We start from the raw sequence: 57671 nt of genomic DNA on the forward strand, positions 1-57671 counted from the left end.
CCGGCGTTGAAACCGGCGTAGAAGCCCGTCCAGGTGAACACCGGCACCGGCACGAACACCGGCGGCGGGGCGGCGCGGCGCGGCAGATCGGCGGCGAAAGCGGAGCCGGCGATCAGGATGCCGGCGAGAGCAGTCGTGCTCCGAAGAAACGAATTCATCATCTGGTCCTCTACTCATGCGCACCGCCGCTCCTTTTGGAGACATCCGGTGCAGTTCCCCGTCTTTAGGCCAGTCGCCCGAAAGAAGCTGTGCCTTTACGAACACGCCGCCGGCCGGGAACGCGGCCTCTTTGTGGCGGCGTCGGCCTCGATTCTCGGACAACGCCCTGGCCAACGCGGATCTACGGCCAAGGTTCAACCGGAACACGCGTGTGGTCCGATATTTTTACGTCCGTGCCTGTGCCGATTCACACCAGCGCGATGGCTGAGATGAGCCGGCCGTAATCGGCCTCGTGCCGGTGGGTGGCGCGGCGGTAGCTGTAGAAGCGCTCCGGGTCGCCATAGGTGCAGGCCCCGAGGGCGTGGCATCCGGCCAGGCCCGCCCGGGCGAGGCGGTCCGAGATGAAGCCCGGCAGATCGAACTGGGCATGGTCCGGGCGGGTGCCCGCGCCGAGGAAACCGTCGCAGCCGGGGGCCTCGGCGCGGAAGCGGGCGATGAAGTCGGGGCCGACTTCGTAGGCACTCTGGGAGATCGTCGGCCCCAGCACGGCGACGATGCCGGAGCGGCGGGCGCCCAAGCCCTCCATGGCCGCCACCGTCGCGTCGATCACGCCCGTCAGCGCCCCCTTCCACCCGGCATGGGCGGCACCGATCACGCCGTTCTCGGCATCGGCGAACAGGATCGGCCCGCAATCCGCCGTGGCGATGCCGAGGGCGAGGCCGCGCACCCGCGTCACCATGGCGTCGGCCTGCGGCCGGGCCTCGAGGGCGAACGGAGCGTCCACCACCACGGCCGTGGCGGAATGGACCTGATACAGGCTCACGAGGTTGTCCGGCGCGACGCCGAGGTGGGTCGCCATCCGGCGCCGGTTCTCCGCCACCCGCGCGGGCAGGTCGGCCGAGCCGAGACCGCCGTTGAGGGACGCGTAGAGGCCGTCCGACACCCCGCCCGCGCGGGTGAAGAACGCGTGGCGCAGGCCCGGCAGGCCGCTCAGTTCGGGGGCTTCGAGGAACATGGCTGGGACCTCCGGCGAGGGCGACGGGGCGAATCTGCTCGGCCGACGGAACTTGGCCGTATCGACCCCATGGCAGAGGCCACGATTGCGGCGAAGGCAAGGACCCGGGCCGAAACGGGGCGGCGCGCAGGCCAATACGAAACACGCCGTGCCTCGGCGACGGTTACCGATCATTAACTATGTTTTGATCGAATAGGGTCGAAAGCCGAGGTTAGATCCGATGTCGGAACCCGTTCGTCAAATGCCTGTCAGCGACCGCGCAACCCCGACCGACCGCCCCGGTCGCGCGCAGCCCGGCCCCCTGCGGGACTGGCTCGCCACCATGAAGGCCACGACGGCCAGCCGCGGCACGATCACCATCCGTCCGGCGCCCACGCCTGCGCCGGAGCCCGTCGCCGAACCGGCCCACGCACTGACGGCCGACACCGCGACGGATCTCGACGAGACGTTGCTGGTGCTGCCGACGGACGAAGCCGAGACGAAGCCCGACGCCGCGGAGGAGCCCTGGCCGGAGGCCGTGTCCTCGGAGACGGCCGACCTCCAGACGTCCCGCGCGGATGCGTTTCTGCCCGAGGCCCTGCCGCCGGAGGCGCCGAGCGCGCCCGAGCCTCAGCCCGTGGTTCAACTCCTGCCCCAGCCCGCCGTCCAGCCCGCGCCCAAGGTGGGACTCCATTCCGCCGCGCGGATCGAGCTCACCCGTGATCTCTCGGAGCTGATGGCCGAGAACCTCATGCTGAAGAACCGCCTGCGCCTCGAGAACGAGCGCTACGAAGGTCTTCAGGCCATGGTGGCGGACGAGTTGCGCGTCCTGCGCGGCGACGCCGAAGCCGATATGAAGATCCTCGACGCCGTCTGCGCCGAGCGCGACCAGCTTAAATCCCTCACGGCCAACGCCGCCCGCAAGATGCACGAGATGAGCGCCCGCATCGAGAGCGACGTTGCGCTGCTCGCCGAGATGCGCTCCGAGCGCGATCTCTGGATGGCGCGGGCCGAGGCCCTGGCCCAGCCGCTGTTCCAGCGCCGCTGAGCGAAGCCCCGGAAAGGCCGAAGGCCCGCCCCCATGAGGGGCGGGCCTTCCATTGCCGAACCGCTTTGAGGTCCGGCCATTCCCTTGTTCTTCCCGCCGGGCGCTAGTGGGCAGCGCTGGAGGCGACGGTCCAGGTCAGGGTGGCCGGGGAGAGCGGCTGATGACAATGAGACACTGGATCACCTCCTTTCGTTCGTTGCGACTGACAGGAAGGTAGGCGGGCGCCCTCGCTTTGAAAAGGGCCTCGGCTGCGCCCTTCCGCCGCCCCCGTCCGGCCCCGCCCTGGCCAGGCTCGAGCCTCGGGTCTAAACAGCGGCACCGCCCGCCGGGCGTGACCGGGACCCACCATGTCTGCCAGCCCGCGCCCCCAGGCGCCCGACGAGGCCGCCCTCGACCCCGATGCCATGCGCCAGCCCCTGGCCGATGCATGGTACTGCGTCGCCCGCTCGGACGCCCTGACGAGCAACGCGCTCAAAGCCGTCGAACTCAACGGCGAGCAGATCGTCCTCGGGCGCGACGCGTCGGGGACCGCCTTCGCCCTGCGCGACCGCTGCCCGCATCGCGGCATGGCCCTGTCGAAGGGGCGCTTCGACGGCACCGGCCTGACCTGCCCGTTCCACGGCTGGCGCTTCGGCACCGACGGCCGCTGCCGCGACGTGCCGACGCTCTCATCCTCCGATGCCGCCGATTTCTCGAAGATCGCCGTCCATCGCTTTCCCGTCCGGGAGAGCGCCGGCTTCGCGTGGGTCAATCCCCATCTCGGGAGCCCTTCGGGCGCCGACGTGCCGGCCCTGCCCGAACTCGGCTTCACGGCCGCCGGCTCCGTCGTCATCGAACTCGTGGTCGAGGCGTCCTACGACCTCACCACCTTGAGCCTCGTCGATCCCGGCCACGTCGCCTTCGTGCACGATTCGTGGTGGTTCCGCCCCTCGAAGGACCTGCGCGAGAAGGTGAAGACCTTCACGCCGACGCCGCACGGCTTCACCATGACGAGCCACGCCACCACCACGAGTTCGCCGGTCTATCGGCTGCTCGGGGGCGTCCCCTCGGTGGAGATCGAGTTCCGCCTGCCGGGCGTGCGCCTGGAGCGGATCGTGGCGGGGGCCAAGCGTGTGGCGAACTATACCTTCGCGACGCCCCTGACCCATAACCGCACGATGCTCACCAACGCCCTGTACTGGAACATGCCGGCCCTGAACCTGCTGAAGCCCGTGGCTCGGCCGCTGATGCGCCAGTTCCTCACCCAGGACCAGCAGGTGCTGCAGCACGCGCAAGCCGGCCTCGATCGCAAGCCCACCATGGTGCTGTTCGGCCAGGGTGATCTGCCATCGCAATGGTACTTTCGCCTGAAGCGCGAAGCCCTCACGGCCGCCCGCGAGGGACGGCCCTTCGCTAATCCCCTGGTGACGCAGGAGCTGCGCTGGCGCTCTTAAGCGAAGCGTCGCGGCTTGATTGCGTGGGCGCGGCAGCCATCTCGGGTTCCATGAAACGCAACAGCCTCCTCGCCGCCCTCAGCGCCGCCACGGTGATGACCCTCGGGGGCGTCGGCTATGCCGCGCACAAGCGGGGGCGCAACCCGTATTACCGGGGGCCGAAGAGCGACCATTTCGACGGTCTGCGCTTCCACGGCCCCGACCAGCCCGCCGACAAGACCCTGGCGGACCTGCGCAACTGGAAGAAACTGCGCGGGATCGAGAGCCCGCCGCGCGTCACGTGGCCGGGGGACGCACCGAGCCCGTTTCGCGATTTGCCGCCCGAGCGGCACGCGGGCCTGCGTGTCACCCTCATCGGGCACGCGAGCTACCTGTTCCAGGTGGCGGGCCGCAACATCCTGGTCGATCCCGTTTATGCCCGCCGGGCGAGCCCCGTGCGCTTCGCCGGGCCGAAGCGCGTGAATCCGCCGGGCATCGCCTACGGCGACCTGCCGCCCATCGACGCCGTGCTCATCACCCACAACCATTACGACCATCTCGACGGCCCCACCGTCGCGCGCCTGTGGCAGGATCATCAGCCGCTGATCCTGGCGCCGCTGGGCAACGACACCATCCTGCGCGCCTACGACGACACCATGCATGTGGAAACCCGCGACTGGGGCGAGGTCCTCGACCTCGGCGGCGGGTTAAACATCCACCTCACCCCCGCCAACCATTGGTCGGCGCGGGGGCTCAACGACAAGCGCATGGCCCTGTGGGGCTCGTTCGTGCTGACCACGCCCGTGGGGGTGGTCTACCATTCGGGCGACACCGCCTTTCGCGGCGGTGGCATCTTTCGGGACGCGCGGGCCCGGTTCGGGCCGCCGCGCCTCGCCACCCTGCCCATCGGCGCCTACGAGCCGCGCTGGTTCATGCGCGACCAGCACATGGACCCGGACGAGGCCGTGGCGGCGGGGTTGCTCCTCGGCGCCGACCGGATGATCGGCCACCATTGGGGCACGTTCCAGTTGACCGACGAGGGCATCGAACAGCCGGTCGAGGCCCTGGCCGTCGCCTGCGCCGAACAGGGCCTCGATCCGGAGCGTTTTCAGGCGTTCCGGCCCGGGCAGGTCTGGGAGGCCTGAGACCGTTTCCGGACGGGAGCCGCGCAGCGGCGCCCGATCCGGGGTCCGGCACGAGACGTCGCGAAGCGTCCGCCTGTGTCGCCGGCGCGACGCTTCCTGCAGCGGGTCCCGGATCGCCCCCCGGGCGTCCGGGACGGGGGGGGTCAGAGGATGAACCGGCTCAGATCCGCATTGGCTGCCAAGCTCTCCACCCGCGACCGCACATAGGCGGCGTCGATGGGGACGGTCTCGCCCGAGCGGTCGGTGGCGGTGAACGAGATCTCGTCGATCACCCGTTCCAGCACCGTCTGGAGCCGGCGGGCGCCGATATTCTCCACGGAGTTGTTCACGTCGACGGCCACCCGCGCGAGGGCGTCGACGGCGTCGTCGGTAAAATCGAGGGTCACGCCCTCGGTCTGCATCAGGGCGACGGTCTGTTTCAGGAGGCTCGCCTCCGTGGTGGTGAGGATCTGCTTGAAATCCTCCACCGTCAGGGGCTGCAGCTCGACGCGGATCGGTAGGCGGCCCTGCAATTCGGGTAGGAGGTCGGACGGCTTCGAGACGTGGAACGCGCCCGACGCGATGAACAGGATGTGGTCGGTCTTCACGGGCCCGTGCTTCGTCGCCACCGTGGTGCCCTCGATGAGGGGCAGGAGGTCGCGCTGCACGCCCTCGCGGGACACGTCGGCCGAGGAGCGTCCCTCACGGGCGCAGATCTTGTCGATCTCATCAAGGAACACGATGCCGTTGTTCTCGACCTCGCGGATCGCCTCCTGGGTCAGGGCCTCGGCATCGACGAGCTTGTCGGATTCCTCCGCCAGCAGCGGCGCATAGGCGTCCTTCACGGTCATGCGGCGGGGCTTGCTCTTCTGGCCGCCGAGGGCCTTGCCGAGCATGTCGCCGAGATTCACCGCCCCCATGGAGGCGCCGGGCATGCCGGGAATCTCGAACATCGGCAGGCCGGCCGGCGCGCCGCCGGCGAGCTCGATCTCGACCTCCTTGTCGTCGAGTTCGCTCGCCCGCAGCTTCTTCCGGAAGCTGTCGCGGGTGGTCTGGCTCGCCGTCGGGCCGACCAGGGCGTCGAGGATGCGGGCTTCCGCCGCCGCTTCCGCCTTGGCCTTCACCGAACGGCGCTTCTCCTCGCGCACGAGGCCGATGCCGATCTCCACGAGGTCGCGCACGATCTGCTCGACGTCGCGGCCGACATAGCCGACCTCCGTGAACTTGGTGGCCTCGATCTTGAGGAACGGCGCGCCGGCCAGGCGCGCGAGGCGGCGGGCGATCTCGGTCTTGCCGCAGCCCGTGGGGCCGATCATCAGGATGTTCTTCGGCGCCACCTCCTCGCGCAGGGGGCCGGTGAGCTGCTGCCGGCGCCAGCGGTTGCGCAGCGCGATGGCGACGGCGCGCTTGGCATCGGTCTGGCCGACGATGAAGCGGTCGAGTTCCGAGACGATCTCGCGGGGGGAAAAGGTGGTCATCACGCTCCGATGGGGTGCGGCAGCCGGGCTGCCCAGGGGCGGGGGAGGGCGCGCAGGACGCGGGCGCGCAAGGGGTGCCATCCGGCGCTGAGCGCGAGGATGAACGCGCCGAGGAGGAGGAGGCTCGCCGGAACGGTGGCGCCGGTGACGCCGGCGTCGCGGACCAGCCGTCCGAAGGCGATGCCGGCATAGACGAGGCCGGAGACGAGGAGCGCCCGGCGGTCGATGGCCAGCGCCACGACGGCGAGGGCGAGCACGATGGCGAGGACCCCGAGCGTCGCGCCCCGATCCGCCTCGCCGGCACCCGCGAGTTCGCTCAGCACCGGATGCACGAGGAGGGGCGCGGCGAGGAGGTGGAGCCAGAAGGCGATGTCCGTGCGGCGGGTGATGCGGGCCGGGTCGGCGAGGTCGAACCGCATGGCGAGGGCGAAGACCGCCAGACCCGCCGCGCACAGCAAGCCGGGAATGGACGCCTGGACGAAGTCCGGTGCCGCCGCCAGCATCAGGGCGAAGGCGAGGCCGATGCCGGCCGCCGCGCCGGCCGCCACGGTGATCGGCACGGCGAAGCGCCGGTAATGCGCGGCGACGAGGAGGACGGTCCCGAAGGTGGCGCCCGCCAGAGGCAGGGCGCGGGTGGGGCGCGGACCGATGAGATCGGGCCACGAGCCCCCGCCTTCCGCGAGACCGAGGGCCGCCGCCAGGGTCGCGAAACCGGCCTCCCCGAAGGCCAGGAGGAGCACGATGCTCGGCAGGGCCATGCGCCGGCGCCGGGTGAAGAATTCGGCGAGCCCCCAGGCGAAGATCGCCACGAGGGCGTTGCCCAGGACTGCGCCGAGATACTCGTGGCCGAAGACGGTCGCGGACCCGAGGAACAGCCCGAGGCCGAGGGTCACGAAGATGTCGGCGAAGCCCGTGACGAAGCGCAGGCGTTCGTCGTCGCGGGGCTCGTCCGAACCGGCGCCGCCGTCCCGCGCCAACCGGTCGAGGGCGAGGGCCTGATCGCCCGTGATGATGCCCCGGGCGACGCCCTCGCGCAGGAATGCTGTCGAGCCCGCGAGGGGGCCGGGGATCGGGCCGTCACCGGGTCCGGCGGCGGGGGCGGGGGCGGTCTGTTGCACAGGGTGGACTTAAGCGCGCGCGGCCCGCCTGACCAGTGTGGCGCGCCGCGTGGTCTGGTTCGCGGATCAGGCCGCCCGGATCGTGCCGACGAAGCCCGAGACCTCGCCGTCGAGGCTGCCCGTGCGGCGCGAGAGTTCGGCTGCCGCGTCGAGGACCCGCGCGGCGCCGGTCCCGACCTCGGCCGCCGCGGCGCGGACCTGCCCCATGGTCTGGGTCACGTCCTGGGTGCCGTGGGCGGCGTCCGAGATGCTGCGGGCGATGGCCTGGGTGGCGATCTTCTGTTCTTCCACCGCCGTGGCCACGCCGCGCGCGATGCCGTGCACGTCGCCGATGGTGGTGCCGATCTCCGCGATGGCGTCCACGGTCTCGCGGGTCGCCGCCTGGATGGTGGCGATCTGCGTGGTGATCTCCTCCGTCGCCCGGGTGGTCTGGTTGGCGAGTTCCTTCACCTCGGCCGCGACGACGGCGAAGCCCCGTCCGGCTTCGCCGGCGCGGGCCGCCTCGATGGTGGCGTTCAGCGCCAGCAGGTTGGTCTGGCCGGCGATGTTGGAGATGAGGGCGACGACGTCGCCGATGCGGGCGGCGCTGGTGGCGAGGACATCGACCCGCGACCGGGTGCGCTCGGCGCTCGCCACGGCCCCGGCGGCGGCCGAGGAGGTCTGGGCGACCTGATGGCCGATGGCGTCGGCCGTGGCGGCGAGTTCTTCCGTGGCGGCGGCGACGGCCTGGACGTTGTGGGCGGTGGTGTTGGCCACCGCCATCACGGCACCCGACCGGGTCTCGGCATCGGCGGCGTTGCGGGCCATGGCGCGGGCGGTCTCTTCCAGGGCCGAGGCCGCGCCCGACAGGGTGCCGACGAGGTCGCCGACGCTGCCCTGGAACCGGTCGGCGAGGTCGACCCGTTCGCTGCGGCGCCGCGCGCTGGCGTCGCGGGCGGCCCGATCCTGCTCGGACCGCAACGTCTCGGCTTCCCGCATGGCGCCGGCGAAGACCTGCATGCTCTCCTCGATCTCGCCGATCTCGTCCTTGCGCGGCGTCGTGGCCGGCAGGGTGTGGTCGCCGGCCGAGAGGCGCCGGATGGCGGCGGAGACGCCGACGAGGGGGCGGGCGATCTGATAGTGGCCGATGACGATGCCGAGACCCAGGCAGCCGAGGGGGCCGAGGACGGCGAGGAGGCCGAGGACGATCATCCGATGCTCATAGAGCTCGTCGGCGGAGCGTTGAATTTCCGTGAGACGCGCCTGACCGTCGGCCGTGAGGGCATCGATGCTGGCCTGCAGGAGCTTGCGATTGTTCCGGTTGTTCAGGGTGAACCCCTGATCGGCGGCGGCCTTCGGCGACACTTCGGTGCCGAGGCGCGCCGTCTCCAGGCGAAAGATCCTGAAGCTCGCGATCTGCTCGAGCACCTTCGCGAACAGGGTCTCCTCCGTCGCCGTGAGGCGGGGCGGCCAGGACTTGAGCAGATCGTCGATCTTCACCAGATTCTCACGCAGGCCTGCGGCGTGCGTGGCGGCGTCGGTCGTGTCCTTGCTCGCGTAGATGCCGCGCGATTCGAGCACCACGGTGGTGACGTAGCGGTTGAGCTTGGCGGCATCGAGGGCGCGCTGGCTCGCCTCCCGCCCACGGATGACGGTATCTTCCAGGTCTTGCACCGTGGCGAGGCCGAGGCCCGCCGCGAGAAGGGTCATGGCGCTGCAGGCGATGACGAAGGCGAGAATTTTTGCCCGAATACGCACCGCGCCCGACCCTCGAAACGATACTTTCGAGGGGGTCTTAGGCCAAAGATGAAAATATCCCGTTAATCTCCGCGCGATGTCGCGGGTTTTTCAGCATCGACGGCGTCGAGGGATTCGATCACGAGGCTTCCATTGGTATAGACACAAATCTCCGCCGCGATTCCCATGGCGCGGCGCACGATCGTCTCGGCATCGTGGCTGCCGTCCTCAAGTGCTCGGGCGGCCGCCAGGGCATAATTGCCGCCGGAGCCAATGGCCATGACCCCGTGTTCGGGTTCGAGCACGTCGCCGGAGCCGGACAGCAGCAGGCTGACCTCACGGTCGGCCACCAGCATCATGGCTTCGAGGCGGCGCAGGTAGCGGTCCGTGCGCCAATCCTTCGTGAGTTCGACGCAGGCGCGGGTGAGCTGCCCCGGATATTGCTCCAATTTGGCTTCCAGCCGCTCGAACAGCGTGAAGGCGTCGGCGGTGGCTCCGGCGAATCCGCCGATGACCGAGCCCTTGGCGAGGCGGCGGACCTTCCGGGCGTTCCCCTTCACGATGGTCTGGCCGAGACTGACCTGTCCATCGCCGCCGATGACGACGCGGCCGCCCTTGCGCACCATGAGGATGGTGGTCGCGTGCATCTGAGGCGGTCCGCTGGTTTCGTGTGCCAAGGCTGTCTCCCGTTCCCGTCGTCCGGTCCGATCGGGAGATAGGCTCTCGGACGCCCCGGTGCCAACCGGAGGGTTGCGATCCGCGGACCGATGCGAACGCCGTTCGACACCTTCGGAGAAGGCGACGTTCGGCCTCGCGCCAGCGCCGCGCCGCTTGGGTGATCGGAACGCCGCTTCGATCGGATGGAAACGCGACGGAGGGGATTGGGGATAAGTTCCGCGATCACCGGATCGTGTGAGGTCGGCGGCTCGCGGCTTCGGCGCAATGCTTTGCAGCGCACCAAATCCATCGCCGCCAGGAAGGCGGCTCACTTGGATGAGATTCATGAAAATCTTCGGTTATACGCCGTATGATTTGGCTCGATATTGAATTTGCCGGTCTTTGATCGCCTTCCGCGAAGCGAACAAGTCGAACCAGCGGCGTAACGATCAGGCAACGATTCCGGCCTAGCGCGAGAACAACCTATGTTTCGGACTTTCTTCTTATGCTTAAGATCGTCGGCTGTTTCACCGAGGCGCACGACTTCTGGCTCGTCGGCCTCGCGGCCCTGACCTGCGCCGTCTCGGCCATCACCTGTATCGAATTGCTCCGCCATGCCCGGAAGGCCCCGCTGAGGATACGGGCCATCTGGCTCGCCGTCGCGGCCATGGCGGGCGGGTCCGGCATCTGGGCGACCCATTTCATCGCCATGCTGGCCTTCGAGCCGAACATGCCGAGCGCCTATGAGCTCGGCCTGACGGGGCTGTCGCTGGTCTACGCCATCGCGTTGACGGGGCTGGGTCTGGCCATGGCCCTCTCGGCGGTCCTGCCGTTCGGCGCGGCCCTCGGCGGTGTCGTCCTCGGGGTCGGGATCGCGGCCATGCATTACACGGGCATGGCCGCCTTCGAGATTGCCGGCCATATCGAATGGGACCCCGTGCTGGTGGCCGTCTCCCTCGCCTGCGGCGCCGTGTTGGGAGGCGCGGCCCTGCCGGTGGCCCTCTCGGCCAAGGACTGGCGGGGGCGGATGCTCGGCGCGGTGCTGCTCCTCGTCGCGATCTGCAGCCACCATTTCGTCGCCATGGGAGCGGTCACCATCGTGCCCGACCCGGCCGTCTCGATCTCGGCGAGCGCCATCCCGGCGCGCTGGCTCGCCATGGGCATCGCCCTCGCGAGCCTCACGATCCTGGCGCTGGCCGGCGCGGCCCTGGTCCTCGATATCCGCGACCGCCGCCAGCTCGAACTGACGCGGGAGCGGCTGCACAGCCTCGCCAACGCCGCCGTCGAGGGCCTGGTGGTGTGCCGGGGCGACGTGATCGTCAGCGCCAACAACAGCTTCGGACGCCTCGTCGGCCTCGACGCGGGCAGCCTCTCGGGCACCGCGCTGTCGCGTTTCCTGCCGGCTTCCGCCCTTCGCATCGCCCCCGATGACGCGATCGAGCAGCCGGTGGAGGCCGAGCTGTCCTGCGCCGAGGGCGGCACGATTCCCGTCGAACTCATCGTGCGGCCGGTCACCTACGGCAACAAGCCCCATTACGCCATCGCGGTCCGCGATCTCAGGGCCCGGCGCAAGGCCGAAGGCCAGATCGAGTTCCTGGCGCATCACGACGCGCTCACCGGCCTCGCCAACCGGGCGAGCTTCAACCAGCGCCTCGATCAGGAACTCAAGCTCGCGCAGGCGACGGGCGGAAAGCTCGCCGTGCTCTGCCTCGATCTCGATCGCTTCAAGGAGGTCAACGATCTCTTCGGACATGCCGCCGGCGACGCCATGCTGGTGACCGTGGCGAATACGATCAGCGCCCTCCTGGGCGAGAGCCAATTGATGGCCCGGCTCGGGGGCGACGAGTTCGCGGTGATCCTGCCCTGCTCGGAGGCCGTCGCCGCCGGTCGCCTCGCCGAACAGATCCTGGATGTCCTCGACAACGACCAGGATGGGGCCGCCCCGGTCATCGCCACCAGCGTCGGTATCGCGGTCTACCCCGACGATGCCGACGAGCGGGCGCTGCTCCTGAGCTATGCCGACACGGCGCTCTACCGCGCCAAGTCCGAGGGACGGGGCACCTATCGCTTCTTCGAGCCCAAGATGGGCGTGCAGGTGCGCGAGCGCCGCCTCCTCGAACACGACATGCGCCACGCCGTGGCGCGCGGGGAGATGCACCTCGTCTACCAGCCGCAGACCGATGTGAAGGATGGGGCCGTCATCGGTTTCGAGGTGTTGCTGCGCTGGCAGCATCCGCAGCGCGGCGCGGCCTCGCCCGCCATGTTCATTCCCATCGCCGAAGAGAGCGGCGCGATCCTGCAGATCGGCGAGTGGGTCCTGCGGGAAGCCTGCCGCGAGGCCGCCACATGGACGAACCCCCTCAAGATCGCCGTCAACGTCTCGGGGGTTCAGTTGCACGCGCCGCATTTCGCGCAGCTCGTCCACGAGGTGCTGTTCCAGACCGGTCTGAAGCCCGAACGCCTGGAGATCGAGATCACCGAGACCGCCCTCATCCGCGATCCGGGCCGGGCGCAATCGACCCTGCGCCAGCTGAAGGCCCTGGGGGTGCGCATCGCCATGGACGATTTCGGGACCGGCTACTCGTCCCTCTCGAACCTGCGCGCCTATCCGTTCGACAAGATCAAGATCGACAGCTCCTTCATCCGGGCCGTCGACGACAACGAACAGGCCGCCGCCATCGTGCGGTCGGTGCTCGGCCTCGGCCGGGGTCTCGGCCTTCCCGTCCTGGCCGAGGGCGTCGAGACCCAGGCGCAGCTGAGCTTCCTCGCCGAAGAGAAGTGCCACGCCGCGCAGGGCTACCTCATGGGCCGCCCGGCCCGTATCGATGCCTTCACCGCCCTGACGCATGGGGCCGCCGCGGCCGCGTCCGAAGGGGCGTTGGTGGCGTAGTCGGACCTCGGCGGGCGCGGCCGGATCAGGCCGCGCGCAACCGCGACGCCGCCTCGGCCGCGCGGCGGATCGCGGTCTCGTCGGGCACGCCCGCCGGGACCACCCAGGAACCGCCGACGCACAGCACGGGCTTGAGGGCGAGCCAGTCCGGGGCCGTGGCCTCCGAGATGCCGCCCGTGGGGCAGAAGCGGACCTGATGGAACGGGCCGGCGAGGGCCTTGAGGGCCTTGATGCCGCCCGACGCCTCGGCGGGGAAGAACTTGAACCGGTCGAGGCCGTGATCGAGGCCGCGCATGATGTCGGCGGCGTTGGCGACGCCCGGCAGGTAGGGCACGCCCCGGTCGAGGGCGGCGCGGGTCAGGGGCTCGGTGAGGCCGGGGCTGACGATGAACTGCGCGCCCGCGTTCAGGGCCGCGTCGAGGTCGCGGGGGTTGAGCACCGTCCCGGCCCCGACCACGGCGCCCTCGACCTTGGCCATGGCGCGGATCACCTCGAGGGCGGCCGGGGTGCGCAGGGTCACCTCCAGGGCCGTGAGACCGCCCGCCACCAGGGCGCGGGCGATGGGCTCGGCATGGGCGACCTCCTCCACTACCAGGACGGGAATGACGGGAACGGAGCGCATCAGCGCGTCGATGCTGGTCATCATGGGGGTGTCCTCAAGGTTTGGGGGACGGCTTACGCGGGAGCGATCACTCCGGATCGAGCGGTCGCGACGGGCACCCCCTCCTGTCAAGGAGAGGGTTGGGGTGAGGTGTCGTCCCGACCCGAAGAGGTCGCACCACACCCTGTTCCCCTCCTTCCGGGAGAGGGGACCGGCGTTCGCCCTGAATTTTTTGGCGAAGCGCGGGCCTGACATGATCCTACAGCCCGGCGGCGGCCAGCATGGCGGAGGCGCCCTGTTCGGCCCCGTCGGCGCCGTGGCGCAGGAAGGCGAACAGCTCGCGGCCGGTGCCGAAGGCGGGGGGCGGGGGCGGCGCCTCGGGGCGGGCGTCCCATTCGGCCGGATCGACCCGGACGTCGAGGGTGCCGTCCTCGGCGCTGAGGCGCACGATGTCGCCGTCGCGGATCTTCGCCAGCGGTCCCCCACCCAGCGCCTCCGGGCTGAGATGGATCGCCGCCGGCACCTTTCCCGACGCCCCCGACATCCGCCCGTCGGTGACGAGCGCCACGCGAAAACCACGGTCCTGCAGCACGCCGAGTTGCGGCGTGAGCTTGTGCAGTTCCGGCATGCCGTTGGCGCGCGGCCCCTGGAAGCGGACCACCACCACCACGTCGCGTTCGAGTTCGCCGGCCTTGAAGGCGGCGAGCACGTCGTCCTGATCGTCGAACACCCGGGCGGGGGCCTCGATCGTCCAGCGGCCGGGCTCGACGGCGCTGGTCTTGAAGGTCGCCCGGCCGAGATTGCCCTTGACGAGGCGCATGCCGCCATCGGCCTTGAACGGCTGGGCCGGGCTCCTCAGGATGCTGTCGTCGTGCGACCGCTCCGGCGCCTCCTCGTACACGAGGGCGTCGTCCACGAGCTTCGGGTCGCGGGCGTGATCGCGCAGGCGCCCGCCAGCCACCGTCAGGATGTCGTCGTGCAGGAGCCCGGCCTCGATGAGGCTGGCGATGACGTAGCTCATGCCGCCGGCGGCGTGGAAGTGGTTCACGTCGCCCGAGCCGTTGGGATAGACCTTGGCGACCTGGGGCACCACGGCCGAGAGCCGGTCGAAATCCTCCCAATCGAGGACGATGCCGGCGGCCCGCGCCATGGCGGGCAGGTGGATGGCGTGGTTGGTCGACCCGCCGGTCGCCAGCAGCCCCACCACGGCGTTGACGATGGCCTTCTCGTCGATGCAGCGGCCGAGCGGCCGGTAATCGTTCCCGTCGGCCCCGATCTCGGCGAGGCGATGGACGGCGGCCCGCGTCACGGCCTGGCGCAGCTTCGTCCCCGGATTGATGAACGAGGCGCCGGGCATGTGCAGGCCCATGACGTCCATCATCATCTGGTTCGAGTTCGCCGTGCCGTAGAACGTGCAGGTGCCGGCGCCGTGATAGGAGGCGGATTCGGATTCGAGGAGTTCGTCGCGCCCGACCTTGCCCTCGGCATAGAGCTGACGGACCCGCTGCTTCTCCTTGTTGGCGATGCCCGAGGGCATGGGGCCGGCGGGAATCAGGATCATCGGCAGGTGGCCGAAGCGCAGCGCCCCGATGATCAGGCCCGGCACGATCTTGTCGCAGATGCCGAGCAGGGCGGCGGAATCGAACATGCCGTGGCTCAGGGCGATGGCCGTGGAGAGCGCGATGGTGTCCCGCGAGAACAGGGACAGCTCCATGCCGCGCTGACCCTGCGTGACCCCGTCGCACATGGCCGGCACGCCGCCCGCCACCTGGGCGGTCGCCCCGACCTCGCGGGCGAACACCTTCATCTGGTCGGGGTAGCGGCCATAGGGCTGATGCGCCGACAGCATGTCGTTGTAGGCGGTGACGATGGCCATGTTCATGGAGCGCCCGGCGCGGATCGCGGCCTTGTCCTCGCCGGAGGCGGCGAAACCGTGCGCAAGGTTGCCGCAATTGAGCATGGGGCGCCGGACGCCGGAGTCGCGCTCGCGGGCGATGAGGTCGAGATAGGCCCGCCGGGTGGGCGCGGAGCGTTCGGTCACCCGCGCGGTGACGGCGGCGATCTCGGGGTGAAGCTCGGTCATGTGGCTTCCTCGAAAGACGCGAAGTCTGGAATCCTTGAAACCACGGCGGTCCCGCCATGGCTACCTGGGTTCAGCCTCCGGACGGACAGACGTCGCCGTCTGTCGGGTGAAATCCTAATGCCCCGACGCAAGCGCCGCGCCGGGCTTGTCGTGGGTGGCGAGGCGCTCGACCATGGTCCGAGTCGCGGCGTTCATGCCGACGATCTCCACCGACACGCCGTGGTGGCGGAACTTCAACACCACGCGGTCGAGGGCGTTGACGGCGGTGAGGTCCCAGAACTGCGCCGCCGAGAGGTCGATGACGAGGCGCGCGAGATCGTCCTCGCGAAACGCGAAGGCGTCGTGGAAGGCCTGCGCCGTGGCGAAGAAGATCTGCCCCGTCACCCGGTAGGTCCGGGTCGTGCCCGTGCGTTCGGAGGTGACCGCAAAGAACCGCGTCACCTTGTGGGCGAAGAAAAGGCCGCTCAGCACCACGCCGAACAGCACGCCGCGGGCGAGGTCGTGGGTCGCCACCACCACCGCCACGGTGCCGAGCATCACGAGGCTGGAACTCTTCGGATTGGTCGTGAGGGACCGGATCGAGCCCCACTGGAACGTGTTGATCGACACCATGATCATCACGGCGACGAGGGCCGCCATGGGGATCTGCGCCACGTAGCGCCCCAGCACGAGGATGAGGAACAGCAGGAACGCTCCCGCCCACAGGGTCGAGAGCCGCCCGCGCCCGCCCGACGAGACGTTGATGACCGATTGGCCGATCATGGCGCAGCCCGCCATGCCGCCGAAGCAGCCCGCCGTGACGTTGGCCAGCCCCTGGCCGGCGCATTCGCGGTTCTTGTTCGAGCCGGTATCGGTCATCTCGTCGAGGATCGCCGCCGTCATCAGACTTTCGAGCAGGCCCACCACCGTGAGGGTGAGGGCGTAGGGCAGGATGATCCGCAGGGTCTCGAGGGTGAGGGGCACCTGGGGCAGGGCGAACCACGGCAGGTCGGTGGGCAGAGCGCCCATGTCGCCGACGCGGTGGATGGGCAGATCGAGGACCATCGCCACGCCGGTCATCAGCACGATGGTGACGAGGGGGGAGGGCACCGCCTTGGTGAGGTACGGCAGGCCGTAGATGATCCCGAGGCCCGCCGCCGTCATGGCGTACACGGTTGCGCCCTGCCCCAGGAGTTCGGGCATCTGCGCCAGGAAGATGAGGATGGCGAGCGCGTTGACGAAGCCCGTGACCACGGAGCGCGAGACGAAGCGCATGAGGTCGCCGAGCCGCGCCAGGCCGGCGCCGATCTGCAGGAGGCCCGTCAGGATCGTGGCGGCGAAGAGGTAGCCGAGGCCGTGCTCCTTCACCAGCGTCACCATGACCAGCGCCATGGCGCCCGTGGCGGCCGAGATCATCGCCGGGCGCCCGCCCGCGAAGGCCGAGACCACGGCGATGCAGAACGAGGCGTAGAGTCCGACCTTGGGGTCGACGCCGGCGATGAGGGAGAAGGCGATGGCTTCGGGGATGAGGGCCAGCGCCACCACCGTCCCGGCCAGGAGTTCGCGCGTGATGTCGGGAGCCCACTCGCTCCGCAAGGTCCGTCGAGTCATGATGAAGATCCGCGTCACCCCGGCGCCAGGACCGTACGGGCCGCGCGGGGTCTGCCAAAGACAACAAGGGGAAGCGCCGACGGGCGGCGCGGGAAAGACCCGGCACGGCCCTCGAGCCGTGGGGGGCGCCCCGCCTATGGCGGCCCGAGACGGCAGTACAACCTTGCGCGGTCCTTCAGCATGGGCACCCTGTATCACGGCCGCGTCGCCAGACCCAAATCCCGATCTCGCGGTGATGGCCCGGACACCATTTACGCGCGGGCCGGCAATCCGTACGGTTAGAGACATAGTGTCCGATACGGGATTGTGCCTGTCCGATGTTGCGTGGCCTGCTCGACGTCGACCGGTTTACCCCTTGGGCCGGGCCTCGCCTGCCCGGTGAACTGGAAGAGCGTTTCCGCGCCGAGGCGGGTCAGAGCTCGGCGGCGTTCGTCCGGTTCTGGATGGGCGTCTTCATCCTCTTCAATGTCCTGTCGCTGAAGCTCGACTACGACGCCTTCGGACCGGAGGGGTTCTCGGTTCCGGTGGTCCTCACCCTCGGGGTGTTCCTTCCCGTCGCCTTAGCGGGAATCGTGATGCTGGGCGGGACCCCTTCGCCACGGCGCGTGACCGGCGTGGCGACGGTGGTCAGTCTCGTCGATATGGCCATCGTCCTGCACTCCGCCGAAACGGCGCCCCGGGGCTACGCCGAGGGGTATCTCGTGCTCGCCGTCATCGTCCCCCTGGTGATCGGGCTCATCTCTCCCCTGTCGTTCCGCCACAGCTTCGTCTTCTGCGGAGCCGCCTTCGTCCTCTATCTCGGCCGGGTCCTGCTCCTACCCAGCGGCAACTTCGTGGGCGACGCGACCGCGAACGGGCTTCCCCTCCTCGTCGCGTGCCTCATCCTCGTGCCGATCAAGATCGCGTTCTCGCGGGAGCGGCAGGAGAGGCAGGCGTTTCTCCTGCGCCTCACCCTCGAGCTTCAGGCCTCCGAACTCGCGGCCGCGAACACGCGCCTGCGGATTCTGTCCGAGACCGATGCCCTGACGGGCCTCGCCAACCGGCGCGCGTTCGACGCGAGTCTGGCGGCGGCGTGGGACGCGGCCGAGACCTGGTGCGCCGTGGTGGCCATCGACATCGACCACTTCAAACGCCTGAACGATACGGCGGGACATCCCGAGGGCGACCGATGCCTCGTGGCCGTAGCCGATATCCTCGGCGCCGTGACGCGCGAGGCGGGGGGCCTGCTGGGCCGCTACGGCGGCGAGGAGTTCATGGCGATGGTGCCCGTGCGGGAGCCCGACGAGGCGGTGATCCTCAGCGAGCGCCTGCGCGCGGCCGTCGAAGCCCTGGCGTATCGCTACGGCCCGGAGGACGACCCGACGATGGTGACGGTGAGTGTCGGGGTCACCATCGCGCACGGCGCGACGGGGACCTGCGGCCTCGGTCCCCTGGATCTCGTGAAAGCCGCCGATGCGGCGCTCTACCGGGCGAAGAGGCTCGGCCGGAACCGTGTGGAGACCGGGGTCACCGTGCCGCGATCCGCCAACCGCGATGGCGGACCCGTCGCCGTCTATTCGGCGGCGTCCTCGTAGGGCTCGTCCGCCGCCACCGCGACGGCCTCGCCGAGGAAGCCGCCGGATTGCCGCGCCCACAGGCGGGCATAGAGCCCGCCGGAACGGATGAGGTCCGCGTGGGTACCCTCCTCGATGACGCGACCGGCCTCGAGGACGATGAGCCGGTCGAGGGCCGCGATGGTGGAGAGGCGGTGGGCGATGGCCAGTACGGTCTTGCCCTGCATCAGGGTGTCGAGGCTGTCCTGGATCGCCGCCTCCACTTGGCTGTCGAGGGCCGAGGTCGCCTCGTCCAGGATCAGGATCGGCGCATCCTTCAGGATCACCCGCGCGATGGCGATGCGCTGACGCTGGCCGCCCGACAGCTTCACGCCGCGCTCGCCCACCTGCGCGTCGTAGCCGGTGCGACCCTTGTGATCCACGAGTTCGGCGATGAACCCATCGGCTTCAGCGAGGCGCGCCGCCCGCTCGATCTCGGCCTGCGTCGCGTCGGGGCGGCCATACGCGATGTTGTCGCGGATCGAGCGGTGCAGGAGCGAGGTGTCCTGGGTCACCATGGCGATGGCGCCGCGTAGGGATTCCTGGGTGACCCCGGCGATGTCCTGGCCGTCGATGCGGATGCGCCCGCTCTCCAGATCGTGCAGGCGCAGCAGGAGCGCGGTGAGGGTGGTCTTGCCCGCGCCGCTGACGCCGACGAGGCCGACCCGCTCGCCCGGCCAGATGTGCAGATCGAGGTTGGCGATGATGCTGGCATCGTCGCGGCCGTAATGGAAGCTCACGTCCTCGAAGCGGATGTCGCCGCCCGTGACCGTGAGCGTTCCGGCATCGGCCCGGTCGGTGATGGCGTGCGGACGGGAGATCGTCTGCATGCTCTCCTGGATCACGCCGACATTCTCGAAGATGCCCCGCACGGTCTGCATCACCCAGCCGGACATGGCCATGAGGCGCAGCACCAGGGCGAGGCCGGCGGCCGCCTCGCCCGTGGTCATGCCACCGCGCTGCCACAGGGCGAGGCAGACCCCCGCCGTGGTGACGATCAGCAGGCTGTTGAGGACGCCGAGCGCCGTGGTGGTGGAACTCACCAGCCGGAACTGGTGCAGATAAGCCTTGGTGTGGATGTCGACGGCATCGCGCACGGCGGCGCGCTCCTCGCGGTCGCGGGCGAACAGCTTCACGGTGAGGATGTTGGTGTAGCTGTCGACGATGCGGCCGATGAGGGCCGAGCGGGTATCGGCCGTCACCAGGGAGCGGGCGCGGGCGCGGGGCACGAACCACCGGGTCAGGAACCCGTAGGCGACGACCCACAGCACCACCGGCAGGGCGAGCCAGACGGAGATCGACCCGAACAGGCCGACCGCCGTCACGGCGTAGATCGCCACGTAGAGGAGCGTGTCGATGAACACCACGGCGAGTTCGCGCACGGCGGGGCCGACCTGCACCACCCGGTTGGCGAGGCGCCCGGCGAAATCCGCCTGGAAGTACGAGAGCGAGTGCCCGAGGGTGTAGAGGTGGGTGCGCCAGCGGATCTGGTTCGTCACCTGCGGCACCACGAGCTGGTTCGACAGGATCTCGTGCAGCCAAATGGTGATCGGTCGCACCACGAGGACGAGGCCGCCCGCCAGCAGCACCTTGGTGCCGTGCTCGGCCCAGAACGTCGCCCGGTCGGCGGTGTTCAGAAGGTCGATGAACCAGCCCATGAGCAGGTAGAGCGACGCCTCGACCGTGCCGGCCACGAGGGCGATGCAGAACAGGACGGCGAGCGCCGCCCGCACGGGCTTCAGGTAGAAGCCGGCGAAGCCCATCACGGTTTTGGGCGGCATCCGCCCTTCCTCGAAGGCCGCGAACGGATCGATGCGGCGTTCGAGCCAATCGAGAAACATGCTTCTTCCGATTTTCGTGGGGTCGGCCATTCGTCTAGGTAAGCGCGCCGCGACGCCTGCCAACCGGGGGGCGATGCCGCACGGGATCTTGGAGGTTCAAGAACAGGTTCCCCCGCTTTTCAGCCAGAGGCACCGCGGAGGGTGCGCATCCCCTCGCCCCGCAAGCGGGAGAGGGGATCGCGCGCAGGCGTTCTGTTCGACGCTCAGAAGACGCATTCCAGGTGCCCTTCACTTAACGTCCGCAGGTTCGACCTCCCCATGCTTCGCCTCGCCCTCTACCAGCCCGACATTCCCCAGAACACCGGCACGCTCCTGCGCCTCTCGGCCTGCCTCGGCATCGCCGTCGAGATCATCGAACCGGCGGGGTTCGACGTGTCCGACCGGCACCTGCGCCGCTCCGGCCTCGATTACCTCGACCATGTGGCGATCACGCGGCATCGCTCGTGGACGGCTTTCTCGGAATGGCGGACGCGGGAAAACATCCGCCTCGTCCTCGCCACCACCCGGGGCGCCGTGCCGTATGCCGATTTCGCGTACGCGCCGGGTGACTGCGTGCTCATGGGCCGCGAATCGGCCGGTGTGCCGGAGGCGGTCCACGCGGCGGCGGACGCGCGCGTGGTGGTGCCGATCCGGCCGGGGATGCGCTCCCTCAACGTCGCCGTCTGCGCCGCGATGATCCTCGGCGAGGGCCTCCGGCAGACGGGGGGATACGCGCCTGTTTGAACGGTGTGCATAGGCGCACTTGAACGCTGTTCAATCCGTGGCATCGTCTCCCTCGACGGCAGCGGCCGTCAGCCGGGAGACCGTCCATGTTCGATCTGTTCAGAACCCTCGCGCGGGGCGCCGCCGCCCAGGCCCGCGAGGACATCATCGACCGCAACGCCCTGCTGATCCTCGACCAGCAGATCCGCGAGACCCGCGCCGCCCTGGAGCGCAGCCGCATGGCCCTCGCCGCCGCCGAGGCGGGCGACAGGGCGGAAGCGCGCCGCCATGCCGAGGTCGAGGCCCGCGCGGCGGATTTGGAGGAGCGGGCCGTGGCGGCGCTGGCGGCGAATCGGGACAGCCTCGCCGCCGAGGCCGCCGACGCCATCGCCGAGCTCGAAGCCGAGGCGGCGGCGATCCGTGACGCCCGGGACCGCTTCGCCCGCGAGCTCGCCCGCCTGCGCGCCGTCGTCGCCGACGCCACCCGCCGGCAGGCCGAACTGGAGCGGGGCCGGCGCATCGCGGCGGCGGCGGAATCGGCCCGTCGCCTCGGCGTCGCCGCCGCCCCGGAGGACCGCGCCACCCTGCGCGAGGCCGAAGCGACCCTCGCCCGCCTGCGCGCCCGTCAGGCCGAGGCCGCCGACATCGATGCGGCGCTGGCCGAACCTCAGCCCGGCGCCGACATCGCCGAACGCCTGGAGCGCGAGGGCTTCGGCAAGGCCACCCGCCCCACGGGTGCCGCGATCCTCGAACGCCTGCGCGGCCGCGCCGCCGCCCTCTGATCCGTTCCCGCCCGACCTTTCTCAGCCCTCACGACACCGGAGAATCCCATGTCCCACGAGTCCACGCAGCATTCCGGCGCCTGGGTCGCCTTCACGTACGCGTCGTTCCTCGGCTCCGGCCTGATGGTGGCGCTCGGCATCCTGTTCATGCCCATCGACATCTGGATGAAGGGCTACTTCACCATGGGGGTGATCATGCTGGTCCAGTCCTGCATCACCGCCACGAAGACGGTGCGCGACGTCCACGAGGGGCGCCGCATGGTCAACCGCATCGAGGACGCCAAGACCGAGCGCCTGCTCATGGGCGTCGGCAAGGACTGAGCGCGGCGATTGACGCCCGCGAAACGGGATGGGACATCGGGGCCATGCAGCGCCCCGACACGCCCTTCGTACCCCTCGCCCCGGCCGAGCTCGACGCCCTGAAGACCGAGGCGACGGCGTGGTTCACGACCCTGCGCGACCGCATCGTCGCCGCCCTTGAGACCCTCGAGGACGAGGCCACCGGCCCGTTCCACGCGGATGCGCCGGCCGAGGCGGGCCGGTTCGAGAAGACGCCGTGGCTGCGCACCGACCACACGGGACAGCCCGGCGGCGGCGGCACCATGGCGATCCTCAAGGGCCGGGTGTTCGAGAAGGCCGGCGTCCACGTCTCGGCCGTGCACGGCGAGTTCGCCCCGGAATTCCGGGCGCAGATGCCGGGGGCCTCGGAGGACCCGCGCTTCTTCGCCACCGGCATCTCCCTCATCGCGCATCCGTGGAACCCGAACGCCCCCACGGTGCACATGAACACCCGGTTCGTCGCCACCACCCGGACATGGTTCGGCGGCGGCGCCGACCTCACCCCCGTCCTCGACCGCAGGCGGACCCAGGACGATCCCGATTCCCTCGCCTTCCACACCGCCATGAAGCGGGCCTGCGACGCCCACGCCCCGGCGGCCGACTACGCCCGCTACAAGGCGTGGTGCGAGGAGTACTTCTACCTGCCCCACCGCAAGGAGCCGCGCGGCATCGGCGGGATCTTCTACGATTACCACTGGACCGGCGACCCGGCGGCGGACCTCGCCTTCACCCGCGATGTTGGCGGCGCTTTCCTCGACGCCTACCCGGCGATCATGCGGGCCAACATGGCCAAACCCTGGACCGAACAGGACCGCATCGAGCAGCAGGTCCGGCGCGGGCGCTACGTCGAGTTCAACCTGCTCCACGATCGCGGCACCATCTTCGGCCTCAAGACCGGCGGCAACGTCGCCTCCATCCTGTCGTCCCTGCCCCCCACCGTGCGCTGGCCGTGAGCGACACCGATCTGCCGACCCGGTTCGCGCCGCAGCAGGACGCGGCACTCAAAGCCATCGCGGCGTGGCGCCAGGGCGGCGAATCCCAGGTGTTCCGTCTGTTCGGCTATGCCGGCACCGGCAAAACGACCCTCGCCCGCCGCATCGCCGACGATGTCGACGGCACCGTCGTCTACGGCGCCTTCACCGGCAAGGCGGCCTCGGTGATGCGCGCGAAAGGCTGCCACGACGCCGCGACGATCCACAGCCTCATCTACCGCACCAAGGAGACGGAGGACGGCGGCCCGGCCTTCACCCTCAACCGCACGGGGCCGATCTCGAAAGCCGAGCTCGTCATCATCGACGAGTGCTCCATGGTCGATTCGGATCTGGGCAACGACCTCCTGTCCTTCGACAAGCCCGTGCTGGTGCTGGGCGATCCGGCGCAGCTGCCGCCCGTGCGCGGCGGCGGCTTCTTCACGGAGGCCGAGGCCGACGTGATGCTCACGGACGTGCACCGCCAGGCCGCCGACAATCCCATCGTCCGCATGGCGATGACGATTCGCGAGGGCGGTCGCCTCACCCTCGGGGAGTATGGCACGAGCCGCGTGGTGTCGCGCCGCAACCTCGACCCAGCCCAGGTCATCGCCGCCGATCAGGTCTTGGTCGGGATGAACAAGACCCGGCGGCTCTACAACAACCGCCTGCGGGAGATCGCCGGCCACGTCGATCCCATGCCGGCGGTGGGCGAGAAGCTCGTCTGCCTTCGGAACGACCGCACCAAGGGTCTGCTCAACGGCTCGACCTGGACGGTCCAGGCCCAGCGCGCCGCCCAGCGCCCCGACACGATCCGCCTCGACGTGGTGCCGGACGACGACCCGGCCCTGCGACGGCGCCCCGTGGACATCAAGGTGCTGCGGGCGGTGATGTCCGGCTCCGAGGAGGAGATTCCGGCCTATCTCAAGCGCGAGACCGACGAGTTCACCTACGGCTACGCCCTGACGGTCCACAAGGCCCAGGGCTCGCAATGGGACACCGTCGTGCTGTTCGACGAATCCTTCGCCTTCCGCGAACACCGGGCGCGCTGGCTCTATACCGGTCTCACCCGGGCGGCGGAGGCCATCACCGTGGTGGTATGAGCGCCCCCTCGGGCCGATCCGTCGACGGGACCGGCCAAATGCGGAGCGCCGCAACATTTCGCTTACCCTGTGGCGCGAGGCGGGCTGCCAAGTCGTCGCGGATGGTTCAGACAGGGGGGCCGAACGCGCGAACGAGCGCGAGTTCCGAGAAAGGCCGCCCGTCGTGAACGAGCCATCGCCAGCCGCTCCGATGTTCGTTCTCGTCCTCGACGACACCCCCTTGAACAACATGCTGATGACCGAGGCGCTCCGGACGGTTCCGGATTGCACGGTGCGGGCCTTCACGCGGCCGGCGGAAGCCCTGGCTTTCGTCGAGGCGCAGCCAGACGCCATCGGGGTGGCGATCTCCGATTACGAGATGCCGGGCATGGACGGCGTCGAGTTCATCCGCGCGGCCCGGGCCGTGCCGGGCTTCGAGCACGTGCCCGTGGTGATGGTGACGAGCCTCGACCAGCGCAGTTTGCGCCGGGAGGCCCTGGCGGCCGGGGCGACGGACTTCCTCGCCAAACCCTTCGATCCCATCGAGATCCGGGCGCGGATCTCGAACCTCCTCGCCCTCAACCGGGCCCGCCTCGAACAGCGGGAGCGCGCCGCCTGGCTCGACCGCGAGGTGAAGGCGGCCACCCAGCTCATCGCCGCCCGCGAGCGCGAGATCGTCATGATGCTGATGAAGGCGGCCGAACACCGCGACGACGAGACCGGCAATCATGTGGCCCGGGTGGCGGGCTTCGTCGCCCTCATCGCCCGCGGCCTCGGCCTGCCCGAGGAGGAGGTGGAACAGATCAGCCTCGCCTCGACCATGCACGACGTCGGCAAGATCGGCGTTCCCAACACGATCCTGCAGAAGCCCGGCCCCCTGACGCAGGACGAGCGCCGCGAGATGGAGCGCCACGCCGACCGGGGGCGACGCATCCTCGAAGGCTCCTCCTCGCAGCTCATGCGGCGGGCGGCGGAGATCGCCGCCACCCACCACGAGCGCTGGGACGGCAGCGGCTATCCGGCGGGCCTCGTCGGCGAAGAGATTCCGCTCGCGGGTCGCATCGTCGCCGTGGCCGACGTGTTCGATGCCCTCACGTCGGACCGTCCCTACAAGAAGGCCTGGAGCGCCCGGGAAGCCCTGAACCACATCCTGGCGAATGCCGGCACGCATTTCGACCCGGCCTGCGTGGCCGCCTTCGCCCGGATGCTGCCCCGGGACGAGACCACGTCCGGCTGATCCGACTTCCCCCCCCGATCGAAGCGGTCGCCGGATCGGCAAGCCCGCGCGGCGCGCGAAGACGACCGAACGCCGCCATTCCGAAGCGATCGCTCGGCGTTCCCATCGGCCCGGTTTTCCCGCCGTCGGAGGCACGGCTGATTCGAGGGGGGCGAGCCGCCGCGCGGGCCCACACGAATGGCGACGACGAATCGTCCCATGTCGACCGTCGCGTCCGGGGGCGGTCTGTGGATGACCCGCGATCCCGGCTCGGCCCGCGCCCTCGGAGCGAGGACCAACTTCAAAGGCCGGAAATAATCCCTCGCTTGTCCACAAAGTCGTCGCGACGAAACCGGGAGAGGGCAATCTCACCCATTTCGACGGCCTTTCCGGCACTTTTTTGCCGATTTGCTCGATTTCACAGCATGTTCACTCGGTCGCACATCGTCGGTCGCGAGGCCGAAATCAGCCGGAAACCCGCATCGCTTCATACATTTAGCCGCCTGACCAACGTTGCAAGGCCGCAACAGCAGGGCGGAACCGCCGTGCCCTTCACGTTTTCGAGTTGCCCGCCGGAACCGCGTCGCACAGAGTGATCCGGCACTGGTACACCAGCGGTGCAACAAAATTATCCGGCGACAAACGACCGGTCAGAAAAAGGACGGACGGGTCGCGATCCAGTGGGTCGCGGGCCTCGGATTTGTCCACCCCTCGGGTCTCGAAGCTTTTGGAGATATCAATGAAGCTCTTGAAGAGCTCGCTTCTCGCCTCGGCTGCCGGTTTCGCAGCCGTCGCCGGAGCCCAGGCCGCCGACCTGCCGGTCAAGAAGGCCGTTCCCATCGAGTTCGTCCGCGTCTGCTCCGCCTACGGCGCCGGCTTCTTCTACATCCCGGGCACCGAGACCTGCATCCGTCTCTCGGGCCGCGCCCGCTTCGAGATGGCCTACCAGCCGAGCTACGCCCGCAGCAGCCTCGGCAACGCTGGCGACACCACCGGCTACCGTGGTCTCGCCCGTATCAACGTCGATGCCCGCACCCAGACGGCCTACGGCACCCTGCGCGCCTTCACCCGCCTCGAATTCGCCTCGCGCACCGGCGCCGTCGGCGGCCTCCGCTCGGGCACCCAGGAGCGCATCGGCAATGCCTTCGCCGCCACCGGCCAGGATCAGAACGGCCGCGTCCAGCAGTTCGTGAGCACCGAGAAGGCCTTCATCCAGTTCGCCGGCCTCACCGCCGGTCGCGCCTCCTCGTTCTTCGACTTCTACGCCCACGATTTCGAGCTCTCCGGCGCCACAGGCGGTTCGGACCTCGCCTCCACCAACCTGCTCGCCTACACGAGCAAGCTCGGCGACGGCGGTCTCTCGGCCACGGTCTCGCTCGAAGACCCGTCCTTCCGCCGCAACACCATCTACTCGCAGGAATCGACCACGGTCGGCGCTCCCTCGCGCGTCCTGATCGGCACCAGCGCCCTCGGCGTTCCGACCTTCGGCACCGTCGACGTGTCCCAGCGCAACCGCATGCCCGACTTCGTCGGTGTGCTGCGCTACGACGCCGCCTGGGGTTCGGCCCAGCTCTCCGCCGCCGTGAAGGAGCTGAACACCAGCAACATCAATGGCAGCCCCATCGTCGTCGGCGTCAACAACGGCTTCGGCGCCAACGCCCTCGGCACCACCGCCGGCCCCACCAGCGATTACGGCTGGGCCGTGCAGGGTGGCGTGAAGATCAACATGCCGTTCATCGCCCCCGGCGATACCCTGTACCTGCAGGGCGCCTACGGCGAGGGCGCGACCCTCTACACGGGTTACTCCTCGTACAACGGCTCCTACGCCTCCCGCGTGAGCACCATCAGCGCCGCTCCGTTCGATCCCTACATGTCGGACGCCACCCTCAACCCGTTCACGGGCAAGCTCGAACTGTCCACGAGCTTCACCGCCGTGGCCTCGTTCCTGCACTACTGGTCGCCCGAGTGGCGTTCGGCGCTGTTCGGCAGCTACGGTGAGATGGCCTTCGCCCGCGGCGCGCGTGAAGCCAACGCCCTCGCGTATGCCGGCTCTGGCTTCGCCGGAAATACCTCGTCCAGCAACTTCGTGGGCGCGCCGGGCACTCGCTCGTTCGCCCTCAGCCCGACCCTCCGCGACACCTACCAGTTCGTCGTCGGCAGCAGCCTGATCTGGTCGCCGGTGAAGGACCTCGATATCGGTGTCGAAGGCTTCTACACCAAGGTCGGCCTCCAGAACGGTCGCGTCGTCGATCAGTACAACAACGGCCTGACCACCGCCGCGCAGATCAACGCCGGCGCCGCCGTCCGGACCGTGACCTCCGCGGACATCTACCAGGTCCGCATGCGCATCCAGCGCGACTTCTAAGTCGTTCGCGACCTTCGGATCCGGCGTCGAGGGACTCCGGATCCGATCTTGCCAATCGTTTCGAGACCTTGAACTGGCCCGGCTGCAAAGCCGGGCCTTCTTACGTTCGAGCTCCGTCAAACCGGCACGGTCGTTGCGTGACAGGGAGCTGTGCATCGCACGCGATGCTTCAAAACAGCGATTGCACCGTCACACCGCGCCGTTAATCTGCCCGCCAGCCTCAGCGACGGCCGTTGCGGTGATCGCCCCCGGGAGTCAGCCTGCCCATGCGTTCGTGTCACCCCAAATCCGCCCTCACGGCGGCGTTCCTCGCCCTCGCCGTCACGGCGTCGACCCTCGGTGGAGCTCAGGCGGAAGACCTGACCGGCACCTTGAAGAAGATCAAGGAAACCAACCAGATCACCATCGGGTACCGCGATGCCTCGGTGCCGTTCTCCTACCTCGACAACGAGCAGAAGCCCGTCGGCTACGCGTTCGAGATCTGCAAGAAGATCGCCGAGGCGGTGAAGGTTCAGCTCAAGCTGCCGAACCTCGAAGTGAAGCTGAATCCGGTGACGTCGGCGACCCGCATTCCGCTCATCGCCAACGGCACCATCGACCTCGAATGCGGCTCGACGACGAACAACGCCGACCGGCAGAAGCAGGCGGCCTTCACCAACACCCACTTCCTCACCGCCACCCGGTTCGTCGCCAAGAAGTCGGCCAAGCTCGACAAGTTCGACGACCTGAAGGGCAAGACCGTGGTCTCGACCTCGGGCACCACCAATATCCGCATGATCAACGAGGCGAACACCGCCCGGAACCTCGGCCTCACCATCCTGCCGGCCAAAGACCATGCCGAAGCCTTCCTCATGGTCGAGACCGGCCGCGCCGTCGCCTTCGTGATGGACGACGTTCTCCTCGCCTCCCTCGCCGCCAGCTCCAAGGACCCGAACGGCTACGCCATCTCCAGCGACGCCCTCTCGAAGCCCGAGCCCTACGGCATCATGCTGCGCAAGGACGATGCGCCGTTCAAGGCCATCGCCGACGCGACGACGGCCAAGCTCTACCAGAGCCCGGAGGGCAAGGCCCTCTACGACACCTGGTTCGTCAAACCGATTCCGCCGCGCGGCATCAACCTGAACCTGCCCATGAGCGAGGCCATGGTGAAGCAGTTCGCCCATCCGAGCGACAGCCCGGACCCGGCCGCCTACTGAGGCCACGATCCGAGTGCATCGATCCAGACGGAGGCTTCAGCCGTGTCTGGGAAAATTGATGCAAAAACAAAAGCCTCGTGCTCTGGCGCATGAGCGAAGTGATTGCGTCACAGCACGAGGGGCTCCGGCGATGCCGGGGCCCTTTGCGTTTCAAGTCCAGCCTCGAAAGGCTCGCCCTTCGAGGCCGGATTTCAGGTTTGCCAGACCCTCGGCAGGGGGACGCCCCGGTAGCCGACCAAGACATCCTGGACGAGGCGCCGCAGGGCCGTCGGATCGGCCCCGAGGAAGCGCACCACGAGGTGGCCGTTCCAGGCGCTCGCCGCCGCCGTCACGCCCGTCGCGGGCATCGCTCCGTCGAGGCGCGCCCGCATCTCTTCCAGGCGGCTTTCGGCCGTTGACGACACATCGAGCAGGGTCGCCATCGCCCGCGCCTCGCCCCCGATGGCGGCCCGCGCCAGGGCCTCCGAGACGGGGCCGTCGAGGCGAATCGAATCGGCGTAGCAGAGGCGCCCGTGGCGGCGGATGCGCCAATGGTCGTGGAAATGGCCGGCGGTGATGCGCTCGTCCCGGGCCACCCGCCCGAACGTCACCGCCTCGAAGGCGAGGAAGCCGGCGCCGTCGTCGAGGTCGACGGTCAGGGAGCGGTGGAGGTTCACGCGATCGAACAGGATCGTCTCCTGCGGCAGGAAGGCGAGGTGCCCCCCCGGCGCCACGGCGAGGCGCGTCGCGATGGTCGTCCTCGGCCCGTCCGACCGATAGATCTTTTCCGCCGCCGTCGTGGTCAGCACGAGTTCGGCCCCGGCGCCGACCTCCGCCGACACACGGAAGCCATCGCCGCAAGCGATGCCGCCGGCGCTGTTCAGGAGCACCGCCTCGCATGGTCCCGCCGGCCCGCGCGGCAGGCGCACGCGCAGGGGACCGGATTCGGCGAGATCGAGGATTCGGGTTTCGCGCCCGATCCGGCCGACGCGAAGGTGCACGTGTCCGTCCGAGCGCTGGCGCATCGGCGGTGTGTCACGGTCGGTGAGCGTCACGACGGGGCCTGCGCCGGCGCGGGCCGACCGCTCATGCGCCGGTGGCGACGGGCCGCTGCGGGTCCGAACCCCACTCCGACCACGACCCGTCATAGAGGGCTCGCGGCGGCCGCCCGAGGGTTTCCAGGGCCAGGGACACGATGGCGGCGGTGACGCCCGAACCGCAGGTGGTGACCACCGGCCTGTCGAGATCGACCCCGCTCTCGGCGAACACCGCCTTCAAGGCGTCGGCCTCCTTCAGCCGTCCGCCGCTCTGGAGCGCCGCGTAATGGACGTTGCGGGCCCCCGGCATATGGCCCGGTCGTACGCCGGGACGCGGCTCCGCTTCCTCGCCGCGAAAGCGCGGGCCGGAGCGTGCGTCGACCACCTGGGCCGAGCCGGATTCGAGAGCGTTCGCAACGGTTTGTCCGTCCGCCACCGCGTCCTCCGAGAAGGCGGCGGTGAAGGAAGCGGGCGCGCGGGAATGGCCTTGGCCGGTCTCCACGGCGCCGCCCGCCGCGACCCAGGCGGGATATCCGCCCTCCAGGATCGCCACGTCGCCCACCCCGAACACCCGCAGCATCCACCGCACCCGGGGCGCCGAAAACAGGCCGAGCCCATCATAGACCACGATCCTTGCCCCATCGCCGATGCCCAGCGCCCCCATTCGGGTCGCGAACACCTCCGGGCGCGGCAGCATGTGCGGCAGGCCCGATGTTTCGTCGCTCATGGCGTCGATGTCGAACCGGATGGCGCCTGGAACATGTCCCGCCCGGTACTCGCCCAAGGCGTCTTTCCCCTGCGCCGGCAGGTACCAAGAGCCGTCGAGAACCACGAGATCGGGCTGTCCGAGATGGGCTTTCAACCAGTCCACGGTCACGAAAGGCGTCAGCGCCATAATGTTCGGGCTCCGGCGATGGGAGGGTAGGGTGGCCGAACCATATCCCGAGGCGGTACGCCTCCGCCACCGTGCGACCGGATTTCCACGGGTCAAACCGCCGGCGATGCCCTATGTCACCGGTCGTTCCCTTCGAGCAGCGGAGCCTTCGCGCCCTTGTCTTCCCGCGAAACCTTCCACATTGAAATTCTCGGTCCCGAGCCCCCCCCCGAGGGGGAAGACCTTGTGCGCCAACGGGTTTCCGTCCGGGCCAGTAGCCTGGAGAGTGCCACCGAGCGCGCCCTGGGCCTGTTCGCGCGGGCCAGCGCACCGCAGCGCGGCGGCGAACCGGTGGAGGCGGTTCGGGTCATCGACGGCGCCGGCACGGAGGTGTTCTTCCGCAGTCGTTTCGACGAGCCGGCCTGATCGGTATGCGGTGGCGTATTGTCCTCGCACCGATCCTAATCCTGACGTTCACTGCCCTGTTCGTGCGGAGCTATAGCCTGCCGCCGGCCCCCGACCGCCGTGGAGGCACCACGATCCTGCTCGATTGGCCGACCCGTCCCCTGTTTGGAAGTCCGCGAGGAGAGTGCCTCGATCTCCCCGAATCCGCGGTGCCCATCGCGTGCCTCGTCGGTTCCGTAGCCCGTTCGCGACAGGGCATCGTCCTGGCGAATTTGCCCTTCTGCATCACCTGTCACGATCTTTCCCAACGCATCGCCGCCCTCGGCCGCGATCGCGCCGCCGTCGCGGCCGCCCAGGCGCGGATCAGTCGTTTCGGTTGGTAGCAGGTCCCAGTGATCGTGTTCGCGCTCGGCGGGCGCGCCATCTGCTGAAACGGGCCCGCAAGCCCTCGAGGCGCCGGGCAAGGCCGAACAGGCGATCCCCCTCCGGTGTGGTGAGGAGGAGATGGGTCAGCGGCATCCGTTCTTTCCAGAAGGTCTCGGCGAGCTGGAAATCCGGTGGCGCGCAGGAATCCACCCCGTTCAGCGAACCCTCGGCGATCAAGGACTGGGTGATGCGATGAAGGAGCAGAGCGCCGGGTGAGTCCCGCGCCGTCGACTCTAGGAACGAGATCTTGAGGCACCAGGCTCGCGCCCCGGTGACGTAGATGATGGCGCTGGCGAGGGTCGTTCCCTCACGCCGGAGGCGGTCGATCCGGACCTGCCCTCGCGCACCGAAAGCCGCAACCGAGGCCTGCAACAACGCCACTTCGCCTGGGTTGCCGCCCAGTGCGGTGCCGGCCCGCCCCTTCCAGCCGGCCGCCTCCAGGGCGATGTAGTCGTCGAGCGCCGCAGGTAGGACGAGCGGATCGCGAAGGCTCTCGAATTCCAAGGGCGCAAGGCGTTCGGCCGACTGACGCAGGCGTCTTCGTCGTCGAGCCGAGAGATGATCGAGGTAGGTAGTGCGTTCATCACCCGGCCGGGCCGACGGCTCGAAGACGGCGCGGCTGTGGTCCCAGAATCGAGCCTGGGCGAGTCCCTCGGCCCGGCAAACCTCGTCGAGGACTTCCGCGAAGCGACCGGCCGTCGGGAGATAGCACAGCATCGCGCGGGGCCCGGTGAACCGGCCGATGGCGTGCAGGAGCCTCCGAAGAGCGTCGGTTGGGTTTTCCGGATCGAGAAGGGGAACGCCGAAGACCCCATAGCCATGGGTCCATCCCATGGTGAGACGCAGGGGAAGCCCCCAACGACGTCGCTGGCATCGGCAGGGCCACACGGCGAGGAGGCGTAAACCGGGCTGCTCCGGCGGGCGGTCCCCCACCAGGATCACGACGACGCCCGCACCGAACGCTGTCCCGGCGGCAAGGGCGAAGTCGGGGTCGTAGAACAGGTTCTCGATGAAGGGGGCCCGACTCAAGGCCCTCCAGGCCGAAACCCACGGCGCATCCGGATCGAGGGGGCGGATGGCGGCGACGCAGTTATCGGCCAAGTGAAGCGTTGTCGGGGCCATCGCTTGGGGCCTCACGCCATCCGTCGACGCCGGACCATGCTGGCTACCCCCAGAATATCGAAACGCCATGCCATGGCGCCGATACCGCATAGCAGGACGACGAGCTCGAGGATGACGGTCGGGGCCGTTCGGCCTGCCGTCGACGCTTCGATGGCGATGACCACGATCCAGCAGCCGAGGGCCGTGGCACCGATCTCGGCGACATCGCGCCAGGGGACGGGCATGCGGATACCGGTCCGATCGCCGATCATGAACACGAGGCAGGCCAGGGCTTGTCCGAGGACGACCGCCGCCGCCGCACCAGCGATGCCGTAGGGGGGGATCAGGATGGCAGAAAGGCCGGCGATGGCAACGAGAAGAGTGAGGGATGCCACGGCATCGAGACGGCTCGACGCGGAAAAATAGATGATCTGTCCGAAATAGTACGAGCGCAGCATGAGGAAGATGCTGGCAGCAATGAGCATCGGCGCGACTGTAAGGGCGGCCGTGCGATAGTCGGGACCGAGCAGAACGGTGACCACGAGGTCGTCGAAGGCCAGGAAGAAAACCCCACCGAATGCCGCGATGACGGCGAGCAGCCGGGCTGCCCCTTCTAGGACCGGCCGGGCGGCCTCCATGCCGCCTACACGCGCTTCACGCTTGGCGATGGATACCAGGGCGAGGGCGATGCTGTCACCGAACACGACGAAGCTTTGGCGCAGGAAATCCGAGAAGGCGCCGTAGGCCCCGAGTTCGGCGACTCCGACGCTCTGACCGATGATGAGGCGATCGATGGTCTGCGCGAGGGCCGCGGCCGCGAACGATAGAATCAGAGGCCAGCCATAGGTGAGGAGACGCCGCGCCTCCGTCCAGCTTCCGCGCCCGCAGAGGAGTACCCCGATGGCGCGAAGAGGAGGCAGGGCAGCGAGGATGTTGGCGAGAGCCGTCGCCAGAAGGAGATCGACGGCGCGCCCTGTCCACAGCAGGACGCCGATTCCGAGCCCAAGCACGAGAACGGCCCGCAGAACGATGGCCATGGCGACAGCGCCGGCTTCCAGACGCGTGCGTGCGATTTCGCAGGCTCCCTCGAACACCATCATGCCGATGACGGCCGCCAGGATGGCGCCGGCCGCCGGCGGAGCCACGATGCCGAGCCACGCTCCCAGGGCCGCCGCCAGCCCGGCGAGACCAATCATCGCCGCGAGGAGACGGATTACGGTGCCGATCTGGTCCGCCGCCCGCGCCTCCTCGTAGAGGGCGAAGAACGAAAACTTTGGCCATTGGCAGGTCGCACCGTAGAGCACGAGCGCCCATGACAGGATCAATAAGTAGCCGCCATAGGCTTCCGCCGGCGCGAGACGGGTGAAGACGGCCAGGGACGCCATGTTGAGGGCGGCGGCGACGCCGCGGGAGCCGACATACGTCAGGGTGTGACGCGCAATCATCGGCGTTCCATTCGCGCTATTCCGGCGCGCGAAATTGGAGGGGGTCGCATCGTCGTCACGTGCGCCTTCCGTTTGCGCCTTCCGGAAGAGGTGCCTAGCACGGTGATCTTGCCGAGGCGTCAACGGTCGAGCCGGGCGAGGATTCGCCTCGCTGTGGTCCGATACCGATGTGGTTCGGTTAGGCGTGGGGGGTCCCCTTCCGCCATGGCCTTCGCTAAACAGCCGGAGATCGGCAACGTGCCGCCGCATTCAGGGCAAGGAGATCGCGAGTCATATGCAGGATGCGCCGCGATCCGGTCCCACCTCTCCGCTCGTCGATCCGGATGTGCAGGTCGAGAGCTTTCGCCAGGCGCGAGAGGCGCGACGCCTCGAACTGGTCGAGGATTACGTCGAACTGATCGCCGATCTGCTCGGTGATGGCGGTGAGGCGCGGCAAGTCGATATCGCCGCCCGTCTCGGTGTGGCCCAGCCCACTGTCGCCAAGATGCTCAAGCGACTGGTCGAGGATGGGTTGGTCCAGCAACGGCCCTACCGTGGCGTCTTCCTGACGGCAGCCGGTCAGGCCCTGGCCACCCAGAGTCGCGAGCGGCACCGCATCGTCGAGAAGTTTCTCCGAGCCCTTGGGGTCAGCGCTGAAACGGCGCGGCGGGACGCCGAGGGCATCGAGCATCACGTGAGTGTGGAGACCCTTGCGGCGTTCCGCCTGTTCTGCGAGGGCAAATCGTAGCGTCCGGTCCCGGTCGATCGCGCGATCACGGACCGATCACGGTCGCCTTGCCGCCATCGACCAGTATTTCAGCCGGCAACGGATGGCTGAGAAACCCAGTGGGGCTCGCCGTCAATCCGTAAGCACCCGATTGCAGGACGGCGACGAGGTCACCGGAGGCGAGCTGGGGCAGGAAGGCCGCTCGGGCCAGGATGTCCAAAGGGGTGCAGAGGGGCCCCACCACCGTCCAGGGCATGGAGACGGCGCCTGCTGCCTCGACGACGGCCACAACCGGATAGTCGCGTTTCACGATCTGCCCGAGGTTGCCCGAGGCGGCGAGGTGGTGATGCATGCCTCCATCCGTGATCGCGAAGAGTTGCCCCCGCGAGCGTTTCACGGCGCGCACTTGCGCAACGTAGAGCCCGGCTGGCCCGACGAGGTAGCGCCCCGGTTCGAGGACGATACGGGCCGTGGCGAGCCTCGGGTCCTCGGCGACCATGGCGCGCAGGGCCGGGATGCCTGAGTGGATTGCGTCGAGGTCGAGGGGGCCATCACCCGCGAAATAGGGAATGCCGAGCCCGCCGCCGAGATCGACCGTATCGAGGGCACGGCCGATTCGAGCGGCGACCCGTGACGCCAAACGCAGGCCATAGGCCCATTGGCCAAGGAGGATAGAGGCCGAGAGCCCCTGCGTCCCCGCGAACAGATGAAGTCCCGTCAGGCGCAGACGATCCTCCGCCACGATCCGATCGACGACGGCTTCGAGATCCTCCTCATCGAAGCCGAACGGTGAGGGCTTCCCCCCCATCCGCATGGCGCCACCCTGCGCGTCCGGTCCGGGATTCACCCGGATCGCAACGGACGCACGCTGCCCGTAGCGCTCCGCCGCCGCAGCGACACGCCCCATCTCCTCGAAGTTTTCGAGATGGATTTCGCCAATCCCTCCCGCAATGACCCGTTCGATATCGGCGTCGCTCTTGCCGGGGCCGGCGAAAAGGATTCGTTCTGGGGAGAGGCCGGCCGTCAAGGCAGCCTCGTATTCGGCACCGGAGGCAATTTCGGCGCCGGCTCCCTCCTCGGCGAAAACGCGGATGACGGCCGGGCGCGGGTTCGCCTTGACGGAGTAATCGACTTCGGCGAAGCCCGCCACAGCCTGCGACAGGTCACGATAAGCGCGGCGCATGCGGGCCGCGTCGTAGACGAAGAGCGGGGTGCCGTAGGTCCGCGCGAGGCCCGCGAGATCGAGCCCTCCAACCTGAATCACCCCATCCCGCCGGGGCAAATCCGTAGCGATCAGGCTGCGGGCGAGACCGTTTACGTCAGCCATTTTCGCGCTCTGCCGCGAGGCGTTTGTAATCGATCTTGCCGTTGGGCGTGACGGGCAAGGCCGCCACCATTTCGACGGTTCGGGGCACCATATGGGGCGCTACGACTTCGCGGACCGAACGTAAGGCCATCTCGATGGATGGACCATCCGAGGCCGGAACGCCGATGGCATGAAGGCGCTGCCCGAGGCTGGCATCCGGCAGACCGATGACGGCCACGGCGCCGAAGGCCTCCGTCGCCATGAGAGCTGCTTCTACCTCACCCGGACTGACGCGAAATCCCGAGGTCTTGATCATCGCATCGTCGCGCCCGACGAAGGTGAAATAACCCTCCGCGTCTTCGACGACGAGATCGCCCGACCGGCATAGGGGCGGTCCGAGTGGGTCGAGGGGATCTGGCACCAGCACTTTGGCGGTCTCATCCGGCCGATTCCAGTAGCCGAGCGACACCGTGGGACCGCGATGCATGAGGATGCCGGGTTCACCCGCCCGGGTGCGGCGGCCCTCAGGGGTCACCGCGAAGATTTGGGTTTCGGGAATGGCCTTCCCCATGGAACCGGGGCGGGCCTCCAACTCGTCGGGCGGCAGCCAAGTGGAGCGGAAGGCTTCCGTCAACCCGTACATCAGGACGATGTGCGTATGGGGCAGGGCCTGTCGCAGGCGCGCCACCGTCTCCATGGGTACCGCGCCACCGGAATTGGTGATGTAACGCAGGCTTGTGAGATCGGCCTTCGCCAACCGCGGAGCCGCACGAGTGAGAAGTGTCCACAGGGTCGGCACCCCGGCAAGCCCGGTGATCCGATGGGTTTCGATGGCGCGCACCACCTCGTCGCCGAATCGGACATCGAGGAGAACCAGGCGGGCGCCCTGCTCGACGGCGGTGAGGAGCTGATTCAGACCATAATCGAAGGCGAGGGGCAGGACCGACAGGATGCGTTCGTCCGGCGTGATGCCGAGGTAATTTCTGACAATCCGGGTGCCGGCGATCAGGTTGGCGTGAGAGAGCATCACACCCTTAGGCAATCCCGTCGAACCCGACGTGTAGAGGATCGCTGCGAGATCTTCGGGCGGAGCGGGTCCGGCCCGTTCTGGCAGGAGAAGCAGAAGGCTCTCGGCCGAGATCTCCGAAATCACTGTCAGCGTATCGCCGAGGATATGGCGCAGACCCGGCTCGGTCACGAGGACGCGTGCGCCGCAATCCTCAACGATGTGCCGAACCTGGGCCGGGCGCAGGCTCGGGTGGATCGGCACGAAGGCGGCCCCGGCGCGCGCGATGGCGAACAAGGCAACGCATTCGCCGATGGACTTCGGAAGCTGGACCGCGACACGGTCGCCTCGAGCGATACCCACGTCCCTTAAGCGATCCGCGAAGACGGCGACGCGGTCGCGAAATCCGTCATAGCTGAGCTGGTCCTCGCCAGCCACGAGGGCGACCCGTTCGCCGGCCGGTCCTTCGAGAAGGTTGTGGACGTGCGTCGGACCGGACATCGTATCAGGCTTGGACGCGCTTCGTCGCGACATAGGACGCCAGGGCGTCGATGCTCTCGAAATGGGCGAGGGCGAACGCGTCCTCCTCGATCTCGAAACCGAAGCGCTCACCCAATTCCATCATCAGATCGAGTACCCCAATGGAATCGAGGGCATCGCTGGTGACCAGGGACGTCTGCGCGGTGACGCTGTCTGACGAGAGGCCCGGATTGCGTCCGAGGATGAATGCGCGGATCGCCTCACGCGCCGCGTCTCGTGTCTCGATGTCGTGTCTCTCGACCAAGGCTCGCGCTCCACCGGCCGTCCTGTAACGAACGTTGCCGCGCTTAAGCCATGCGAGGCGCGTGTGTCCATGGGAACGCCCCGTTCATCGACGGTCGTCAGACCCTTTCTGCCTCGACCGTGACGGTCGCCTCCGGCATCGGTTCGCCGTCCGGTATCACATCGACCTCGACCTTGAGCTTCTGCGCCCCCGACGAAGAGACGATGCCGTCGATGGGCGAGACGTCCGTATAATCCCGTCCGCGAGCCACGACGATATGATCGTCGCACATCGCGATGCCGTTGGTCGGATCGAGGCCGATCCATCCGTCGCCGCACCAGACCGAAACCCAGGCATGACTGGCGTCGGCGCCGCGCAGGCGTGGCTGTCCAGCCGGAGGAATGGTCCGTAGATAACCGCTGACATAAGCCGATGGGATGCCGAGGCCGCGCAGGCCCGCGATCATGATATGCGCGAAATCCTGACAGACGCCCGCTCGCAGGGCGAACGCTTCCTCGAGGGGGGTACGAACAGAGGTCGCCTTGGCGTCGAAGCGGAAATCCCGGCGGATGCGCTGCATGAGATCGTAAGCCCCGCCGAGGGCACTGCGCCCGGAGGGAAAGCTCGAACGCGCATAATCCGTGACGTCCGGAACCAGCGACACGCGTGGGCTCGGAAACAGGTAGTGAATCGGCGCGTCCGGTGCGAGGGAGCGTGAGCGGAGAGCCTCGTCGCGAATCCGTTCCCATGCGGGGCCGGTTTCTGGCGCGGGCATCGACGGACGCTCGACGCGAACCCGGGACAGGGCTTCGACCCGAAGTTCGGTATGGGGCGTGTCGATGATGATGGATGTCACGTCGAGGCCGAAGTGATCCCGGCGCTCCGTGCGATGGCGTGGTTCGGGCGAGATCGTGAGCGTGCTCGCCAGCACGGTTTGGCCTTCGTCGTCCGTCAGGCGCAGGCGCAAGCCGCAACGGGCGAAATGAACCGGCCGCGCGTAGCGATACGTTGTGAGGTGGCGCAGCGTGTATATCACCCGAGACCCACGAGCTTTTCCGGCCGCAGGGCGTTCGGAGCGTTGGGAAAGTAACGGGTTGCGATGGCGTCGGCCAAGCGCTCGAAGTCGTGGCCTAGGCGAGCGATGGCGGCTTCATCGAAGTCCGCCGCCTCTCCCGTGGAAAACTCCGCTGCGAGCTTCGCGGCCAACCGCTGATGCGGCTCCGGCAAGCCGTCGGCCCGCAGGGTCGGGAGATTGGCGAGATGCCGCCCGATGGCCTCGATCTGGAATGCGACGGAGCGCGGATTGAACGGATCGAGAAGCACCATGTCGCGCACGGGATCGAGGGCGGCGCCCTGCATGTAGCGGGCGCCGAACGCGATGTGCGAATCGCAGAGCGACAGCATCACGCCCAGATCATCGGCGGTCGCGGCATCCCCGGCGAAATGGGTCGCGAAGGTGCAGGTGTTGATCACACGCTCGATGCGCCGTCCGAGATCGACGAAGTGCCAGCCGGTGGTGCGGATCATATTCTCCTTCGCGAGCCCGGCGAGGGCCGCCATGAGGCCGAGCCCGCGTTCGACGAGGCCGACGAGTTCGGCTTCCGAATAGGCACGCCCGTCACCGATATCGAGGAGGTCTGTAAGGTCGGCGAGAACTCGCCACGCCTCACCGGACAGGCGCTCGCGCAGGATCGCCGCGTTGGCCCGCGCGGAGAGCGAGTGGCGCAGGGCCGAGCCGTATGTCCCGTGCCCGCTCAGAGCCTCCCGCGCCAGGGTCGCGGTGGAAAGGTTAGGATTGGAAATAGCGCCCCAATCGTCGAGAAGTGCTCGGATCCGCAGGGACGTCGGTGATCGCGCATCGCTGACGAGATAGGCGTTGACGGCGGCTCCCACACCGCCGAGATGCGCCCCGGCCAAGCGGATCACCGCTTCGGCCCGCTCGACGTAGCGTCCGAACCAGAACAGGTTGTCGGCGGCCCGCGACGGCAGATGGCCGGCGATCCGCCGAACCTTCTGGGCGCCCGGTTGAATGAGCGGAACCGGCTCCACGGGCCCATTGGACATGATCCAAACATCGGCGGCCTTGATACCGGCGCGCATCTCGCCGGGGTCGAGGTCGGGACGTTCCGAGATGCGGCAGAAGCCGCCGGGCATGACCCGCCAGCCGTCCGGCGTTATGGTGGCGAACACCCGCAGGGCGAACGGGCGCGGCACGAGGCGCAGCGTTCCGCCGGTCCGGTCCCAGCCGGGCGTCGTCGCGAGGGGCATCCGCTCCTGTGCGACATAGTCGAACGGCCGGTCGCGCAGGGCCGCGACGAGTCGATCGCGGTCGGCTCCGAAGGCGAGCGGACCCATGATCGCGTCACGCGCCTCGCCCTTCGGCGGCGTCGCCACCGGTCGCAGGGTGAGGGCATCGAGGTGATCGCGCACATGGACGAGGCTGTCAGGATCGCCGCACCAGAACGTCCGCGGGCCCGACAGGCGAAGTTCGCCGCCGGTGAGCCGGCGTGCGATGCCGGGAAGATAGGCGGCGAGCGCCCCTGATTCGAGGATGCCGGAACCCGGCATGTTGCCGACGACGAGGTTGCCGTTGCGCAGGGCTTCGAGGAGGCCGGGGACGCCGAGGCGCGACGCGGGATTCAGTTCGAGGGGATCGACGTAATCGGAATCGATCCGGCGCCAGAGGGCATCGGCGCGTTTCAGGCCCGACACGGTTCGCACGTGGAGGGCGCCATCCTGCATCACGAGATCGTCGCCCTCCACGAGGAGCAGGCCGAGATAACGCGCCAGCACGGCCTGCTCGACATAGGTCGAGCTGAACGGACCGGAGGTCAGGAGACAGATACGCGGGTCGCTGCGCTGGGCCCCGTCCGCCAGCGCTTGGCGAAGGGTCTGGAAGAAGGGCGCGAGCCGCTCGACGTGGAGATCGGTATAGAGGTCCGGAAACGCGCGGGTCAGCACCATCCGGTTTTCCAGGGCATAGCCCGGCCCGGAGGGAGATTGCGTCCGGTCGGCCAGGACCTGCCACTGCCCGTCGGGTCCACGGGTGACATCGGCGGCGTAGAGCTTCAGGAAACGGCCGCCGGGCGGAACGATCCCGGCCACGGGACGCATGAATTCGGGGCTTCCCGCCACGACGGCGGCCGGCAGAAGACCATCGGCGACGAGGCGGTTGGGACCGTAGATGTCGGCGAGAATCGCCTCCATCAGCTCCGCCCGCTCGACGATCCCCGCGCTCAAGGCCTGCCAATCGTCCGCCTCCACCACGAAGGGAAGGGAGCCGAGCGGCCAAGCGTGTTCGCGATTGTCGCCGTAGATGCGATACGAAATGCCCGTGTCGCGGATATGCCGCACGGCCGACACGAAGCGGGCGGCGATGTCCACCTCGGTGAGGTCGCCGAGGCGGTCGAGCACCCGTGTCCAAGCCTCTCGCGGTCGCCCCGACGCATCCATGAATGCATCGGGCACATCTGGATGCGGCCGGTAGCCGGAGGTCCAGCGCGCCAGCCGTTCTGCCCGCCCCGAAACCTCCGCCTCGGCCGCATCGGTCATCGCGGAGCCGGGCTTCGCAGATCGAGGGTCATGGGGAACTCGCGGTTGATCTCATCGACCGGCATTTCGACCCGGCCGGGGGTATGGCCGTGAGTCTGGAACCGGGCGAGCCGCCGCCCCTCCGCCTCGTAGGTGTTGACCGGGAACGTGTCGTAGTTCCGCCCGCCCGGATGACTGACATGATACCGGCATCCCCCAAGGGACCGACCGCTCCACGAATCGAGGATGTCGATGGTGAGGGGAGACTGGGCGGGAATCGTGGGATGGAGGGATGAAGCTGGCTGCCACGCCTTGAACCGTAGGCCCGCCACCGCTTCCCCGGCCGTACCCGTCCCGGTCATGGGCAGGCGGCGTCCGTTGCAGGCGATCACGTGCCGACCGGGAACGAAACCCTCGACCTTCACCTGCAGTCGTTCGACGGAACTATCGACGTAACGCACGGTCCCCCCGATGGCCCCTTCCTCGCCCAGCACGTGCCACGGCTCGAGCGCTTGACGCACTTCCAGCTTCACCCCGCCCTGTTCCACCGTGCCGAACACGGGGAAGCGGAATTCGCGCTGCGCCACGAAGGCGGTCTGGTCGAAAGCGTAGCCCGCCGCAGCCAAGTCATCCAGCACGCCGAGGAAGTCGGCCCACAGGAAGTGGGGAAGCATGAAGCGATCGTGCAGGCCCGTGCCCCAACGGACACAGCCGCCGGACTGAGGCTCGCGCCACAGCCACGCGACGATGGCGCGCAGCAGGAGTTGCTGCGCGAGGCTCATGCGCGGGTCCGGCGGCATCTCGAAGGAGCGGAATTCGAGGAGACCGAGCCGTCCCGTGGGGCCGTCGGGAGAATACAGTTTGTCGATGCAGATCTCGGACCGATGGGTGTTGCCGGTCACGTCCACGAGGATGTTGCGGAAGATGCGATCGACGAGCCAGCGCGGAATGTTGGGCTCGTCGGGCTGCGGAACCTGCGCCATGGCGATCTCGAGCTCGTAGAGCCCGTCGTGACGCGCCTCGTCCATGCGCGGGGCCTGACTCGTCGGGCCGATGTAGAGGCCGGAGAACAGGTACGACAGGGCCGGATGGCGCTGCCAGTAGAGAACGAGGCTCTTGAGAAGATCGGGACGGCGCAGGAACGGTGAATCGTCGGGGGTCGCCCCACCGAGCACCACGTGGTTGCCGCCGCCAGTGCCCGTATGGCGCCCGTCGGTCATGAACTTCTGCGCGCCCAGGCGGATCTGGCGGGCATCCTCGTAGAGATCCGTGGTGATCCGCACGGCGTCGCGCCAAGTCGAGGCGGGATGCACGTTGACCTCGATTACGCCGGGATCGGGCGTGACCTTGATGACGTTCATGCGTGGATCGAACGGCGGTTCGTAGCCCTCGATGTGAAGGGTCCGGTTCAGTTCCGACGCGGAGTCTTCGATGTAGCCGAGGAGTTCGAGATACTCGTCCACCCGCTCGAGGGGAGGCATGAACACGTGCAGCACGCCGTTGCGCGGCTCGACGGCGAGGGCCGTCCGGACGGCGACGCCCGTGACCCCGGAACCGTTGACCGTCTTGGCGCCCGCCCGTTCCTCCGGCAGGTTCCCCCGTGCCTCGAGGGGGTCCTGCGGCTGGTAGTAGGGGTAGTGCGCGGGCGGCACGTAGGGCAGTGAGGATAGCGGCAGACGATACCCCACGGGGGAATCGCCGGGGGTGAGGAAGGCGTGGCCGCGCCGGAACTCCCAGGCTTCCGAGACCCAGACCCGGTCGGCCGCACCGTCCTTGCCGCCGGGCGAGACAGCTTTTCCCGTGGGCAGGCTCGCCAGGGGAAGCGCGTAGCCGGCGGCGACACCGAGGCCACGCTCGAACACGCGTGCCATGCGGGCGTTCGTCTCGGCATTCGGGAACCGAGGCTCGGATGTCGTCACGTTGATGGGAAGTTCGTCACGCTTCTCCGTCCAGTAAGTCGGGTCCTCGTAGGCGGGAAATGGATAGGTGGCGAGGCCGAGGCGTTTCGCGATCCCGTCGATCAGGGCCTTCGCATCCGTGATGTTGGCGTCGCGGGCGCCGTCCTCTGCGGCGATCAGGTCGGCATTCTTCCAAACGGGTACGCCGTCGCGGCGCCAGTACAGGGCGAAGGCCCAGCGCGGCAGGCTCTCTCCCGGATACCACTTGCCCTGGCCGTAATGCAGCATGCCGCCGGGGGCGAAACGGGTGCGCAGGCGGCGGATGAGTTTGTCGGCGAATCCCCGTTTCGTCGGGCCGACGGCGGCGGCATTCCACTCGGCCGACTCGAAATCGTCGATGGAAACGAAGGTCGGTTCGCCGCCCATGGTCAGGCGCACGTCCTGCGCGGCGAGATCCGCGTCGATGCGGTCGCCCAGCGCATCCATGGCGGCCCAGACCTCGTCCGAGAACGGCTTGGTGATGCGCGGGGCTTCCGCGACGCGCGTCACCGTCATCTCGAAGCCGAATTCGACTTCCGCCGGCTCGGCGAGGCCCGAGATGGGCGCGGCGGAGTTGTAATGCGGCGTCGCGGCCAGCGGAATATGGCCTTCGCCGCAGAGGAGGCCGGAAGTGGCGTCGAGGCCGATCCAGCCGGCGCCGGGGAGATAGACCTCGGCCCAGGCATGCAGGTCGGTGAAATCCGTGGACGTGCCCGCCGGGCCGTCGACGGCGGTGGTGTCGGGCACGAGCTGAATCAGGTAGCCGGAGACGAAGCGAGCGGCGAGTCCGAGGCGGCGCAGGATCTGGACCATCAGCCATGCGGAATCACGGCATGACCCACTCTTGAGAGTCAGGGTCTCGGCGGCGGTCTGGACGCCCGGCTCCATGCGGACGCCGTAGGTGATTTCGCGCGCCACCTGTCCGTTGAGGGCCACGAGAAACAGGACGGTGTTGGTTTCGGTTGGCAGCCGTTCGAGGAAGGCATCGACCTCCGGCGCCATGGCATCGTCGAGGACGAGGTAAGGCTTCAATTCCGCCGTGAGCACGTCGGCGTACGCGAATCCCCGGGTCTGGGCGTAATCTTCGACGAAGAAGTCGAACGGGTTGATCACCGACATGTCGGCGGTGAGATCGACCTCAATCTTCAGTTCGGCTGTCTTCTCCGGAAAGACGAGACGGGCGAGCCAGTTCCCGTTCGGATCCTGCTGCCAGTTGATGAAATGATTCTCGGGAAGGACTTTCAGGGAGTAAGCCGGTACGGCCGTGCGCGTATGCGGTGCTGGACGCAGGCGGATCACCTGGGGGCCGAGCGCGATGGGTCGGTCATAGGTGTAGTGCGTGACGTGGTGCAGGGCGGCTTTGATCGACACGGGGACTCCCAAAGGGCCGGGGCGTGGGGCCGGGCGGGCGCGGGCGCTCGATCCGGCGGTGGAGATCCGGACCACCGCCCTACGGTGCTCCCGGAAGAGACGTTGTTCGAGCCATACGCCAACGGTCGCCCGTGTGCGATGGTTTTGCGGTCGTGCGCCTTCGCTTCTCGGTGTCGCCACCGATCGCCAGGGATGGCGGCGTCGCATCGAAGCGAGTCCGTAAGCAAGTTCCGTGCATGCTCCCCGTCACGAAGCGGCGATGGGAACAGAGTCGGACACCACGGCTTTGCTCGGTGTCCCGGGCAGGACGGTCTGCGACGGGTGTACGGCGCACGAGGGTGGTTCGGTACGGGGATCGAAACGGGATCATGAAGATCTTCCAGTGCCAGGCATGCGACCAGCCCGTCAGCTTTGAGAGCACCGGCTGCGAGAGTTGCGAGCGTCGGCTCGGCTATGTCGGTGACCTTCACGAAATGTCGGCCCTCGAGCCCGTGAACGGCCTCTGGCATGCCTATGCCGATCCATCGCGCAAATTTCGGTTTTGCGCCAATGCCGATCACGAAGCCTGCAACTGGCTCGTGCCCGACGATTCGCGAGAGCGCTACTGTACCGCCTGTCGCCACAACCGCGTAGTGCCGGACCTTGGCATCACCTGGAACCTCACGCGCTGGCGCCAGATCGAGGCCGCCAAGCATCGGCTGTTTTATTCCCTGCTGCGCCTCAACCTGCCGCTGATGTCCCGCCTGGAAAATCCGGCCACGGGCCTCGCCTTCGACTTCCTCGTCGATCCCTCCGAGAATTACCTCATCGGTCCCCCGGTGCTCACGGGACATCACAGCGGCGTCATCACCCTGAACATCGCCGAAGCCGACGATGTGGAACGCGAGCGGCGGCGAACCCTGTTCGGCGAGTACTACCGTACGCTCCTCGGGCATTTCCGCCACGAGATCGGGCATTACTTCTGGAACGTCCTGGTGCGGTTTGATCAGAGCCTATGGACGTTCCGGTCCCTGTTCGGCGATGAGCGCGACGATTACGGTTTCGCCCTCCAACGCCATTACCGTGACGGCCCGCCGGCGGACTGGGAGGAATCTTACGTCAGCGCCTACGCGACCAGCCATCCGTGGGAGGATTTCGCCGAAACCTGGGCGCAGTATCTCCATATCGTCGATACGGTGGAGACAGCCGGCGCCTTCGAGCTGCATGTGCGTCCGCGCCTGCGCAACGGACCGGCGAACCCCGTCGTGATCGATTACGATCCGTACCAGACGCCCGATTTCACCCGTCTGGTCGAGGCTTGGCTGCCCCTGACCTACGCGGTGAATTCCCTCAGCCGCAGCATGGGACAGCCGGCGCTCTATCCGTTCAAGCTGACCCCGGCGGTGATCGCCAAGCTGTCCTTCGTCCACGAACGGATCGTGTCCATGCGCTCCATCGGCTACGGCATCGACAGTGAGGAGGCGGGGTCGGAGATCCTGAAGGCCGTCATCACCGGCCTACGCAAGCGCGTTCCCCCGCCAAACGAATAGCGTTCGGCGGGGGAAGGGCACCCCAACCTCAGCCGCGCAGACCCGGCGCTTCCTGGCCCGTCCGGGCCACGTACTCAGTGTAGCCGCCGCCATATTGATGGATACCCTCCGGCGTCACTTCCAGCACGCGGTTCGAGAGGGCCGCGAGGAAGTGGCGGTCGTGGCTCACGAACAGCATCGTGCCCTCGTAGGCCGAGAGCGCCGCGATGAGCATTTCCTTCGTGCCCATGTCGAGGTGGTTGGTCGGCTCGTCGAGGACGAGGAAGTTCGGCGGGTCGAACAGCATCAGGGCCATGACGAGGCGAGCTTTCTCGCCGCCCGACAGCACCCGGCAGCGTTTTTCGACATCGTCGCCGGAAAAGCCGAAGCACCCGGCCAGGGCCCGCAGCGAGCCCTGGGCGGCCTGCGGGAACGCATCCTCCAAGGACTGGAACACCGTGCGCTCGCCGTCGAGCAGGTCCATGGCGTGCTGGGCAAAGTAGCCGAGCTTGACGCTGCTGCCCACCGAAACCGTCCCGTCATCGGCCTCCGTGGCGCCGGTGACGAGCTTCAGCAAGGTCGATTTTCCGGCGCCGTTGATGCCCATGACGCACCAGCGCTCGCGCCGCCGGATGGCGAAATCGAACCCCTCATAGATGCGGCGGCTTCCGTAGCTCTTGTGGACGTTCTTCAGCATCACGACGTCGTCGCCCGAGCGTGGCGGCGGCTGGAACTCGAACGCCACGGATTGGCGGCGCTTGGGGGGCTCGACCCGCTCGATCTTGTCGAGCTTCTTTACCCGGCTCTGAACCTGCGCGGCGTGCGACGCGCGGGCCTTGAAGCGCTCGATGAACTTGATCTCCTTGGCCAGCATCGCTTGCTGGCGCTCGAACTGCGCTTGCTGGTGGGTTTCGTTGAGCGCCCGCTGCTGCTCGTAAAAGGCGTAGTCGCCCGAATAGGTCGTCAGGGTACCGCCATCGATCTCGATGACCTTGGTGACGATGCGGTTCATGAACTCGCGGTCGTGCGAGGTCATCAGCAGGGCGCCCTCGTAGTCCTTGAGAAACGATTCGAGCCAGATCAGGCTCTCGAGGTCGAGGTGGTTCGAGGGCTCGTCGAGGAGCATGACGTCGGGATTCATGAGGAGGATCCGGGCCAGGGCCACGCGCATCTTCCAGCCGCCCGAAAGCCGGCCGACATCGCCGTCCATCATCTCCTGGGAGAAGCTCAGGCCCGCCAGTACCTCGTAGGCCCGGCCTTCGAGGGCATAGCCGTCGAGTTCCTCGAACCGCGCCTGGACCTCGCCGTAGCGCTCGATGAGCGCCTCCATCTCGTCCGCGCGATCCGGATCGGCGAGCCCGGCTTCCAGGGCCTTCAGCTCCGTTCCGACGACGCTCACGGGACCGGCCCCGTCCATCACCGCCGAGACCACGGAGCACCCGGACATCTCGCCGACATCCTGGCTGAAATACCCGATGGTGATGCCCTTGTCGGTGGCGACCTGCCCCTCGTCGGGTTCCTCCTGGCCGGTGATCATCCGGAACAGGGTGGTCTTTCCGGCGCCGTTCGGCCCAACGAGGCCGACCTTCTCGCCCTTCTGGAGGGCGGCCGATGCCTCGATGAAGACGATCTGACGGCCGTTCTGCTTGCCGATTTTCTCGAGGCGGATCATGCGTGCGCGGGACCTTGCTGATGTCCCGCGCCTTTACGGCATGGCGCGCCCGAGCGGAAGGGAAGCCCCTTATTCCATCGACGCAGGCAGGTCCACGGCACGCGGACGGCCGGCATCGTCGATGGCCACGAACGTGAAGGTCGCTTCCGTCACCTTTTCGCGGAACTGCAGGCGGAAGCGCCGCGCCCAGGCTTCGACCTGGATCTTCATCGACGTACGCCCGACGTGGCTCACGCGGGTATAGACACACAGGACGTCTCCGACGCGCACGGGCCGGATGAACGTCATGGCGTCGACGGCGACGGTGACGACGCGGCCATTGGCGCGCTCCACGCCCGCGATGCCGCCGGCCTGATCCATCTGCGACATCACCCAGCCGCCGAAGATGTCGCCGTTGGCATTGGTATCCGCCGGCATCGCAATGGTGCGGACGGTGAGATCGCCCCTCGGTCCGCCATCCTCGTCCACCAGCGTCATTCGGCTTCGCCCCCGCGATTCGTCTGACCCGATTCTACCCTGTGCAGCCCATGCCGACAGCGTAATCCTGAACGTCAGGGCATCACGCCTGCGAATTTCAGGCCGCCGGCGAGGAGGATCGCGGCGACGGAGACGATGAGCTCGAGGGGGAGCAGGTGCCAGATATCGCGGGGCGCGGCCTCGGTCGCACTCAGTTCGGTCATCGCCCAAGTCCCGGTCAGTCCACGGCGTCGTGTCCGTGTCTCCCTCAGACTTATCGCAACATCCTGCGACCCGCCAAATCATATGATGCATTTTGATGCACAAAAGCCTGGCACTCGGGCAGAGTGCCAGGCTTTGAGGCAAACATGCCTGTCTCCGAATCGGTGCCGCGCGCGACGGCACCGGGGTGTTGCTCAGTAGTAGAACCGGCGCGGGCCGTAGAAGCGACGCGGCCCGTAAAAACGGCGCGGGCCATAGAAACGCCGGGGGGCGTAGAAACGACGGCCGTAATACGGACGACGGTAGAAGGGACGCGGGCCGTAGAAGCGACGGCGATAACCGTAATACTGCACGGTCTGGGCGACCGCGGGCGCGGCTTCGCTCTGAAGGGCGAGGGCGGGACCGATGGGGGCGGCGGATGCGCCCTGCGGTGCCGCTGCGGCGAAGCCTAGGGCCAGCAACGCGGCCAGCATGAGTTTCCTCAGCACGTTCTCAAACTCCTCGAGATAGGTCGGTGGGACGTATCGAACCGACGGCTCCGGATCGGACCCGGTCGCTTCAAACGCACGACCGCCGGAAGCGTTGCCACCGCCCGCCGCGCCACGATCACATCGTCGTGCGGGAGAGCGTCGGTCAGGCGATCTTGAGGGTCATGTCAACGATGGCGGCGGTCTGGCTCTCCTTCACGCGGGCGATCCCGTGCTCGCAATCCTCGCGTCGTGCGTAGCCTTCAGCGGAATCGGCCAGGACATTGCCATTGGTCGCCCGCAGACGCCAACGCCACTCGCCACCCGCATCGCGATAGAGTTCGAATCGCATTGCCATCCCTCCGCTGTGCCTGACCTCCAAGATGGGACAGGCCGCCGGGCAGACAATGCCGGAAACAGGAACGCCGCCCCGGTCTCCCGGGGCGGCGTCCTCCTGCAAGAATGTTCAAGCCGCGCTCAGCGCGGGAAGCGGTCGAGCCAACCGAGGGTGCGGCCCTCGCCGGACCCGCCCCCTTGGGGACGCGGCGCCCGCTGGCGGTTCTCGCCACGAGGCTCGGATCGGGTCTCGGCCGCATGACCGCCGGAGCGGCGCTCGCCGCCCCGTCCTTCCTGCGGACGGCTGGCGCCATCGGAACGGCCGGAGCGTGCGGGCGCCCCCTGACCGCCACGACCACCCTCGCCACGACCCTGGCCGGGACGGCCACCGCCCAGACGACCGCCGCCGGGGCGCTGGCCCTGGCGCTGACCGGGCCGCTGACCCTGGGGCGGGGGACGACGCTCCTCGGCTTGGGCAGCATCCATGGCTTCCTGACGCGACGGCGGCGTGAAGCCCTCGGGGAAACCGGAGACGGGAATCTTCTGGCGCGTGGTGCGCTCGATGTCCCGCAGGTAGGCTTTCTCCTCGTCGTTGCAGAACGAGATCGCGAGGCCGTTGGCGCCGGCGCGCGCCGTGCGGCCGATGCGGTGGACGTAGCTCTCCGGCACGTTCGGCAGATCGTAGTTGATGACGTGGCTCACGGCCTCGACGTCGATACCGCGCGCCGCGATATCGGTGGCGACGAGAACCCGGCAGGAGCCATCCTTGAAGGCGGCGAGCGCCCTCTCGCGCTGCGGCTGGGACTTGTTGCCGTGGATGGCGGAGGCGTTGATCGAAACCTTCTCGAGGCCGCGCACGACCCGATCGGCGCCGTGCTTGGTCCGGGTGAAGACGAGGACACGCTCGATCTTGGGATCGCGCAGGATGTGGTTGAGCAGGGCCTGCTTCGCTCCCGTATGGGCGAAGATGACTTCCTGGGTGACCCGCTCGGCCGTCGTCGCCACGGGCGTGACGGCGACCTGCACGGGATCGCGCAGATACTGGTCGGCGAGGCCGGCGATGTTCTTCGGCATGGTGGCCGAAAAGAACAGGCTCTGACGCTCCTTCGGCAGCATCTTCACGATGCGCTTAAGGGCGTGGATGAAGCCGAGGTCGAGCATCTGGTCGGCCTCGTCGAGGACGAGGATCTCGACGGCTTCGAGGGTCAGGGACCGGCGCTCGATGAGATCCATGAGTCGGCCCGGCGTGGCGACGAGGATGTCGACGCCGTTGGCCAGCGCCTTCTCCTGCCGCGAGATGGTCACGCCGCCAAACACAACGGTGTTGGTGAAGTTGAGATACTTCCCGTAATCGGTGAAGTTCTCGGCGATCTGGTTGGCGAGCTCGCGGGTGGGGGAGAGCACGAGCACCCGGCAGCCGCGACGGATCGCCTTGCGCGGGGTCTGGGCGAGGCGGTGCAGGATCGGCAGGGCGAAGGCCGCCGTCTTGCCGGTGCCGGTCTGGGCGATGCCGCAGAGGTCGCGGCCTTCCATGGCGGGCGCGAGGGCCTGCGCCTGGATCGGGGTCGGCGTCTTATAGCCGGCCTCTTCCAGCGCCCGCAGCACGGGCTGGGCGAGACCGAAATCGGTGAACTGGGTCAAGATGAAACTTTCAAGGCAGCGGGACCGTGGCGGATGCCATCAAGCGAGGGCCTCACGCGTATCGATTGATTCGGTCCGTTAAGCTGGAGTCGCCCGCGTGCCGGGGCGATCCGGGTGCATGCACGTTGAAGAGAGGGGCTCAGGTCGGTCGGACTTCGCTGGATGCGACCCGTCGATCCGTCACGCAGCCCTCTCAAGCGGAACCATGACGGCCGCTGACGCTGCACATGCCATATGCGGCTTCGCAGGTGCGAAGTCAATCGCCGAATCCCATCAGGCGTTTGACGGTGCTCGGAGATGCGCGACGAAGTCCTGCGCGAAGGCCGGCAGGGCTTCGAGGTCCCGAACGCACAGGGTCAGATCGCGCACGGCCCAGGGATCGAGGAGGGGGACGACCGCGATGGCCATGGTCCGCGAGGCCCGCGCCGCCGTGGTTTCCGGCACGATGCCGAGGCCGACGCCGCATTCGACGAGGCGGCACACGGCGTCGAAGCTGCGGAGCTGCACCCGCAGACGCATGGGACGACCGGTCCGCGCCGCCTTGTCGGCCAGGAACCGGGTCAGGGCGCTGGTGCGGTCGAGGCCGACGAGGTCATGCTCCAACACGTCGGCGAAGGCGACGGGGGCACCGGCCCCCAACGGGTGGCCGAGGGCGGCGACGGCGACGAAACGATCCTGCCGGAATGGATACGTTTCCAGTGCCCCGGTGTCGACGGTGCCGGCGACGATGCCGAGATCGGCGCTCCCTTCCGCGACGAGCCCGACGATCTCGTCCGACGTCCGTTCCTCGATATCGACGCTGACGCCGGTCTGGCGCGCAAGGAACGCACTCAGGACCTCGGGGAGGAATTCGGTCAGGGCATTGGTGTTGGATAGAACCCGGATCTGCCCGACGGTGCCGCCCGAGAACCCGGCGAGTTCGCCCTGCATCCGGTCGACGCCGTCGAGGAGGTGTCGGGCATGGGCGAGGAGCACACGCCCGGCGGGGGTCGTCGCCACCCCCTGGCGGCCGCGCGTGAGCAAGGCCGCCCCGAGGGAAACTTCCATGGCGCGGATGCGGGCAGAGGCCGCGGCCAGGGCGAGGTTGGCCCGGGCCGCCCCCTGCGTGATCGAACCTGCCTCGACGACGTGGCGGAACAGGCCGAGGTCCACGAGGTCGAACCGCATCATGGCGCGATGGTCCCCGTCGGCTGCCGAGCAAGGACTTTCTTAACCGTGTGGCGCGAGGGTGTGCCCATGGTGATCCGTCGTCGCGTCCGTTCCGTGCTGATGCCCCTGGCGTTGTACGCCGTCTCGGGGCTCGTGGTCGGCTATTTCGTGCATCAGGCCGAGGGCGGCAATCGCGGCCTCGAAGCCAAGCGCGCCCTCAAGATCCAAGCTTACGGCCTCAACCAGGAACTGGCGGCCGTGAAGGCCGATCGGGCGGAGTGGGAGCACCGCGTCGCCCTCTTGCGCAGCGATCAGATCGATCGCGACCTCCTCGAGGAGCGCGCCCGCGTCGTCCTCGGGCGGGTCCATGCCAACGACGTCGTGGTCATCGATCCCTGATCGCAGGGCCTCGGTCCAACGCGGCTGACAACCGTCCCGATCTGTCGGCGGGCCGGCCTCGCTTTCCCAAAACGCGTATCCTAGAACCTCGGGGAGAACAGACGGGCCGGGGGAGAGAGCCGATGGATGCCGCAACCGAAGCGGGCCAGACCAGATCCGACCTGACACCGTCGGAGGCCGCTCACGCACCGGCGCCGAACACGCCGCAATTCACGCGGGACGAGGATCTGCACGCCTATCACGAGATGCTGCTCATCCGCCGCTTCGAGGAGAAGGCGGGTCAGCTCTACGGCATGGGGCTCATCGGCGGTTTCTGCCACCTCTATATCGGCCAGGAAGCCGTGGTCATCGGTATGCAGATGGCCTCCATCGAGGGCGATCAGGTCATTACCGGCTACCGCGACCACGGTCACATGCTCGCCTGCGGCATGGACTCGAAGGGCGTGATGGCCGAGCTGACGGGCCGGCGCGGCGGCTACAGCCGCGGCAAGGGCGGCTCCATGCACATGTTCAGCCGCGAGAAGCAGTTCTTCGGCGGTCACGGAATCGTCGGCGCGCAGGTTTCCCTCGGCACCGGCCTCGCCTTCTCGAACGCCTACAAGAAGAACGGCCAAGTCAGCCTGACCTATATGGGCGACGGCGCCGCCAACCAGGGCCAGGTCTACGAGAGCTTCAACATGGCGCAGCTGTGGAAGCTGCCCGTGGTCTACGTCATCGAGAACAACCGCTACGCCATGGGCACCTCCGTGGCCCGCGCCTCGGCGCAGACGGATTTCTCCAAGCGCGGCATCTCGTTCGGCATTCCGGGCGAGCAGGTGGACGGCATGGATGTCCGCACCGTGCGGGAGGCCGCCGCCCGCGCCATCCAGCATGCCCGCTCGGGGGAGGGCCCCTACATCCTGGAGATGCAGACCTACCGCTATCGCGGCCACTCCATGTCCGATCCGGCGAAGTACCGGACGAAGGACGAGGTGTCCAAGATGCGCGACGAGCACGACCCCATCGAAATGGTACGCAAGCGCCTCGTCGACATGCACGGCGTGCCCGAAGCCGAGCTCAAAGCCACGGACGCGAAGGTGCGCGAGACGGTGAACGACGCGGCCGAGTTCGCAACCCACGATCCCGAGCCCGATCCCGCCGAGCTGTGGACGGATATCCTCCTGGAGTCGCGCGCCTGAGACCTGGTCTCCCGCGCCGCCCATCTCCTCCTCGATCGACGAGTCTCCCATGGCGACCGATATACTGATGCCCGCCCTGTCTCCGACCATGGAGGAGGGCAAGCTGGCCAAGTGGTTGAAGAACGAAGGCGATTCGGTGAAATCCGGCGATGTCCTCGCGGAGATCGAGACCGACAAGGCCACCATGGAGGTCGAGGCCATCGACGAGGGCGTGCTCGCCAAGATCCTGGTCGCGGAAGGCACCGAGGGCGTGAAGGTGAACACCCCCATCGCGATCATCGCGGCCGAGGGCGAGGACGTCTCGAAAGCGACCGCCAGCCCCCCGAAGGCGGATTCCCAAGCGCAGGCCGCGCCGACCCCCGACATGCACGCTGAAGGTCAGGCAGAGAAGCCCGCCCCCAGCGCCAAGACCGGCGACGACGCCCAGAAGGCTCCGGCGGCGCCCGCGACCATCACCAACAAGGCCCCCGCGCCCGTGATGGCCGAGTTCCCCGAAGGCACCGAGATGGTCACCATGACCGTCCGCGAGGCCCTGCGCGACGCCATGGCGGAAGAAATGCGCGGCGACGACGCCGTGTTCGTCATGGGCGAGGAGGTCGCCGAGTATCAGGGCGCCTACAAGATCACCCAAGGGCTGCTGCAGGAATTCGGCGCCCGCCGGGTGGTCGATACCCCCATCACCGAGCATGGCTTCGCCGGCATCGGCGTCGGCGCGGCGTTCACGGGCCTGCGCCCCATCGTCGAGTTCATGACGTTCAACTTCGCCATGCAGGCCATCGACCACATCATCAATTCGGCGGCGAAAACCCTCTACATGTCCGGGGGCCAACTCGGCTGTCCCATCGTGTTTCGCGGCCCCAACGGCGCGGCCGCCCGCGTCGGCGCCCAGCACAGCCACGATTATTCGGCATGGTACTCCAACGTACCGGGCTTGAAGGTCATCGCGCCCTACACGGCGTCCGACGCCAAGGGCCTGCTCAAGGCCGCGATCCGCGATCCCAACCCGATCATCTTCCTCGAAAACGAGATCCTGTACGGTCAGAGCTTCCCTGTGCCGAAGCTCGACGATTTCGTCCTGCCCATCGGTAAGGCCCGCATCCACCGGCCCGGCACGGACGTCACCATCGTGTCGTTTTCCATCGGCATGACCTACGCCCTCAAGGCGGCCCAGGCGCTCGCCGAGCAGGGCATCGAGGCGGAGGTCATCGATCTGCGCACCCTCCGGCCCATGGACACCGACACGGTGGTTGAATCGGTGAAGAAAACCGGCCGCTGCGTCACCGTGGAGGAGGGCTTCCCGCAATCCGGCGTCGGCGCCGAGATCGTCGCCCGTCTGATGGTCGATGCCTTCGACTACCTCGACGCACCGGTCCTGCGCGTCACCGGCAAGGACGTGCCGATGCCCTACGCCGCCAATCTCGAGAAGCTCGCCCTGCCGAACGTCGCCGAGGTGATCGAGGCCGTCAAAGCGGTCTGCTACCGCTAAGGTAACCCGAGGCGCGTTCCGCAGGACGGGACGAAGAGTTTGAGAACCATGACGGACACCTTCGCCGAACTCTCAGCCCCGCCCGATGCCATCGAGAACGGCGGCATCGAAGTCCTGCGCGCCGCCGTCGTGGACGGCGCCGTGAGCGTCGCCCTGCGACGCTCCTTCGACGATCCGTCCACCTGGGGGCGTCTGCTCATCGATCTCGCCCGGCAGGCCGCACGCACCTACGCCTTGGAGACCGACATGTCGGAGGAGGAGGCGTTCGAGCGAATCCGCGCCGGGTGGGAGGCCGAGGGTCTCGATCCGGCGGACATGAATTAGCGGGGGAGCACCATGGCCGAGGCCGCGTTCCGCCGGGCCACCTACGCCGATCTCGAAGCCGTGCCGGATCACCTCGTGGCGGAGATCGTCGACGGTGCCCTGGAGACGCATCCGCGACCGCGCCCACGGCACGCGATGGCGGCGGTGGGCTTGGCCGGTGAGCTGCAGACTCCTTTCGGACGCGGACGCGGGGGACCGGGCGGCTGGATCTTCATGATTGAGCCGGAACTGCACCTCGGGTCCCACGTCGTGGTGCCGGATCTCGCCGGCTGGCGCTGTGATCGGCTCTCGGCCGAGCCGGAAACAGCCTACGTCGAGACTACGCCGGACTGGGTGTGCGAGATCCTCCCGCCCTCCACCGCCCGCCTCGATCGCGGCCCCAAACGCCGCATCTACGCGGAGGCGAGCGTCCCTCATCTCTGGCTCCTCGATCCGGGCGACGGAGTGCTCGAAGCCTTCGCGCTGACGGGAAGCCAGTGGTTGCTTCTCGGAACGGTCGAACGCGGCGAAACCGTCGCGCTCCCGCCCTTCGACGCCGTCCCGTTCCCCCTCGACGCCCTGTTTCCCTTCGACGATCCGGCCGCCCCGCCGCCCCCCTCGCTCGAGACCTGACGCCATGCCGATCAACGTGCTGATGCCCGCCCTGTCGCCGACCATGGAGAAGGGCAACCTCGCCAAGTGGCTGAAGAAGGAGGGCGATCCGGTGAAATCCGGCGACGTCCTCGCCGAGATCGAGACCGACAAGGCGACCATGGAGGTGGAGGCCGTCGACGAGGGCGTGCTCGCCAAGATCCTCGTTGCGGAAGGCACCGCCGACGTGCCGGTGAACGACCTCATCGCCATTATCGCGGAGGAGGGCGAAGACCCGGCGAGCGTCGGTGCTGGCGAGGCCCCCAAGGCGGAAACTGCGAAGCCTGCGTTGTCGAAGGACCCCATCGCCGAGAATGCGACGCCGGGCGGCGGTCAGATGGCCTATGCCCGCGTCGACGCGGCGCCTGACGGCGCGAAGCCCGCTGCGGCTTCGGGGGAGGGCACCCGCGTGTTCGCGTCGCCCCTCGCCCGGCGCATCGCCAAGCAAGAGGGTATCGATCTCAACGCCGTGAAGGGGACCGGCCCGCGTGGTCGGGTGATCGAGCGCGACGTGCGCGCGGCCAAGGCGGCTCCGAAGCCCACCGCCGTGACGGCGCCCACCGCCGAAGCACCGAAGGCGGCAACGGCTCCGGCTGCCGCACCGCCAAAGGCTGCGGCGCCCACGGGCCTGTCCGTCGATCAGGTGCGCGGCTTCTACGCCAAGGGCACCTACGAGGAAGTGCCCCTCGACGGCATGCGCAAGACCATCGCAAAGCGCCTCACCGAAGCGATGCAGGTGGCGCCGCACTTCTACCTGACGGTGGATTGCGAACTCGACGCCCTGATGGCCCTGCGCGAACAGCTGAACAAGAGCGCCGGCCAGACCAAGGATGGCAAGCCGCTGTTCAAGCTCTCGGTCAACGATTTCGTCATCAAGGCCATGGGTCTCGCCCTCATGCGGGTGCCCGCCGCCAATGCCGTCTGGGCCGAGGACCGAATCTTACGCTTCGACAATGCCGAAGTCGGGGTGGCGGTGGCCATCGACGGCGGCCTGTTCACGCCGGTGATCCGCCGGGCCGACCAGAAGACACTCTCCACCATCTCAAACGAGATGAAGGACTTCGCGGCCCGGGCCCGCGCCAAGAAGCTGAAGCCCGAGGAATATCAGGGCGGCGTCACCTCCGTGTCGAATCTCGGCATGTTCGGCATCAAGCACTTCACGGCGGTGATCAACCCGCCGCAATCCTCGATCCTCGCCGTGGGTTCCGGCGAAAAGCGTGTCGTCGTCCGTGATGGCCAGCCCGCCGTGGCTCAGGTGATGACCGCGACCCTGTCTTGCGATCACCGCGTCCTCGACGGGGCTCTCGGCGCCGAACTGATCTCGGCATTCAAAGGCCTGATCGAAAACCCCATGGGCATGCTG

General features: G+C 68.2%; 49 protein-coding genes (1 of these 49 running past the window's edge). 23 read left to right on the forward strand and 26 right to left on the reverse strand.

Annotation, left to right across the window (positions count from 1 at the left end; all coding sequences use genetic code 11):
- Nucleotides 1–406: 406 nt before the first annotated feature.
- Entirely contained in the window at nucleotides 407–1174 is a 768-nt protein-coding gene (gene pgeF / locus BM249_RS16255) for a peptidoglycan editing factor PgeF (protein WP_091973983.1), read from the reverse strand.
- 241 nt (nucleotides 1175–1415) lie between these two features.
- Here pgeF and BM249_RS16260 point away from each other — a divergent pair, with 241 nt between their 5' ends.
- The 3 genes from BM249_RS16260 (at nucleotide 1416) to BM249_RS16270 (ending at nucleotide 4758) form a co-directional block, all read left to right on the forward strand.
- The gene (locus BM249_RS16260) at nucleotides 1416–2201 is read left to right on the forward strand and encodes a hypothetical protein (protein ID WP_091973985.1); all 786 of its coding nucleotides are present in this window, start codon (nucleotides 1416–1418) and stop codon (nucleotides 2199–2201) included.
- A 347-nt stretch (nucleotides 2202–2548) separates the two neighbouring features.
- Nucleotides 2549–3634 carry an aromatic ring-hydroxylating oxygenase subunit alpha gene (locus BM249_RS16265; RefSeq protein WP_091973987.1) on the forward strand — a complete coding sequence of 362 codons (1086 nt, stop codon included), beginning with the start codon at nucleotides 2549–2551 and terminating at the stop codon, nucleotides 3632–3634.
- 50 nt (nucleotides 3635–3684) lie between these two features.
- A complete protein-coding gene (locus tag BM249_RS16270; RefSeq protein ID WP_091973989.1) occupies nucleotides 3685–4758 on the forward strand; it encodes an MBL fold metallo-hydrolase in 1074 nt (357 codons plus the stop codon).
- Between the two features lie 143 nt (nucleotides 4759–4901).
- Here the strand turns inward: BM249_RS16270 and hslU are convergent, their stop codons facing one another.
- From hslU to hslV, 4 genes are all read right to left on the reverse strand, one after another.
- The gene (gene hslU, locus BM249_RS16275) at nucleotides 4902–6215 is read right to left on the reverse strand and encodes an ATP-dependent protease ATPase subunit HslU (RefSeq protein ID WP_091973991.1); all 1314 of its coding nucleotides are present in this window, start codon (nucleotides 6213–6215) and stop codon (nucleotides 4902–4904) included.
- Nucleotides 6215–7333, reverse strand: a complete 1119-nt coding sequence (locus tag BM249_RS16280; RefSeq protein ID WP_244528827.1) for a hypothetical protein — start codon at nucleotides 7331–7333, stop codon at nucleotides 6215–6217. The genes hslU and BM249_RS16280 overlap by 1 nt, the downstream gene beginning before the upstream one ends.
- Nucleotides 7334–7399: 66 nt before the next feature.
- On the reverse strand, nucleotides 7400–9070 hold the full coding sequence (locus BM249_RS16285) for a methyl-accepting chemotaxis protein (RefSeq protein WP_091973993.1): 1671 nt from the start codon (nucleotides 9068–9070) through the stop codon (nucleotides 7400–7402).
- Between the two features lie 62 nt (nucleotides 9071–9132).
- Entirely contained in the window at nucleotides 9133–9696 is a 564-nt protein-coding gene (gene hslV / locus BM249_RS16290) for an ATP-dependent protease subunit HslV (RefSeq protein WP_091973995.1), read from the reverse strand.
- A 515-nt stretch (nucleotides 9697–10211) separates the two neighbouring features.
- Between hslV and BM249_RS16295 the strand changes: the two genes are divergently transcribed.
- On the forward strand, nucleotides 10212–12596 hold the full coding sequence (locus BM249_RS16295; protein WP_091973998.1) for a sensor domain-containing diguanylate cyclase: 2385 nt from the start codon (nucleotides 10212–10214) through the stop codon (nucleotides 12594–12596).
- A gap of 25 nt (nucleotides 12597–12621) precedes the next feature.
- Here BM249_RS16295 and eda read toward each other — a convergent pair whose 3' ends face one another.
- The 3 genes from eda to BM249_RS16310 all read right to left on the reverse strand — a co-directional run bounded on the left by eda (nucleotide 12622) and on the right by BM249_RS16310 (nucleotide 16870).
- Nucleotides 12622–13239: a bifunctional 4-hydroxy-2-oxoglutarate aldolase/2-dehydro-3-deoxy-phosphogluconate aldolase gene (gene eda, locus BM249_RS16300; protein WP_091974110.1), complete on the reverse strand. Its 618-nt coding sequence runs from the start codon at nucleotides 13237–13239 to the stop codon at nucleotides 12622–12624.
- Nucleotides 13240–13456: 217 nt separating this feature from the next.
- The gene (gene edd / locus BM249_RS16305) at nucleotides 13457–15280 is read right to left on the reverse strand and encodes a phosphogluconate dehydratase (RefSeq protein ID WP_091974001.1); all 1824 of its coding nucleotides are present in this window, start codon (nucleotides 15278–15280) and stop codon (nucleotides 13457–13459) included.
- Between the two features lie 114 nt (nucleotides 15281–15394).
- The gene (locus BM249_RS16310) at nucleotides 15395–16870 is read right to left on the reverse strand and encodes a SulP family inorganic anion transporter (RefSeq protein WP_091974004.1); all 1476 of its coding nucleotides are present in this window, start codon (nucleotides 16868–16870) and stop codon (nucleotides 15395–15397) included.
- A 317-nt stretch (nucleotides 16871–17187) separates the two neighbouring features.
- Between BM249_RS16310 and BM249_RS16315 the strand changes: the two genes are divergently transcribed.
- Complete coding sequence (locus BM249_RS16315; protein WP_091974007.1) at nucleotides 17188–18444, forward strand: GGDEF domain-containing protein; 1257 nt, start codon at nucleotides 17188–17190, stop codon at nucleotides 18442–18444.
- Here BM249_RS16315 and BM249_RS16320 read toward each other — a convergent pair.
- Nucleotides 18423–20303 (reverse strand): ABC transporter ATP-binding protein, encoded by a 1881-nt coding sequence (locus BM249_RS16320; RefSeq protein WP_091974010.1) that lies wholly within the window; start codon nucleotides 20301–20303, stop codon nucleotides 18423–18425. The two genes, BM249_RS16315 and BM249_RS16320, sit on opposite strands and share 22 nt — an antisense overlap.
- A 258-nt stretch (nucleotides 20304–20561) precedes the next feature.
- Between BM249_RS16320 and BM249_RS16325 the strand changes: the two genes are divergently transcribed.
- The 8 genes from BM249_RS16325 (at nucleotide 20562) to BM249_RS16360 (ending at nucleotide 28953) form a co-directional block, all read left to right on the forward strand.
- Nucleotides 20562–21026, forward strand: coding sequence for a tRNA (cytidine(34)-2'-O)-methyltransferase (locus BM249_RS16325; protein WP_091974014.1), 465 nt, complete (start codon nucleotides 20562–20564; stop codon nucleotides 21024–21026).
- Between the two features lie 86 nt (nucleotides 21027–21112).
- Nucleotides 21113–21787: a PspA/IM30 family protein gene (locus BM249_RS16330; protein ID WP_091974016.1), complete on the forward strand. Its 675-nt coding sequence runs from the start codon at nucleotides 21113–21115 to the stop codon at nucleotides 21785–21787.
- A gap of 48 nt (nucleotides 21788–21835) precedes the next feature.
- Entirely contained in the window at nucleotides 21836–22108 is a 273-nt protein-coding gene (locus BM249_RS16335; protein ID WP_091974018.1) for a YiaA/YiaB family inner membrane protein, read from the forward strand.
- A 44-nt stretch (nucleotides 22109–22152) separates the two neighbouring features.
- Nucleotides 22153–23079, forward strand: coding sequence for an oxygen-dependent coproporphyrinogen oxidase (gene hemF / locus BM249_RS16340; protein WP_091974021.1), 927 nt, complete (start codon nucleotides 22153–22155; stop codon nucleotides 23077–23079).
- Nucleotides 23076–24197 carry an ATP-dependent DNA helicase gene (locus BM249_RS16345; protein ID WP_091974024.1) on the forward strand — a complete coding sequence of 374 codons (1122 nt, stop codon included), beginning with the start codon at nucleotides 23076–23078 and terminating at the stop codon, nucleotides 24195–24197. Before hemF ends, BM249_RS16345 begins: the two co-directional genes overlap by 4 nt.
- Before the next feature lie 190 nt (nucleotides 24198–24387).
- The gene (locus BM249_RS16350) at nucleotides 24388–25413 is read left to right on the forward strand and encodes an HD-GYP domain-containing protein (RefSeq protein ID WP_091974027.1); all 1026 of its coding nucleotides are present in this window, start codon (nucleotides 24388–24390) and stop codon (nucleotides 25411–25413) included.
- A gap of 718 nt (nucleotides 25414–26131) precedes the next feature.
- The gene (locus tag BM249_RS16355) at nucleotides 26132–27757 is read left to right on the forward strand and encodes a porin (RefSeq protein ID WP_091974030.1); all 1626 of its coding nucleotides are present in this window, start codon (nucleotides 26132–26134) and stop codon (nucleotides 27755–27757) included.
- A gap of 266 nt (nucleotides 27758–28023) precedes the next feature.
- Nucleotides 28024–28953 carry an amino acid ABC transporter substrate-binding protein gene (locus BM249_RS16360; RefSeq protein WP_091974033.1) on the forward strand — a complete coding sequence of 310 codons (930 nt, stop codon included), beginning with the start codon at nucleotides 28024–28026 and terminating at the stop codon, nucleotides 28951–28953.
- A gap of 191 nt (nucleotides 28954–29144) precedes the next feature.
- Here BM249_RS16360 and BM249_RS16365 read toward each other — a convergent pair whose 3' ends face one another.
- Both BM249_RS16365 and sseA read right to left on the reverse strand, forming a co-directional pair.
- The gene (locus BM249_RS16365) at nucleotides 29145–29957 is read right to left on the reverse strand and encodes an urease accessory protein UreD (protein WP_091974036.1); all 813 of its coding nucleotides are present in this window, start codon (nucleotides 29955–29957) and stop codon (nucleotides 29145–29147) included.
- A gap of 61 nt (nucleotides 29958–30018) precedes the next feature.
- Nucleotides 30019–30864 (reverse strand): 3-mercaptopyruvate sulfurtransferase, encoded by an 846-nt coding sequence (sseA, locus tag BM249_RS16370; protein WP_091974038.1) that lies wholly within the window; start codon nucleotides 30862–30864, stop codon nucleotides 30019–30021.
- Nucleotides 30865–31020: 156 nt separating this feature from the next.
- Here sseA and BM249_RS16375 point away from each other — a divergent pair, with 156 nt between their 5' ends.
- Both BM249_RS16375 and BM249_RS16380 read left to right on the forward strand, forming a co-directional pair.
- Nucleotides 31021–31269 (forward strand): hypothetical protein, encoded by a 249-nt coding sequence (locus BM249_RS16375; RefSeq protein ID WP_091974041.1) that lies wholly within the window; start codon nucleotides 31021–31023, stop codon nucleotides 31267–31269.
- Nucleotides 31270–31274: 5 nt separating this feature from the next.
- Nucleotides 31275–31631 (forward strand): hypothetical protein, encoded by a 357-nt coding sequence (locus BM249_RS16380; RefSeq protein WP_091974043.1) that lies wholly within the window; start codon nucleotides 31275–31277, stop codon nucleotides 31629–31631.
- Here the strand turns inward: BM249_RS16380 and BM249_RS16385 are convergent.
- Both BM249_RS16385 and BM249_RS16390 read right to left on the reverse strand, forming a co-directional pair.
- Nucleotides 31612–32796 carry a GNAT family N-acetyltransferase gene (locus tag BM249_RS16385; RefSeq protein WP_091974045.1) on the reverse strand — a complete coding sequence of 395 codons (1185 nt, stop codon included), beginning with the start codon at nucleotides 32794–32796 and terminating at the stop codon, nucleotides 31612–31614. The two genes, BM249_RS16380 and BM249_RS16385, sit on opposite strands and share 20 nt — an antisense overlap.
- A gap of 11 nt (nucleotides 32797–32807) precedes the next feature.
- Nucleotides 32808–34220 (reverse strand): lipopolysaccharide biosynthesis protein, encoded by a 1413-nt coding sequence (locus BM249_RS16390; protein WP_091974047.1) that lies wholly within the window; start codon nucleotides 34218–34220, stop codon nucleotides 32808–32810.
- Nucleotides 34221–34494: 274 nt separating this feature from the next.
- Between BM249_RS16390 and mntR the strand changes: the two genes are divergently transcribed.
- A complete protein-coding gene (mntR, locus tag BM249_RS16395) occupies nucleotides 34495–34947 on the forward strand; it encodes a manganese-binding transcriptional regulator MntR (RefSeq protein ID WP_091974049.1) in 453 nt (150 codons plus the stop codon).
- Between the two features lie 25 nt (nucleotides 34948–34972).
- Here mntR and BM249_RS16400 read toward each other — a convergent pair whose 3' ends face one another.
- The 6 genes from BM249_RS16400 to BM249_RS16425 form a co-directional block, all read right to left on the reverse strand.
- Nucleotides 34973–36253, reverse strand: coding sequence for a type III PLP-dependent enzyme (locus tag BM249_RS16400; RefSeq protein WP_091974051.1), 1281 nt, complete (start codon nucleotides 36251–36253; stop codon nucleotides 34973–34975).
- Nucleotides 36246–37739 carry an AMP-binding protein gene (locus BM249_RS16405; protein WP_091974053.1) on the reverse strand — a complete coding sequence of 498 codons (1494 nt, stop codon included), beginning with the start codon at nucleotides 37737–37739 and terminating at the stop codon, nucleotides 36246–36248. The genes BM249_RS16400 and BM249_RS16405 overlap by 8 nt, the downstream gene beginning before the upstream one ends.
- 4 nt (nucleotides 37740–37743) lie before the next feature.
- The gene (locus BM249_RS16410; RefSeq protein WP_091974055.1) at nucleotides 37744–38022 is read right to left on the reverse strand and encodes an acyl carrier protein; all 279 of its coding nucleotides are present in this window, start codon (nucleotides 38020–38022) and stop codon (nucleotides 37744–37746) included.
- Nucleotides 38023–38119: 97 nt separating this feature from the next.
- Nucleotides 38120–39037 (reverse strand): transglutaminase family protein, encoded by a 918-nt coding sequence (locus tag BM249_RS16415; protein ID WP_091974057.1) that lies wholly within the window; start codon nucleotides 39035–39037, stop codon nucleotides 38120–38122.
- Entirely contained in the window at nucleotides 39034–41553 is a 2520-nt protein-coding gene (locus tag BM249_RS16420; RefSeq protein ID WP_091974059.1) for a circularly permuted type 2 ATP-grasp protein, read from the reverse strand. The genes BM249_RS16415 and BM249_RS16420 overlap by 4 nt, the downstream gene beginning before the upstream one ends.
- Nucleotides 41550–44840: a transglutaminase family protein gene (locus BM249_RS16425; protein ID WP_091974061.1), complete on the reverse strand. Its 3291-nt coding sequence runs from the start codon at nucleotides 44838–44840 to the stop codon at nucleotides 41550–41552. Before BM249_RS16425 ends, BM249_RS16420 begins: the two co-directional genes overlap by 4 nt.
- Nucleotides 44841–45208: 368 nt before the next feature.
- On the opposite strand from BM249_RS16425, the gene BM249_RS16430 reads away from it, so the two are divergent.
- The gene (locus BM249_RS16430) at nucleotides 45209–46369 is read left to right on the forward strand and encodes a zinc-binding metallopeptidase family protein (protein WP_091974062.1); all 1161 of its coding nucleotides are present in this window, start codon (nucleotides 45209–45211) and stop codon (nucleotides 46367–46369) included.
- A gap of 28 nt (nucleotides 46370–46397) precedes the next feature.
- Here BM249_RS16430 and BM249_RS16435 read toward each other — a convergent pair whose 3' ends face one another.
- The 7 genes from BM249_RS16435 to BM249_RS16460 all read right to left on the reverse strand — a co-directional run bounded on the left by BM249_RS16435 (nucleotide 46398) and on the right by BM249_RS16460 (nucleotide 52312).
- A complete protein-coding gene (locus tag BM249_RS16435) occupies nucleotides 46398–48020 on the reverse strand; it encodes an ABC-F family ATP-binding cassette domain-containing protein (protein ID WP_091974064.1) in 1623 nt (540 codons plus the stop codon).
- Nucleotides 48021–48089: 69 nt separating this feature from the next.
- Nucleotides 48090–48497 (reverse strand): acyl-CoA thioesterase, encoded by a 408-nt coding sequence (locus BM249_RS16440; RefSeq protein WP_091974066.1) that lies wholly within the window; start codon nucleotides 48495–48497, stop codon nucleotides 48090–48092.
- Between the two features lie 74 nt (nucleotides 48498–48571).
- Nucleotides 48572–48700, reverse strand: coding sequence for a hypothetical protein (locus tag BM249_RS22160; protein WP_280142687.1), 129 nt, complete (start codon nucleotides 48698–48700; stop codon nucleotides 48572–48574).
- A 192-nt stretch (nucleotides 48701–48892) separates the two neighbouring features.
- Nucleotides 48893–49186: a hypothetical protein gene (locus BM249_RS16445; protein ID WP_091974068.1), complete on the reverse strand. Its 294-nt coding sequence runs from the start codon at nucleotides 49184–49186 to the stop codon at nucleotides 48893–48895.
- 145 nt (nucleotides 49187–49331) lie between these two features.
- A complete protein-coding gene (locus BM249_RS16450) occupies nucleotides 49332–49517 on the reverse strand; it encodes a YegP family protein (RefSeq protein ID WP_091974070.1) in 186 nt (61 codons plus the stop codon).
- A 125-nt stretch (nucleotides 49518–49642) separates the two neighbouring features.
- Nucleotides 49643–51142 carry a DEAD/DEAH box helicase gene (locus tag BM249_RS16455; protein WP_091974072.1) on the reverse strand — a complete coding sequence of 500 codons (1500 nt, stop codon included), beginning with the start codon at nucleotides 51140–51142 and terminating at the stop codon, nucleotides 49643–49645.
- A 273-nt stretch (nucleotides 51143–51415) separates the two neighbouring features.
- Nucleotides 51416–52312: a LysR substrate-binding domain-containing protein gene (locus BM249_RS16460; protein ID WP_244528828.1), complete on the reverse strand. Its 897-nt coding sequence runs from the start codon at nucleotides 52310–52312 to the stop codon at nucleotides 51416–51418.
- A 66-nt stretch (nucleotides 52313–52378) separates the two neighbouring features.
- Between BM249_RS16460 and BM249_RS16465 the strand changes: the two genes are divergently transcribed.
- The 6 genes from BM249_RS16465 to BM249_RS16490 all read left to right on the forward strand — a co-directional run.
- Nucleotides 52379–52690 (forward strand): FtsB family cell division protein, encoded by a 312-nt coding sequence (locus tag BM249_RS16465; protein ID WP_091974074.1) that lies wholly within the window; start codon nucleotides 52379–52381, stop codon nucleotides 52688–52690.
- A gap of 122 nt (nucleotides 52691–52812) precedes the next feature.
- Nucleotides 52813–53868, forward strand: coding sequence for a pyruvate dehydrogenase (acetyl-transferring) E1 component subunit alpha (gene pdhA / locus BM249_RS16470; protein WP_091974076.1), 1056 nt, complete (start codon nucleotides 52813–52815; stop codon nucleotides 53866–53868).
- A gap of 49 nt (nucleotides 53869–53917) precedes the next feature.
- On the forward strand, nucleotides 53918–55354 hold the full coding sequence (locus BM249_RS16475) for a pyruvate dehydrogenase complex E1 component subunit beta (RefSeq protein ID WP_091974078.1): 1437 nt from the start codon (nucleotides 53918–53920) through the stop codon (nucleotides 55352–55354).
- A 48-nt stretch (nucleotides 55355–55402) separates the two neighbouring features.
- Nucleotides 55403–55678 (forward strand): DUF5076 domain-containing protein, encoded by a 276-nt coding sequence (locus tag BM249_RS16480; protein WP_091974079.1) that lies wholly within the window; start codon nucleotides 55403–55405, stop codon nucleotides 55676–55678.
- 12 nt (nucleotides 55679–55690) lie between these two features.
- Nucleotides 55691–56290: a Uma2 family endonuclease gene (locus BM249_RS16485; RefSeq protein ID WP_091974082.1), complete on the forward strand. Its 600-nt coding sequence runs from the start codon at nucleotides 55691–55693 to the stop codon at nucleotides 56288–56290.
- 4 nt (nucleotides 56291–56294) lie between these two features.
- Nucleotides 56295–57671: the 5' portion of a pyruvate dehydrogenase complex dihydrolipoamide acetyltransferase gene (locus BM249_RS16490; RefSeq protein WP_091974085.1), read on the forward strand. 6 nt of this gene lie beyond the right edge of the window; only the first 1377 of its 1383 coding nucleotides appear in the window; its start codon is at nucleotides 56295–56297; the stop codon falls past the right edge of the window.

The organism is Methylobacterium gossipiicola, assembly GCF_900113485.1.
Classification (GTDB): Bacteria; Pseudomonadota; Alphaproteobacteria; order Rhizobiales; family Beijerinckiaceae; genus Methylobacterium; species Methylobacterium gossipiicola.

Coding starts and splice junctions, on each gene's coding strand:
- BM249_RS16265 (WP_091973987.1), top strand. CDS start 2,549: ATGTCTGCCAGCCCGCGCCCCCAGGCGCCCGACGAGGCCGCCCTCGAC.
- BM249_RS16465 (WP_091974074.1), top strand. CDS start 52,379: ATGGTGATCCGTCGTCGCGTCCGTTCCGTGCTGATGCCCCTGGCGTTG.
- BM249_RS16315 (WP_091974007.1), top strand. CDS start 17,188: ATGTTGCGTGGCCTGCTCGACGTCGACCGGTTTACCCCTTGGGCCGGG.
- BM249_RS16380 (WP_091974043.1), top strand. CDS start 31,275: ATGCGGTGGCGTATTGTCCTCGCACCGATCCTAATCCTGACGTTCACT.
- BM249_RS16385 (WP_091974045.1), bottom strand. CDS start 32,796: ATGGCCCCGACAACGCTTCACTTGGCCGATAACTGCGTCGCCGCCATC.
- BM249_RS16480 (WP_091974079.1), top strand. CDS start 55,403: ATGACGGACACCTTCGCCGAACTCTCAGCCCCGCCCGATGCCATCGAG.
- BM249_RS16310 (WP_091974004.1), bottom strand. CDS start 16,870: ATGACTCGACGGACCTTGCGGAGCGAGTGGGCTCCCGACATCACGCGC.
- hslV (WP_091973995.1), bottom strand. CDS start 9,696: ATGCACGCGACCACCATCCTCATGGTGCGCAAGGGCGGCCGCGTCGTC.
- BM249_RS16430 (WP_091974062.1), top strand. CDS start 45,209: ATGAAGATCTTCCAGTGCCAGGCATGCGACCAGCCCGTCAGCTTTGAG.
- BM249_RS16330 (WP_091974016.1), top strand. CDS start 21,113: ATGTTCGATCTGTTCAGAACCCTCGCGCGGGGCGCCGCCGCCCAGGCC.
- sseA (WP_091974038.1), bottom strand. CDS start 30,864: ATGGCGCTGACGCCTTTCGTGACCGTGGACTGGTTGAAAGCCCATCTC.
- BM249_RS16460 (WP_244528828.1), bottom strand. CDS start 52,312: ATGATGCGGTTCGACCTCGTGGACCTCGGCCTGTTCCGCCACGTCGTC.
- BM249_RS16295 (WP_091973998.1), top strand. CDS start 10,212: ATGCTTAAGATCGTCGGCTGTTTCACCGAGGCGCACGACTTCTGGCTC.
- BM249_RS16390 (WP_091974047.1), bottom strand. CDS start 34,220: ATGATTGCGCGTCACACCCTGACGTATGTCGGCTCCCGCGGCGTCGCC.
- mntR (WP_091974049.1), top strand. CDS start 34,495: ATGCAGGATGCGCCGCGATCCGGTCCCACCTCTCCGCTCGTCGATCCG.
- BM249_RS16450 (WP_091974070.1), bottom strand. CDS start 49,517: ATGCGATTCGAACTCTATCGCGATGCGGGTGGCGAGTGGCGTTGGCGT.
- BM249_RS16320 (WP_091974010.1), bottom strand. CDS start 20,303: ATGTTTCTCGATTGGCTCGAACGCCGCATCGATCCGTTCGCGGCCTTC.
- BM249_RS16485 (WP_091974082.1), top strand. CDS start 55,691: ATGGCCGAGGCCGCGTTCCGCCGGGCCACCTACGCCGATCTCGAAGCC.
- pgeF (WP_091973983.1), bottom strand. CDS start 1,174: ATGTTCCTCGAAGCCCCCGAACTGAGCGGCCTGCCGGGCCTGCGCCAC.
- BM249_RS16365 (WP_091974036.1), bottom strand. CDS start 29,957: ATGCGCCAGCGCTCGGACGGACACGTGCACCTTCGCGTCGGCCGGATC.
- BM249_RS16260 (WP_091973985.1), top strand. CDS start 1,416: ATGCCTGTCAGCGACCGCGCAACCCCGACCGACCGCCCCGGTCGCGCG.
- BM249_RS16360 (WP_091974033.1), top strand. CDS start 28,024: ATGCGTTCGTGTCACCCCAAATCCGCCCTCACGGCGGCGTTCCTCGCC.
- BM249_RS16270 (WP_091973989.1), top strand. CDS start 3,685: ATGAAACGCAACAGCCTCCTCGCCGCCCTCAGCGCCGCCACGGTGATG.
- BM249_RS16400 (WP_091974051.1), bottom strand. CDS start 36,253: ATGGCTGACGTAAACGGTCTCGCCCGCAGCCTGATCGCTACGGATTTG.
- BM249_RS16440 (WP_091974066.1), bottom strand. CDS start 48,497: ATGACGCTGGTGGACGAGGATGGCGGACCGAGGGGCGATCTCACCGTC.
- BM249_RS16350 (WP_091974027.1), top strand. CDS start 24,388: ATGTTCGTTCTCGTCCTCGACGACACCCCCTTGAACAACATGCTGATG.
- BM249_RS16335 (WP_091974018.1), top strand. CDS start 21,836: ATGTCCCACGAGTCCACGCAGCATTCCGGCGCCTGGGTCGCCTTCACG.
- pdhA (WP_091974076.1), top strand. CDS start 52,813: ATGGATGCCGCAACCGAAGCGGGCCAGACCAGATCCGACCTGACACCG.
- BM249_RS22160 (WP_280142687.1), bottom strand. CDS start 48,700: ATGACCGAACTGAGTGCGACCGAGGCCGCGCCCCGCGATATCTGGCAC.
- BM249_RS16420 (WP_091974059.1), bottom strand. CDS start 41,553: ATGACCGATGCGGCCGAGGCGGAGGTTTCGGGGCGGGCAGAACGGCTG.
- BM249_RS16475 (WP_091974078.1), top strand. CDS start 53,918: ATGGCGACCGATATACTGATGCCCGCCCTGTCTCCGACCATGGAGGAG.
- hslU (WP_091973991.1), bottom strand. CDS start 6,215: ATGACCACCTTTTCCCCCCGCGAGATCGTCTCGGAACTCGACCGCTTC.
- BM249_RS16435 (WP_091974064.1), bottom strand. CDS start 48,020: ATGATCCGCCTCGAGAAAATCGGCAAGCAGAACGGCCGTCAGATCGTC.
- hemF (WP_091974021.1), top strand. CDS start 22,153: ATGCAGCGCCCCGACACGCCCTTCGTACCCCTCGCCCCGGCCGAGCTC.
- BM249_RS16405 (WP_091974053.1), bottom strand. CDS start 37,739: ATGTCCGGTCCGACGCACGTCCACAACCTTCTCGAAGGACCGGCCGGC.
- eda (WP_091974110.1), bottom strand. CDS start 13,239: ATGACCAGCATCGACGCGCTGATGCGCTCCGTTCCCGTCATTCCCGTC.
- BM249_RS16355 (WP_091974030.1), top strand. CDS start 26,132: ATGAAGCTCTTGAAGAGCTCGCTTCTCGCCTCGGCTGCCGGTTTCGCA.
- edd (WP_091974001.1), bottom strand. CDS start 15,280: ATGACCGAGCTTCACCCCGAGATCGCCGCCGTCACCGCGCGGGTGACC.
- BM249_RS16325 (WP_091974014.1), top strand. CDS start 20,562: ATGCTTCGCCTCGCCCTCTACCAGCCCGACATTCCCCAGAACACCGGC.